The sequence below is a fragment of the Nocardioides sp. WS12 genome (assembly GCF_014108865.1).
Taxonomy (GTDB): domain Bacteria; phylum Actinomycetota; class Actinomycetes; order Propionibacteriales; family Nocardioidaceae; genus Nocardioides.
This window is the reverse complement of record NZ_CP053928.1, coordinates 2,089,642-2,146,294: the sequence shown is the minus strand read 5'-3', so window position 1 is coordinate 2,146,294 and position 56,653 is coordinate 2,089,642. Positions and strand designations below refer to the sequence as shown.

The following is a 56,653-nucleotide window of genomic DNA, read 5'->3' as shown; positions in this document are numbered from 1 at the left end:
AAGTCGAGACCGTGGCGGTACGGCAGCCACCAGGGCGCCACCAGTCGACGGACACGCGCCCGGTCTGCTCCGTCCGCACCGCGGACCCTGGCGACAACGGCCGCACGGGAGCGGCGGGCCTCGATCAACAGGCCCGGGTGGCGCAGCACGGCGACGAGGGCAGCGATCTCGTCGAGGCCCTCCCCCACGGCCCGGACGCAGAACAGTCCGATCATGCGGAGCACCGAACCGAGCGCGAGCCGGAGGACCTGGAACGGCAGGGTCACCCCGCGGGCGTTGGCCAACAGCGTGAACAGCGCGGCGCGGCGTTCCTGGAAATGCGTGTGCCGCCCGGTCAGCGGGGTCCGGCGAACGCCGCGGTGGGCCGCTTCGGCGTGGAAGACGATGGCCTTCGGAACGATCAGGGTGGTGTGACCGACCGCAGCGGCGCGCCAACCGAGGTCGATGTCGTTGCCGAAGATCGGCAACGCGGCGTCGAAGCCGCCGAGTTCCTCCAGGACCGTGCGACGCACCAGCATGCCGGCGGAGTTGACCGCGAAGACCTCACGGACGTCGTCGTGCTGGCCCTGGTCGAACTCGCCGCGCTCGAGGCCGGTCTCGCGACGACCGGTGCCGCTGATGGTGACGCCGAGCTCGAGGAGCCGCCGCAGCGAGGGCCACTCCCGCAACTTCGGGCCGAGGATGTCGGCGTCGGGCCGCTCGGCAGCGGCGGCCAGGAGTGCCGTCAGTGCGTCCGGGGCCGGGGTGGAGTCGTCGTGCAGGATCCAGATCCACTCCGGCGCGCGACCGCTCTCCGCCAGGGCGACGAGGCCGTCGGCGATCGCATCGGGGAATCCGGCGCTGCCCGGCAGGCTGCGCAGGAGCGTCGGGACCCGGCCGTCGAGGCCGTCGCGCACCAGCGAAACGCTGTCGTCCGAGCTTGCGGTGTCGACAGCGACGACCGAGTCGAGGGGGGTCGTCTGGGCGAGCAGGCCGTCAAGGACCGTCGGCAGCCACGAGCCGCCGTCGTGACTCACGAGGAGTACGGCGACCTCGGGACGTTGCGACACGGGACAAGACCCTACGTGCGGCGGTCCGAGGGGGGCGAACCGTCGACGCGTCGGGTCAGACCGCGCGCTTCTTCAGCTTGCGACGCTCACGCTCCGACAGACCACCCCAGATACCGAACCGCTCGTCATTGCCGAGCGCTGCCTCCAGGCAGTCGTCACGCACTTCGCACGTCTGGCAGACCTTCTTCGCCTCGCGCGTCGATCCTCCCTTTTCCGGGAAGAACGCCTCGGGGTCGGTCTGCGCACACAATGCGCGTTCTTGCCACCCCAGCTCTTCGGACTCTGCTTCGACCAGGAACAGTTCTCTCATCGATTTCGCCCCTTACAACTCGACCCGTGCCCGAACGACACTGTTGGAATTACATACGTGTCATACGCAAGTAGTCAAGCCCGAATCTGCTATGGACACCCGCCGGGCGTGTCGCAAGCAGCGCACGGCAGAGTTGACCCTTGTGGAAACGACACATGAATCGGCCCCCACGGCGGCGCCCACCTCGATGCTGCGACGGATCACGGTGCTGTCCGGCGGCATGGGCGGAGCGAAATTCCTCCAGGGCCTGCTCCACGGTATCGCCTCGGGTCAGCTGCCCGGCGTTGCCCCCGACGCCCACGTCACCGTGCTGGCCAACACCGGCGACGACTGGTGGATCCACGGACTGAAGGTCTGCCCCGACCTCGACACCGTGATGTACACCCTCGGCGAGGGCATCGACCTCGAGCGCGGCTGGGGCCGGCGCGAGGAGACCTGGAGCGCCAAGGAGGAGCTGGCGTCGTACGGCGTCGAACCGACCTGGTTCGGTCTCGGCGACCGCGACATCGCGACCCACCTGGTCCGCACCCAGATGCTCGACGCGGGCTATCCGCTGTCCGCGGTGACCGAGGCGCTGTGCCGCCGCTGGCTGACCCCGACGTACGGCGACCGGCTCACCCTGCTGCCGATGTCCGACGACCGGATCGAGACCCACGTCGCGATCGCCGACCCCGAGGCCGCGAGCGGCAAGCGGGTCGTCCACTTCCAGGAGTACTGGGTCCGCCTGCACGCCGAGGTCCCGGCCGAGACGGTCGTGTTCGTCGGACTGGACAAGTCCACCCCCGCGCCCGGCGTCCTGGACGCGATCACCGACGCCGACCTGGTGATCCTGCCGCCGTCCAACCCGGTCGTGTCGGTCGGCACGATCCTCGGCGTGCCCGGCATCCGTGAAGCCGTACGCGCCACGAAGGCCCGCGTCGTCGGCGTCTCCCCCATCGTCGGCGCGTCCCACGTGCGGGGCATGGCCGAGCAGATGCTCAACTCCGTCGGGGTCGAGGTCAGCGCCGCCGGCGTCGGCCTCAACTACGGCGCCCGCGACAACGGAGGCGTCCTCGACGGCTGGCTGATCGACGAGCGGGACGCCGACCAGGTTGCCCGACTGGAAGCCGCTGGACTCCCGACCGCCGCCGTCCCCCTGATGATGACCGACCACGACGCGACGGCCGCGATGGCCGCCGCAGCTATCTCCCTGGTGGCACCGTGGGTCCGCTGACGGTCGTCGCCCCCGACGGGGTGCCCGAGATCTCCGCCGGTGACGACCTCGGAGCAATCGTCCTTGCCGCCTTCGGGCCCGACGGGCTCACCGACGGCGACATCCTGGTCGTCACCAGCAAGGTCGTCAGCAAGGCCGAGGGACGTGTGGTCGACGGCGACCGCGAGCAGTGGATCGACAGCGAGAGCGTGCGTCTGGTTGCCCGCCGTGGCCTCACCCGGATCGTCCGCAACCGCCTCGGCCTGACCATGGCTGCCGCCGGTGTCGACGCGTCCAACGTCACGGCCGGTACGACGGTGCTGCTCCCCGAGGACCCCGACGCGTCCGCCCGTGCCCTGCGCGCAACGGTCGCGGAGCGTGCCGGAGTCAACGTCGGCGTACTCATCACCGACACCGCCGGCCGCGCCTGGCGCGAAGGCCAGACCGACATCGCCATCGGCGCCGCCGGTGTCGTGGTGCTCGAATCGTTCGTCGGTCGGGTCGACGCCCACGGGAACGAGCTGGCCGTCACCGCGCCCGCCGTCGCCGACGAGATCGCCTCCGCGGTCGAGCTCGCCCAGGGCAAGCTCGGCTCCCGTCCGTGCGCCGTCCTGCGCGGCCGTCCCGACCTGGTCCTGCCCGCCGACGACCACGGCACCGGCGCGTCCGCACTGATCCGCGAGGACGGCGCCGACCTGTTCGGGTACGGCGCCCGCGAGGCCGTCGTCCGCGCCGTCGGTGGAGCCGAAGCGGACCGGGCGCCCTTCGGCACTCCCGTCTCCGCCGAGGAGTTCGTCGCGGCCCTGCGCGCCGCCGGCCTGGCGGCCGAGATCGACGGAGTCCAGCAGGTGCGCTGTGCCGAGGATCGCCGGGTGGCACTGGACATTCTCGCCTTCGCACATGGCTGGAGGGTCGACTCCACCACCGCTCCCGGGGGGCCTGCCAAGCCGCATGCGAAGGGCTTCGCGGACACCGACCTGCGCCTGCACCCGGTCACTCCGTAGACTCACCGCGTTCCGCCGTACTCACCAGACGAGGTACCCCACACCGTGGCCAAGTCCAGCAAGTCCGAGAAGTCGGACCGCCGCCAAGTCATTGACGACATCCGGCGCAAGCAGAAGAGCGCCGAAAAGCGTCAGGGCATGGCCATCGTGGGCGTCTGCATCGCAGTCGCGCTCATCATCGTTGGTGTCGCCGCCTACAACCCGGTGAAGACCGCGATCCAGAAGGCGCGCTACTCCGGCACCCCGCTCGACGAGATCGGCGCGAAGGCCGGTGCCTGCCAGAAGGTCGAGACCAAGGTCGCGACCGGCAGCGGCGAGCACGTGCCCACCGGCACGCAGGTGACCTACGACGAAGCGCCCCCGGCTTTCGGATCGCACTGGAACGAGGCCGGCGTCGCGCCGGACCCCGCGGCCAACCGTTTCTACACCGCCGACGGCCGCCCCGAGCTCGAGTCGCTGGTCCACAACCTGGAGCACGGCTACTCCGTCCTCTGGTACGACGAGACCGCTGCCGACGACACGTCGGAGGTCGCCGCCATCAAGGCGATCGCCGCGACGCTCGACGAGAACGACACCAACGGCCGCCTCAAGTTCAAGGCCGTCCCGTGGACGAAGAAGGACGGCAAGGCCTTCCCGAAGGGTCAGCACATCGCGCTGACCCACTGGACGCAGGACGCCACCACGCAGGAGCAGCTCGGCGTGTGGCAGTACTGCTCCGAGGTCAGCGGTGCGGCTGTCGAGAAGTTCATGCTCGACTACCCGTTCACGAACTCCCCGGAACCCTACGTTCCGTAGATCTGCGCGAGACGCGTCTCCGGCGTTGATCCGGGCGAGCAAGCTCGCCGTCGACGCCTCCCGCCGCGCTGCCGCGCCGCAGTTGGCTTGCGTACCGCCACCGTTGGCATGGCGGCAAGCCAGCTGTGTTGGGTCAAGGTCAGGTCAGGTCAGGTCAGGTCTGCTCTGCCTTGGTCCTTCAGGGCCGCGACGATCGCCTTGACGTCCTGAGCACGCTCGCGCGACATCACCAGGAGGGCGTCGGGGGTGTCGACGACGACCACGTCGTCGAGGCCGATCACGGCGACGACCCGCCCTGAGGCGGGGACGACGAGGCCCGTGGCGGCCTTGAGGTGCACGGTGGACTCGTCGCCGAGGACCGAGCAGGTCTCCTGCTCGCCGAGCAGATTGGCGAGCGAGTCGAAGTCGCCGATGTCGTCCCACCCGAAGGTCCCCGGCACGGTCGCGACGCGGCCCAGCGCGGCGGCCGGTTCGGCGATCGCGTGGTCGATGGCGATCCGCGGCAGGTGCTCCCAGAGTTCCGGCAACAGCGCGGGGTCTTCGGCAATCTTGCGCAGGTTCGCGGCAAAGTCGGGGTCGCGGTCAGCCAGCAGGTCCAGCAGCACCGTCGGGCGTACGACGAACATGCCGGCGTTCCAGCGGTAACGGCCCGAGGCGAGGTACTCCTCGGCCACCGGCACCGACGGCTTCTCGACGAACTCCACGACCCGGCGCACGAGCGGGTGTCCCTCCAGCGGCTCGCCCTGGTGGATGTAACCGAAGGCCGAGGACGGGAAGGTCGGCGCGATGCCGATCGTCACCAGCCAGTCGTCGCGGGCCGCGTCCACGGCAGCAGCGACCGCCTCCCGGAAACGGTCGGGCTCGGTGATGACGTGATCGGCAGCGAAGGAACCCATCACCTCGGCGCCACGGCGCTCGAGTACGGCGGCGGCGAGCCCGATGGCCGCCATCGAGTCCCGGGCGGACGGCTCGGCCAGCACGGCGTCAGCAGGTAGCGCAGCCAGTTGGCGCCGTACGGCCTCCTGGTGGGCGACGCCAGTGACGACGAGCATCCGGTCACCGACGATCGGCGCGAGCCGGTCGTGCGTCTCCTCGAGCAGCGAGCGCCCCGACCCGGTGAGGTCGTGCAGGAACTTCGGGGACGCTGCACGGGACAGCGGCCAGAGGCGGGTGCCGGCGCCGCCGGCGGGAACGACCGCCCAGAAACCAGGGATCTCGTCAGCGACCATGCGCGGCACCCTAGTGGTTGCCGCCGAACGATCGACGCGGTGGCCTGCACTAACGTCGTCCGGGTGACCACCTTCGCCACCGTCCTGGCGCAACGCCTCCGCGTCGACCCGGGCCAGCCGCTCGTGACCTTCTACGACCACGGCACGGGCGAGCGGGTGGAACTGTCCGGCACGACCTGGGCGAACTGGGTGGCGAAGGCCGCCTCGTTGCTGGTCGAGGAGTTCGACCTCGAGCGCGGCGACCGGATCTGCATCGACCTCCCGCCGCACTGGCTGGGCACCGTGTTCCTCGGCGCCGCGTGGAGCGCCGGCCTCGTCGTCGTACCACCGCCGGGTGACGCGGACCCCGAGGATCTCGCCGCCGTCGTGTGCGGACCGGACAGCCTCGAACGCTGGGCCGACCACGCCCAGGAGATCGTCGTCCTGGCTTGTGCGCTGCGACCGCTCGGCGTCCGGTTCGCCGATCCCGTCCCGGCGGGCGTCCATGACGTCGGCGTGGAGATCTGGTCCCAGCCCGATGCGTTCACGCCGTGGGACCCGCCGACCGAGGACGACCTCGCCTTCGTTGCCGCGGACCGTGAGGTCACGCAGTCGCAAATGTGGTCGGAGGCAGCCGCCAGCACGCTGGTGGGCGGCGGCCGCCTCCTCTCGGTCGCGAACCCCGTCGTGGAGCCCGTGACCTTCAGTGAACCGCTCACCCAGGGCGGTTCACTCGTCCTGGTCGCTCAGGCCGAGCAGGCACTCCTCGAAGCGACGTACGCCACCGAGCGTGCAACTGCCCGCTTCCCCGCCTGAGCGACCAGGACAAGTCCTCTTCTCTGGTGCCCCCTACGCCGCCAGGTCCCAGCCCACGAACCGTCCGAGCGGAATCTTGCTGGTCCACCCGTTCGGGCTCCCGCCCAGGATGAACAGACCGCCGGTCGCCTTGTCCCGGGCGACGAAGTCCGGCTGCGCGTTCGCTCCGAGTCGCCCGACACCGAGCAGCCAGTCGTAACTGCCGGCCGTCACCTCGAGGGTCCGCACGCTCGTCCAGCCACCCGGGCCGTTGCCCGTGTAGAGGCGCACTTCCGAGCCGACTCGAACGAGGCTGTCGGGAGCTCCGTCGGCGTTCATCATTCCGGCAGGGACGTGGGCGTAGCCGTTGACCGCGCTGTAGGCGACGACGCTGGTCCCGAGGTTGTTGAGACTGGTGCCGAGGCCGGCGGCGCCGCGACCGCGGTAGGTCCGCATCGCCCCAGCGGTCTGGGCCATCAGGTCCGGATACCCGTCGCCGGTGACGTCACCCGGGAGCGCGATCAGCGTCGCACTGTTGATCTGGGCGGACAGGACCTGCGGCGGGTGGAACCGCCCGCTGCCCTTGCCCCGATAGATCTGCAGCAGGCCGTCGGACTTGCGGCGGGTGATCATGTCGGCGTACCCGTCCTGGTCCCAGTCGCCGGCCTTGTAGATGCTCGAGGCAGAGGCGATGTTGACGCCGGTGTCGACCCGGGACCGGACCTGCCAGACCCCTCCGGGGCTGTCCAGGGTCAGCACGTACAGGCGTCCGTCGGATGCTCGGCGCGCGAGCAGGTCGTTGATGTCGGAGCCGGCGAAGTTCCCTTCGGCCTCGCGACTGGCGAAGGGCTTCTGCGCCGCGTCCGCCAGGGACCGGATCGTCGGGATCTTGGCGTAGAGGTAGCGGCCCGGGCAGGCCGTCGATCCGGCATCGCGGTGCCCGCTGATCGCCGGGAAGTACTTCGACCCGATCTTCTGGGACATGTCGGCGGCGTCGACTCCGTGCAGGGCAAGCTTCCACGCGAACAGCGCGCCGTAGGCCGTCAGCATCGCCGACGGCGGACCGGTGACGTCGAAGTTGCCGATGGCCGACATCGCGAAGGAGTAGTTGTTGTAGCCCTGCGTGTGGGCGCCCACGACGGGTCGGTCGACGCCACCGGCGCGGCCTTCCCAGATCCGGCCGAACTTGTCGACGAGGAAGTTGTAGCCGATGTCGCTCCAGCCCCGCGTCTTGACGTGGTAGCTGTAGATGCCGCGGATGATGCCGGGGACCTGATCGGCGGTGTAGTTGTTCGCGTTCACCGTGTGGTGGACGAAGCCGCCGTGGACCTCGTAGTAGCTGAGCGAGGACTTGTCACGCAGGCTCTCGTTGGCGCCCCACTGGGCCCGCGAGTAGATCTTCGGCCGGATGGTGGCGCCGGCCGCCTGGAGGGCGATCTCGTCGCCGGTTGCGGCAGGGTCGTCGCCATCGGCAACCGGCAGCACCGGGTCCGCACCGTCGGTCGAGGCCCGCGCTGTGTCAATGGCGGGCTTCTGTGTGGCGGTCGCCTTCGCGGTGCCCGGGTCGATCACGGCGACCTTCATGTCCTCCGGGGCGGAGGAGTCGGTGGCCACCTTGACCTGGACGGCGTCCACGTCGCCGACGAGCAGGGCATCGGTACCCGGGCGAGTGTGCTTGCCCTCTTCCGAACGCGGGTCCGGCCCGTGGTCGTCGTGGTACTCCGCCTCGGTCCAGCCCGACCAGGTCCCGTCGGTCTGCGTCCGCACCTTGACGCCGATGGCGTCCTCGTCGACGTTGGCCGACGGCGCCCAGGTGACACCGACCGTGCCGTAGCCGTCCACGGGGAGCACGTCACTGACGATCGCGTCGCCCCCGCCGCTGACGTCCTTCTCGGTCGACCGCAGCGTGGCGTGCGGCTTGTCCTCGGGAGCGGTCAACGCGTACTGGTCGACGTCGGTCGACACCTCGCCTGTCGGCACGGTCGACGGGAACTCCGCCGCCCGCAGCGAAACGTCTGACGGGGCGACATCCACCGGCTGCATGGGCCGGACATCCATGGTCACGGTGCGCGCCGCAGGGGTCAGCACAGCCACGACAACGGCCAGGGCCAGCAACTGCTGACACAGGGTCACGAACCGGATCTTGCGGTCACTCCCGGGGGCATCCGATGAGTACGTCGACATGTTTCTGCTCCAACCGTGTGTGCGGGGAAGGTGTCACACGAGTAGCAACTTTCACATGCGTCACACGGGTTGGGAAGAGTTCGTGAGTAACTACAAACGTGTAATTTCCACTCGACACGCCGATCATTGCCAGATTTATCCATCGGCCCAACGGTCGCCAAACTGAGCCAGTCCCCGCGCCTATCCGGTCGGCTGTCGCAGGGACGTCGAGCGACGGAGCGGAGAGAGCGACGAAGGAGCGACCGGAGCGGAGGAATCGACGTTCCTGCGCGCCGACTGTCTTGCCGCCAGGCCAAGGTGAGCCCTGCGGAAGCCAACTGCGGCGCGGCAGCGCGGCGGAGCGAAGCGACGACGTCGCTCGCGCCCTCCTAGATGTCGTTGCCGATCTCGGTGTCGATCTCCTGCTCGTCGTCACCGTCGTAGTGCAGGTACTTGATGCCCGCTTCGACGTCGCCGTCGAAGCCGAGGCGACCGTTCTCCAGGACCAGCACCCGGTCGCACATCGACTGGACCGAGCCCGCGGAGTGGCTGACGTAGAAGAGGGTGCGTCCGCTCGCGCGGATCTCCTTCATCTTCTTCACACACTTCTGCCGGAACGGCTTGTCGCCGACGGCGAGGACCTCGTCGGCGAGGAAGATGTCGGAGTCGACGTGGATGGCGACGGCGAAGCCGAGCCGGGCCTTCTGCCCCGAGGAGTAGAAGCCGACGGGCGCGTCGAGGGTGCGGCCGAGGCCGGCGAACTCGACGATGTCGTCGTACTTGCGGCGCAGTTCGCGCTCCCCCATGCCGAGGATGGCGGCGTTGAGGACCAGGTTGTCGCGGCCGGAGAGCTGCTGGTGGAAGCCGGCCCCGGTGGCGATCAGGCCGGCGATCCGGCCCCGCGTGAGCAGGGTGCCGGAGTCGGGGCGCATGACGCCGTTGATCATCTTCAGCAGCGTCGACTTGCCCGAGCCGTTGAGGCCCATCAGGCCGACGGATTCGCCCTGTTCGACGGTGAAGGACACGTCATCGATGGCGTTGAACTTCTCGCTGGTCTGGTGGCCGCGCGCCTTGGCGACGGTCACCTCGCGGAAGGTGCGGTGGTAGCGGAGGGTGAACGTCTTGGTGACGTTCTCCACGACAATGGAGGACACCATCACAGACGCTCCGGGATCTTGTTCTCGAGACGGCTGAACACGAGCTGCCCGATGACGAGGAACACCAGGCTGGCGCCCAGGACAGCAAAGCCGTACAGCATGAGGTGGTCGGGCATCACGACCGCCTTCGACTCCTCGCCGGAGGCGGTACCGACCCAGAACGCGCGCTGGAAGAGCAGGACCGCGTCGGCGAGCGGGTTGAGCAGGAACAGTCCGGCGTGGTCGCCGAGCCGCTCCTGGACGTAGGACCACGGGAACATCATCGTGACGCCGTAGCGCACGAAGTGGTTGAAGACGTTGACGATGTTGCCGAAGTCCCGGAAGAAGACGTTGGCGGCGCTGAACAGCAGGGCGCACGCGGTCCCGATGCACATGATGATGGCCAGGGCCAGCACCAGCGAGGCCATGCCGACCGCGTCGGGGGTCCACCCGGCCAGCAGGCAGGCCACCAGCAGGATCAGCATCTGCGGCAGGACGTGGTAGAAGGACACCAGCACCGCGGACACGGGGAACATCTCCCGTGGCATCGCCTGCTTCACCACCAGCGCCTTGTTCCGCACGATGGACTGGGTTCCGGACTGGAAGCTCTCCGTGAAGAAGTGGACGATGACCAGTCCGGCGAAGAGGTGGATCGCGTAGTTCGGAACGCTCTTGTGTGCGTTGAAGATGACACCGAATACGAACCAGTAGATGAAGAACTGTGTCATCGGGTTGATGTAGGACCACAGCATGCCCAGGAACGACCCCTGGTAGCGGGCGCCGATCTCCCGCTTCACCAGCAGGCGCAGGAGGTAGCGGCGCTGGAAGACCGCGAGCAGGCCGTTGTCGGCCGACGGTGGCTTGAGGGGCAGGTCTTCGAAGGCCGGCCGTGGTGCTTCGGTCTCAGACATCGGCGTCCCCGTCGACCCACGGGGCAAAGGTCTTGTCCCACGCCTCCGGCGAGGTGATGTCGCCGAGCGCGGCGCGATACTGCGCGGCGAGCTCGGGCCATTCCTTGCGGTAGCGGGCGTGGAGCTCGAGGGTGCGCTTCATCAAGTCCTTGAACTTGGCCTGGTCGCGGACATAGAGCGCAGCCGAGGTGCCGTCGTTCATGGACACGATCGCGGAGTCGAAGGTCGCCATCCGGTACCACTTGGCATCCATCGCGCGGATCTCTGCCTCGGGGAACTCGGCAGCGAGGCCCCGCGGCTTCTTGAGCTGCCGCAGCGGCGCGAGGCCCGCGGTGATCAGCTGGGCGCGACGGCTCGGCACCTCGGTGAGGTCCTTGCCCTTGCGCGGCGGCTTCTCGCGACGCACCGGCGGGAAGTCGTCGTGGTCAGCATGGAGTTGCGCGTCGGTGAACTGCTTGCGGAAGGCGTTGACCTCCGGCAGCTTCGTCGCCAGCATCGCGTGCAGTCCCTCGGGGCCGGCGAGGACGTCCTCCATCGCCTGGATGCGCAACTCGGCCGTCGAGTACTGCATCGACACGAGGTGTGCGACCTGGTGGTTGAGGCTCTCCCGGATCAACCGGCCGCCCTTGGGGTACGTCGAGTGGAGCAGCGCGGCAACCAGCCGGTTGCGCAGGTGGAAGTACGCCTGCCAGTCGAGGGCGTCGTTCTTGTCGGTCCACGGCACGTGCCACACGGCCGCTCCGGGGAAGGTCACCGTCGGGTAGCCGGCGGCCTTGGCGCGCAGGCCGTACTCCGAGTCGTCCCACTTGATGAAGAGCGGCAGGGACAGGCCGATCTCGGCGATCACCTGGCGCGGGATCAGGCACATGAACCAGCCGTTGAAGTCCACGTCGACCCGCTTGTGCAGCCAACGGGCCGAGCGCAGGTTGCGGGCGCCGAAGTCCCAGTCGTTGAACGAGTCGAGCGGCGACATCCACCAGAAGCGCCAGGGGTGGATGATCTCGCCGAAGCTGTGCAGCCGGCTCTTGGCGTAGAGGCTGAACATGTGGCCACCGACGATGGTGGGACGTCGGGCCAGGTCACCGAAGGTGACGGCCCGGATGATGCCCTCGGGCTCGCAGACGACGTCGTCGTCCATCATCATCGCGTACGTCGCCGTACCCTTGCGCAACGATTCGGACTGGCCGCGGGCGTACCCACCGGAGCCGCCGAGGTTGCCCTGCTCGATGACCTTGAGCTTGCCGTCGAGGCCCTTCTCGGCCGCCGGGAAGAACTCGCTGTCGGTGACCTTCTGGGTGCCCTGCTCCATCACGAAGACCGTGTCGAGGTAGGGCATCAACTCGGGCGTGCTCAGCTGACCGAGCAGTTCCGCGCAGAAGTCGGGGCGGTTCATCGTGGTGATCGCGAGGTCGACGGTGCCGTGCGCGGCACGCTCGGCGGGGACCTCGGCGGTCCACTCGGCCGATTCGACCGTGATGTCGCCGTGGCCGGCCACGACGTCGTACCAGTACCAGCCGCCGTCGACGAACGGGCCGAGCGAGAGGTTGAAGGTGAGCGTGTTGGTGCCTTCGGCCTCGGTGAGGACGCTCTCGACCTTCTGCTGGCGACCGTTCGCCATCGACTTGTTGACGATGACGGTGGCGCCGGCGCCCTTCACGTTGATCGTGAGGGTGACGGCCGAAACGATGGTCCACCGGCGCCAGTAGCTGGCCGGGAACGCGTTGAAGTAGGTGCCGAACGACAGCTTCTCGCCCGACGGGATCTGGACGGCTGTGCGCGAGAGCACCTGGTCCGGGCGGATCGTGCCGGTCGCCGTCTTCTGGCGGATCGAGGCGTTGTTCAGTTCCTTGGCCGCGCGCGAGCCACCGACGACGTACTTGTCCTCGTCGAGGTTGGCCTCGTCGGGGTCGAGGTACAGCGCGAGGACGTCGACGTCACCGTCGACCGGGAGCACCTGGCGCTGCAACAACCTGGTCGTCATGCGTCCACCCCGCCACTCTTCAACTCGGCGCCGTCCGCGAAGTGCGGCTTGAGCTTGTTGTCGTACATCGACAGTGCCGAGGCGATGGCCATGTGCATGTCGAGGTACTTGTACGTGCCGAGGCGGCCGCCGAAGAGAACCATCGGCTCCTTCTCGGCGAGGTCGCGGTACTTGAGGAGCTTCTCGCGGTCCTCGGCGGTGTTGATCGGGTAGTACGGCTCGTCGTCGTCCTCGGCGAAGCGGCTGTACTCGTGGACCACGACCGACTTGCCGGGCAGGTAGGTGCGCTCGGGGTGGAGGTGCTTGAACTCCAGCACCCGGGTCCACGGGACGTCCTGGTCGTTCGCGTTCACGACACCCGTGCCCTGGTAGTCGTCGACGTCGACGACCTCGGACTCGAGGTCGACGGTGCGCCAGGACAGGCGTCCCTCGCAGTTGTCGAAGTACTCGTCGACGGGGCCGGTGTAGATGACCGGCACCTTGCCCTTGAACTCCTCCTGGACCCCGTTGGTCTCATCGAACCAGTCGGTGTCGACGCGGACCTCGATGTTCGGGTGGTCCGCCATCCGGGTCAGCCACGCGGTGTAGCCGTCGACGGGAAGGCCCTCGAACTTGTCGTTGAAGTACCGGTTGTCGAAGTTGTAGCGGACCGGGAGGCGCGTGATGATGTCCGCGCTCAGCTCGGTCGGGTCGGTCTGCCACTGCTTGGCGGTGTAGCCCTTGATGAACGCTTCGTAGAGCGGGCGGCCGATCAGGCTGATCGCCTTCTCCTCGAGGTTCTTCGCGTCCGCGGTGGCGATCTCGCTGGACTGCTCGGCGATGAGCGCGCGCGCCTCGTCGGGCGTGTGGCTCTTGCCGAAGAAGCTGTTGATGAGCGCCAGGTTCATCGGCAGGGAGTAGACCTGCCCCTGGTACTTGCCGAACACCTTGTGCTGGTAGTTCGTGAACGCGGTGAACCGGTTGACGTACTCCCAGACCCGCTCGTTGCTCGTGTGGAACAGGTGCGTGCCGTACTTGTGGACCTCGATCCCGGTCTCCGGTTCGAACTCGCTGTAGGCGTTTCCGCCGAGGTGATAGCGGCGTTCGATTACGAGGACCTTGAGGTCGAGCTCAGCGGCACAACGCTCGGCGATCGTCAGGCCGAAGAAGCCGGAGCCGACGACGACAAGGTCAGGGGTCGACGAAGTAGGAGACACGGTCGGTCAGTCTACGGACGTCGAGGGCACCTGCCGCATCCGACGCGCGTCACGAAGGCCACGCGTGACGTTGCGCACCTCCGCCCGGCCCCCTCGAAGCGGGCTGAGCAGGACCACTACCAGCGTGATCAGCCAGGGCTTGAACCGGACCAGCGGGTTCTCGCCGTACCTCATGTGGACGGCGAAGAGGTTGCGGTACATGTAGTACCCCTTCCAGCCCGCGAGGTCGTGCTGCTGGTCGAAGTCGAGCTGCCGGACGAGCACGGCATCGCGCACCGCCCGGATCGGGAAGCCGGCCCGCCGGGCCCGGATGGCGAAGTCCACGTCGTCGTAGAAGATGAAGTACGACGCGTCGGGCAGGCCGATCTTCTCGATCACCTCGCGGCGCACGAGGAAGCCTTCGAAGGCGACGTTCTCGACCTCGACGGTGGCCGGCATGGCCGCCCGGTTCGGGTACGACGAGTCGATGCTGGCCGTCTTCGGGCGGATCGCCAGGGGGTTGCGGAGATCGAAGCGGATCGCCGCCTTCTCCACCAGCGCTCCCGCGCGGTCTTCACGCACCGCGATCAGGCACGAGCCGTCGACCTCGAGGAGGCGGGTGAGGCAGTCGGGCGCCGGGACCACGTCGTCGTCCATCAGCCACATCGCGTCGTGGCCGCGGTCGTAGGCGGTCTTCAGACCCAGCCGGAAGCCGCCCGCGCCACCGAGGTTCTCACTGGTGCGGATCGTGACGAGACCGGGCAGCGTGGACGCGGCCAGCACCTCGGGGGTGTGGTCGGAACTGAAGTTGTCGACGACGTAGACGGCGTCGGGAGCACGGTCGAGGGCCGCCAGGCCCGCGAGCATCTTCTCGAGGAGGTCGGCGCGGTTGTAGGTCACCACGACGACGGCAACCCGCTGATCGAGCTTGTCGGGACCCGTCACTTGAGGTACTTCCGGTGTCCGGAGAAGTCGCCGCGCAGGCCGGACACGGCGGCGCGGGCGCTCAGCGGGATCCGCGCCGGTTGGCGCCGGGTGAACAGGTAGAACCAGACCGTCTTGATCCAGAACAGCAGCACGTGCACCCATCCGCGATAGGCCCGCAGGTTGAGGGTGTTGTTGCGTGCCATGCAGTAGTGCTTGAGGTCGCTCGGCGTGTGGTTGTACGTCGTCTTGCCGAACATCATCGGCGTGCCGAGGTCGTCGGTGGCCGGGTGGTGGAAGTGCGCGTCGACGACCGTCGCGATCCGGGCGCCTGCGCGTTCAGCGCGCCAGAGGTACTCGACGTCGTCGCCCCAGATGAAGAACTCCTCGCGCGGCAGGCCGATCCGCTCCACGAGGTCACGCGTGACCAGGACCCCGTTGAACGGGATCACCACGCCCTCGATCAGGCCGTCGACCGCCGCGGCCTCGACCTCGGCCATCGCGTGGACGACCTTCGTGCCGCCGGGCAACCGGATCGGGAAGCAGAGGCGGGAGGGGTCGTGCTCGGCCAGCACTGCGGGACCGCAGAACTCCAGGCCGTCCCGCTCGACGCGTTCGAGGAGCCGGTCCAGGCAGTCGGGAGCGGGCATCCCGTCGTCGTCCATCAGCCAGACCAGGTCGGCGCCCTCGCGGACCGCCCACTCCAGTCCGTGGTGGAAGCCACCGGCGCCGCCGGTGTTCGTGGCGAGAGTCTCGAACTCGACACCCGACGCACCCAGCCACTCCCCCGTGCCGTCCGTCGACGCGTTGTCGACCACGAGGATCCGCTCGAGTCCCTCGACCGCCTGCAGGCGCGGGATGAGTCGCTGCAGCATCGCCAACCGGTTGAAGGTCACGACGACCGCCTGCACACGCACGCGGGCCACCCTACTGTCCGGTTCGGCTCATCCTGATTCGCCGCCCGGCCAAACTCCGGTGCACGACACCGCGCCTCCCTCTACGCTCTGGCAATGTCTTTCACCGTCACGTCCGAGTCCGACGCACACGGTGCGGACGACCCGCCCCGCCTCGCCGACATCGCACGCTACGGGCGTTACCTGACCCGCAGCCTCGCGGCTCGCGCCCGCGCCGCTGACCAGCCCACGTTCCGTTCGATCCTGACCGAGCACCTGGCCGTGCCGCCATCGGAACTGCCGATCGTGCTCGAGCAGTGGCCGGCGTACGAGCACGTGAACGTCCAGGCAGCGCTCGACGTCCTCCTGACCGAGCACGGACCGGATGCACGGACCGTCGGCATCGCCGGCCACCGTCACCACGGTCCGTTCGGGATCGCCGACCTGGTCGGCGAGGACTCCGTGCACTTTCATCACGGGCCACGGCCCGGCAACGTCACGACCGTCGCTCTCCCGATCGGCCCGCGCGGGGCGACGCGCGACTGCCTGCGCGCAGCGGTCGTCCTGCTGACCGCCGGGTCCGACCGGATCGCCTTGCTGGTCCTCGGACCAGATCCCGAGTCGGGGTCCTCGTCGGTCAACGTCGAGATCATCGCGTCCGAGCCGGCGAGGGCGGAGGAGTTCGGCCGACGCCTGCGTGAACTGTCACTCGAGCTGAACGTCTATCGCGGACAGGTCGTGTCGTTCGGGCACCACATGTTCGGCGAGCGCGGCTCACTGCTGCAGTTCCACGAACGACCGACGATGACGGCCGACGAGCTGATCCTGCCCGAAGCCACCTTCGCGGACCTGCGCCGCCAGGTGGTGGGTGTTGCCCGGAACAGTGCCCGCCTCCGCGCCGCGGGCCAACACCTCAAGCGCGGCCTCCTCCTCTACGGTCCGCCGGGCGTGGGCAAGACCCATTCGGTTCGCTACCTGATCGGAGAACTGACGGGGACGACCGTCGTCGAACTCACCGGGGACACACTGCACGCCATCCGCGAAGCGTGCTCCGTCGCGCGGAGCCTCCAGCCGGCCATGATCGTCGTCGAGGACGTCGACCTGATCGCCGAGGAACGCAGCCGGTACGGCGGCGAGACGCCGTTGCTGTTCACCCTCCTCAACGAGATGGACGGTCTCGACGAGGACGCCGACGTCGTGTTCCTGCTGACCACGAATCGAGCCGACCTCCTTGAACCAGCCCTGGCATCGCGGCCCGGGCGGGTCGACCAGGCCGTGCACATCGACCTGCCGGACAGGGACGCTCGACGTCGTCTCGTCGAGTTGTACCGAGGCTCCCTCGCCATCGACCTGAGCCGACTCGACTCCGTGCTCGACCGCACGGACCGGGTGACCGCGTCGTTCCTCAAGGAGCTGCTCCGGCGGGCCGCCGTCCTGGCCGCCGAACGCGACCCCCGCGCGGACGACGTACCGCTGGCGGTCAGCGCCGACGACCTCGACGCCGCGCTCGAGGACCTCCTCGACACCCGCAACCAGATGACCCGGGCCGTTCTCGGGTACGACGGCGGCCCCCGCACCTTCGCGATCGACGAGCTGGACGAACCCGACGAACCCGACGACTACTGAACGACCCGGACACGAGACCCTCGAACGCTCGCCGGTCACGCCCGACTAACGTTCCCTGCATGGACACCGCCGCCGTGCTGACCCTGCTCCAGGACGTCGCCGCCGAGGTGATCAATCCGCGGTTCCGTGCGCTGGCTGACCACCAGGTCTCGGAGAAGAACCCGGGCGACCTCGTGACGATCGCCGACCACGAGTCGGAGGTGCTGATCACGGCCGCGCTGCTCGCGGCGTATCCCGACGCCGTCGTACTCGGCGAAGAGGCGATGGCGGCGGACCCGTCCCTGCTCGACCGCTTCGCCGGGGCCGAGCACGGCTTCACCGTCGACCCGGTGGACGGCACCAAGAACTTCGTCAACGGCTCCCCCGACCACGCAGTGATGGTGTCCGAGGTGCGGGGCGGCGAGATCACCCGAGGGTGGATCTGGCAGCCCCAGCACGAGCGGTCGTACGTCGCCGAACTCGGCGCCGGCGCCTTCCTGAACGGCGAGCCGTTGCGTGTCACGACCGGTTCCGGGGCGCCGTACCGCACCGCTCGACGGTCCTGGGTGGGCCGGGACCTGATCGGCCTCGGCACGCTCGAACTCACCTGGGCGTGCTGCGGCGTGGACTACCCGCACCTGATGGCGGGCGACGCCGCGGCGCTCGTCTACAACCGCACCATGCCGTGGGACCACCTGCCCGCTGCCCTGATCCTCACCGAGGCCGGCGGCGTGATCGGTCGCCACGACGGTCAGCCGCTCGTCCCGCTGGGACTCGACGGCGGCATCGTTGCGGCACCCGACCGGGCGACGTACGACGCCGTGGTCGCGACGCTGGCTGCCTCGCTGGCCTGATCAGCAGGCGGCAGCGACGTCGTCGGTCTCGTTGGCGGTGTAGCCGTCGTTGCGCGAGCCCTTGGCGCCGCCGGTGACCTTGCCGGACGACTCGTCGGAGTCGGCGGCCTTCTTCTTGGCCGGGGCCTTCTTGGCGCCCTCGGCACGGTCGATGGCGTTCTCCACCATCTGGTGGACCTTGTCGATGTCGGGCTTGGCGGTGTTGACCTGCGGCGGCACCAGCGAAACGGTCGAGACCTTCTCGCTGCGCGCCCGCAGCGCGAGCTGCACGAAGTCGCTCAATCCGCCGCCGGGGATGTCGGTGCTGATCATGGCGCTGGAAGCTTCGGCGATCTCCTGGAAGTTCCTGAGCGCCTGCGTCGGACTGATCTGCGTCAGCAGCGCGGTCATCACGCACTTCTGTCGCGCCATCCGGGAGTAGTCGTCGCTGCCTTCACGCGAGCGTGCGTACCAGAGCGCGTCGTGGCCGTTGAGCTTGCGCTCGCCCGGCTCGATGTAGCCGGTGACGTCACTGCCGAGGCCGCCGACCGGGATCCGCTGGCGCACGTTGAGGGTCACGCCACCGAACGCATTGACGAGGCGCTTGAACCCCTTCATGTTGACCATCACCCAGTAGTTGATGTCCAGGCCGGTGATGCCCTCGATGGCCATCTTGGTCGCGTCGATACCGGGGTGGTCGGAGTCGAAGAGGTCGGTGTGGTCCTCGGCCCAGGTGCTGACGCCGTTGAGGTAGCAGCCGTCGCAGTTGAAGCCTTTGGGGAACTGCTTGTCCATGACGGAGCCTTCCCTGAACGGGAAGTTCTGCATGTTCCGCGGGAGGCCGATCATCACGGTGCGGCCGGTCTTGGCGTCGACCGAAGCGATCGTCATCGAGTCGGGACGCAGACCCCAGCGGTCCGCCCCGGAGTCGCCACCGAGCAGGAGCACGTTGAAGCGGCCGTTGTTGGCCGCACCCAGGTCTCCGTCGACGAACATGGTCAGGAAGTCGCGCTGCGCGGCCGCCAGGTGGGCGCCGAAGAGCAGGGTGCCGGCGACCGAGAAGCACAGGATCCCGTTGACGCCCACGATGGCGCGACGGTGCGGCAGGCGCAGGGTCAGCGGTTGACCGATCCGCCACGCGTCGATGAACAGGCCCGCCCAGGCCACGGCGCCGACCAGCATGTAGAGCCGCGCGGCGAGCATCACGTCGGGGTTCAGCGCGAGGGTGAGCCCGAAGGACGGGTTCAGGGCAACGGCGGCACCGCCGACGACGAGCGTGATGAGGGACAGCAACCAGACGCGGATCGCGACCCGGCCGATGTCGCGGTTGCCCGCGATCAACTGCGCCGATCCCGGAACGAGCAGGGTGAACGCCATCAGCGTCAGGGCCCGGCGGAAACGCACCCGCGCGGCCCGCTCGTCTACGGCGATCTCAGGCACCCGCCCAGTATCACCAGTCACAACCGTCCCACGGGTTGCGACGCGCCGCTGAGTCAGGCTGCGGGCACGGAGACGACGAGAGGTTCGCCGAGCCGCGCGATCTCGTCGGCGGAGGCGTTGGCGCCGGTGCACATCACGGCCACCGGTCCCCCGAACTGCCCGGGCCGGACACTGCTCCGGGGCGACAGGAGGCCGGCGAGCGCGGCCGCGCCAGCACCCTCGGCGAGGGTGTGTGCCCGGGTGGCCAGAAGTCGGGCCGCGTCGTCAATGGCGTCGTCGCTGACCAGGACGAACTCGTCCAGGCGGTCGCGGAGGATCCGCTGCGGCAACGGGTACCCCGTCGTCGTGGCGAGCCCCGAGGCCCGGGTCGTGGCTGGAGCGGTCTGGATCTCGCCCGTGCTCCACGAACGCCAACCGGCCGGCGCAGCCGCCGACTGCACGCCGACGATCCGACAGCCCGGGGCGAGCGCGTCGCGGGCCAGGCAGGCGCCGGCGGCTCCGGTGCCGCTGCCGATGGGCACGAAGACCGCCACGAGATCGGGTTCCTGGCCGAACAGTTCGAGGTACGCCGTCGCGTGGCCCAGCACGATCCGGCGATCGGTCGGACAGATGAACGAGCCACCGGTGGACGCGGCGAGGACGCGGGCCTCTGCGGCGGCCTCTCCCAGCGTGGCGCCGGCGACGACCACCTCGGCCCCCAGGGCCGCGACCGCGTCGCGCTTCACGGCGGGCGCACTGGACGGCATCACGATCGTCGCGCGCACGCCGGCCAACCGGGCGCCGTACGCGACCGACTGGGCGTGGTTGCCCGTCGAACAGGTGATCAGGCCGTGCGCACGCTCGGCGGCAGTCAGGGTCGACGCGAGGTGCACACCGCCGCGCACCTTGAAGGACCCGGTGGGCAACACGTGCTCGTGCTTGACGAGTACGGCGGCGCCGACCGCGAGGTCGAGCAAGGGATGGGACTGCAGCGGAGTCGCGGGCAGCTCGAGGGCGACGACGTCGGCCGCGCGGCGTACGTCGTCGAAGGTCGGGTCCGCGGCAGCCATACCGCCATGGTCCCGCGCGAGGCACTCATCGGTCCAATAGTTCCTTTCGTGGTTTTCAATCGATGCAATCGATCTATCATCGGAAGGTGATCGACCTCCGCCGCCTCGAAGCCCTCGTCGCCGTCCACCGGACCGGCTCCGTCTCGGCTGCCGCCGTCCAGCTCCACTACGGCCAGCCGACGATCTCCCACCACCTGCGCCGCCTGGAGGCCGAGACCGGCAGCGTCCTGCTCCAGCGCGTCGGTCGCGGCGTGCGCCTGACGCCCGAGGGCGAGCGGCTCGCGCTGCGTGGCGAGGAGATCCTCGGCATGCTCGCCCGCGCCGAGGACGAACTCGCGGCCACCACGAGCCTGCAGGCGGGCCGGGTGCGGCTGGCGGCCTTCCCTTCGGGTGCCGCCACCCTCGTGCCCGCGGCGCTGGCCCTGCTCGCGGGGCGCCACCCGGGCATCGACCTCGATCTCGTCGAAGCCGAACCGCCCGAGGCGCACGAACTGCTCCGCGCCGGCACGGTCGACCTCGCCCTGACCTTCACCTATCCCGGACAGCCGGAGCCGGAGCAGATCACCTCCGTCCCCGTCTTCGACGACCGGCTGTTCCTGGTCACCCGCACCGCGGACGCGCCAGCGGCCGACCAGCCCGTCGACCTCGCCACCCTGTCCGACGACGCCTGGATCACCGGCTGCGAGCGCTGCCGCCGGGAGTTGCTGGCGCTCTGCGACGACGCCGGGTTCACACCAGCGATCGCCTTCGCCAGCGACGACTACGTCGCCGTGCAGTCCCTCGTCGCGGCCGGCATGGGCGTCACCGTGCTGCCGGGGCTCGCGTTGCGTGCCCACCAGCACCCTGACGTCGTACGACGTCCGCTGGCGGCGCAGCGACGGATCCAGCTCTCGTCGTACGGCGCCCCACCTCGCCCGGCGGCGGTGGACGCAGTGGCCGCCGCACTGACCGAGGTGGCCGAACCGCTCAGGGGATGAGCCGTGCGGCGTCGATCTCCTGGCGCTTGGCCAGGCGGTGGGCGCGACGGATGCCGGCCTCGCGCATCCGGCGCCGGTCGTCGTCATTCTCCGATTCCAGGGCGGGTACTGGCCGGGCACCTCCGGCACCGTCGATGGCGACGAACACGAAGTAGGCAGAGCCCACGTGGCGCCACTCCGTGGCCGCATCCCACGGCTGCGTCTCGATCCGGACGCCGATCTCCATGGAGGACGAACCCACCCAGTTGATCTGTGCGAAGGTCCGCACGATGTCGCCGACCCGGACCGGTTCCAGGAAAGCCATCTCGTCGAGCGCCGCGGTCACGGCCGGACCGCCGCTGTGCCGCTGGGCCACGACCCCGGCTGCGGAGTCGGCAAGCTTCACCACTTCACCGCCGTGGATGTTGCCCAGGAGGTTGGCCTGGGCCCGCGAGGTGACGGTCGCCAGCTCGATGCGGGAGTACGACGGCGTGCGTGCCGCAACGATTTCGCTCACGGCCTGACGGTAGCGTCCTTGTCATGGCAGGGCGGGGCAACCACAACGGCGACGACGGCAACGGCTCGAACAGCGACGGATTCGACTGGATCTACGGCTCGTCGGACTCGGGCTCCGCGTCGGGGTCGCAGCCGGGGCGCGATGCCGACCCGACGCGGCGGATCCCCGTCCAGCCGCGCCCCGGGGTGTCCCCGCCCCGGCAGACCAACCGGATGCCACCGCTGGAGCACAACGGCGCCCTGCCCGAGCCGTACCGCAACCAGCGACCGAACTGGGCACCGCGCCGCAGCAGGTGGTCACGGCCGCGCACCTACGTCCGCCTGTTCTTCGGGCTGCTGGCGCTGTGGCTGGTCTTCCTCATCGCGGTCCCGCTGGTGGCGTGGAACAAGGTCGACAAGGTCGACTTCGAGCCGTCCGCCGACCGCCCCGCGGACCAGCCCGGGACGACGTACCTCCTGGTCGGCAGCGACTCGCGCGCCGGGCTGACCAAGGAGGAGCGCGAGAAGCTCCACACGGGCAACGAGAAGAGCGAGCTCACCGACACGATCCTGCTGCTGCACACGGGCGACGGGCCGACGACGCTGATCTCGATCCCGCGCGACTCCCCGCTCAAGATCCCCGGCTTCGGGACCAGCAAGGTCAACTCGGCCTATGCCAAGGGCGGCACTCCCCTGCTGGTCCAGACCCTGGAGAACGCCAGCGGCATCCGGATCGACCACTACGTCGAGATCGGCTTCGGCGGCCTCGTCGGCGTCGTCGACGCAGTCGGCGGCATCGAGATCTGCCCCAAGAAGGCGATCCGCGACAAGCCGTCCGGCCTCAACATCAAGAAGGGCTGCCAGACCGTCGACGGAGCGACCGCCCTCGCGTACTCCCGGGCCCGCAAGCACAGCCCGATCTCGGACCTCGCCCGCGTGCAGCAGCAGCGTGAGGTCGTCGCAGCCGTCGGCACGAAGGTGCTGTCGCCGTGGTCGGTCGTGAACCCGCTCCGCTGGTGGAAGCTCAACGCCGCCGTGCCGGACTTCTTCCGCTTCGGCGAGGGGATGGGCCCGGTCGCTGCCGGACAGTGGGCCCTGGCGATGACCGACACGGGCGAGTCGTGCACCGTGCCCCTCGCGAGTGCCGACGCCACGTGGGACAAGAAACGCGCCAACAAACTCTTTGCGACGATCATCGAGGACCGCACCGGGGACATCACCCCCGACCTGTGCACCGCCACCGGCCTGGCCGACTGACTGGCCGACCGACTGGCCGACTGCCGCCTCACCCGAAGGATCACCCGTGTACGAAACCCTCACCTGGGACGTTGACGCCGATGGCATCGCGACCCTCACGCTGCACCGCCCCGACGCGCTCAACGCGTTCAACCTGACGATGGCGCGCGAGCTCGAGCAGGTGTTCCTGACCGACGCCCGCGACGACGCCGTCCGTGCCGTGGTCGTGACCGGTTCGGGTCGGGCCTTCTGCGCGGGGATGGACCTGTCGGCCGACGGCAACGTCTTCGGGCTCGACGAGTCGCTCTCCCCCACGCCCGAGGAGTTTCGGGCGTCGTACGACGAAGCGCCGTACGACGCCGGCATCCGCGACACCGGCGGCAAGGTGACCCTGGCGATCCATGCCCTGCCGAAGCCCGTGATCGCCGCGATCAACGGCCCGGCCGTCGGCATCGGCGCGACGATGACCCTCGGCATGGACATCCGACTCGCATCGGAGAAGGCGCGGATCGGCTTCGTGTTCGGCCGGCTCGGGATCGTGCCCGAGGCCTGTTCGAGCTGGTTCCTGCCCCGGATCGTCGGTGTCCAGCAGGCCCTCGAATGGGTCTACTCCGCCGACATCCTGACCGCCGAGCAGGCGCTGGCCGGTCGCCTGGTCCGCAGCGTGCACGCCCCCGAAGACCTGCTGCCGGCGGCGTACGACCTCGCCCGCAGCTTCGTGGTGGGCCGTTCGCCCGTGGCCCTGGGGTTGGCGAAGCGTCTGATCTACCGCAACGTCGCTGCCGCCGACCCGCTCGAGGCGCACCTCACCGACTCGCTGGCGATGTACTGGGCCTCGATCGGCGACGGCAAGGAAGGCGTGGCCGCGTTCCTCGAGAAGCGCGCACCGAAGTTCACCGGCAAGGCGTCGGAGATCCCCCCGATCGAATAGCCGCGGGCCGGTCCTACATCGCCATCATCAGGATCTCGTCGCGGGAGTACTCCCGCCCGGGGTGCTCGGCCGCGAGGTGCTCCTGCACCTTCTCGACCAGTTCATCGTCGGTGTCTCCCCGCAGGGTGACGGCACAAGGGCAACGCAGTGACGGCATCAGGACCTCCAGGAACGAGAACAGGTTCCGGTCAGCCTAGTGGAGGCGGGGCGATACGACACGAGGGAAAAGCAATCCCGGCCGCCCCCTGGGGGGACGGCCGGGATGGATGCTGCTGTGCGGTCAGGCCGCTGCGGCCTGACGGCGGCGGCCGTAGCCGACGCCACCGGCGCCTGCGACCAGGAGGCCCGTTCCGAGGACCAGCCACATCGCGTTGGGGCCACCGGTGTTCGGCAGGTTGCCCTCTTCTTCGCCACCGGTCTCGCCACCGAGGCCAATACGAAGCCCGTCGGTGTCGTCGGACGGGAGGAACAGGTTGAGGTTGTCGGGCGTGAACTCCACGACGCCGATGTACGAGCCCTTGGGCAGTCCAGGACCAACGATCCGGATGGCCTCGTCCACGAAGTGAACCGTCGTGGTGAAGAGCGGCGCGGCGACGAGCGCACGTGCCCCACGAGCGGCCGAAGATGCAGCCGAGACGGACACCGCGAGGTCGCCCTCAGGCGGCGTGACGGTGTTCGCGCTGGCGCTCACCACGATGTCGATGGGCTCACCGGGGCCGTCCGAAGACAACTCGATGAGAGCCGCCGTCGGAATGCAATCCGGCTCCATGGGCTGACCGCAGACGAACGGGTCATCAAACGGGTCAGCCTGAGCGGGCGCAGCGGTCGCCGAGAAGCCCACCACCGACGCCGCAGCCATCACGAACAGTGCGAGCAATTTCCTGATCAAAACGTCCTCCTTCGACTACCCCATGCAACGACCCGATTCGCCGAAGGTGACGGGGGGCGTGCGTTGGAGATCACACTAGCGGTTCCGATAGGCCTGTGGGAGTGGTCTGTCTCACCACCGACGGTGTGCTCGGTCACTTTGTTGGTGAGGTCTCGATCAGGTGTCCGAACAGAACGGACCGGTTGTCGGTGTGGAAGATCTCCGAACACGTGAGCAGCGTGATCAGGTATTCGCCCACATCGTCCGGCGGCTGGGTGCCGCCCGACTTCGGATTGACCGGCGCCGCGGCCAGGACCCAGCCCGCCGTGAACGGGACGATCAGGTCCTCGCCACCCGTGTCGAGTTCATAGGTGTACGTCGCCACGCGGGTCTCGACGTAGACCTTGTCGCCGGGCTGCAACTCGGGCAGGTCAGCGAACGGCTCACCATGGGTGACCCGGTGCCCGGCCAGCACGTAGTTGCCCTTGCCACCCGCAGCGGCCGTGTCCTCCATGTGCCCGACGCCCGCGGCGAGCACCTCGTCGGTCGAGCCCTCGAGGACCGGGACGGCGTAGTCCTTGCCGAAACGCGGGATGTGCAGGATCGCACTCGCGTTGCCGAACTCCGTGCGCACCACGTCCTGTCCGTCACCCCAGCCGTCCTGGAGCGCCTCACGGACATCGCCCTGGCGCTGCTGGGACTGCCAGTTGGTGCCCCAGAACTGCCAGGCAACCCAGCCCAGCACGGCGAGTCCGGCCACGATCAGGCCGCAGCCGAGCCAGAAGGAGACCTTCTTGCGTCCCGAGGTGGGCGGCGTGCCGTCACCGCCCCGCTGGTCGCTGCTGCGCGAACGCCGGCGTCGTACGCGCTCGCCGGCACCCTCGCCAGCACCTTCGACGGCCTCGGCGGTCACGTCCACGGCGTCGTTGTCGGACTGCGTCATGCGGTCTTCCCTCCTCGGGCGACCGTCCATCGGGTCGTCCACAGGTCCAACGCTACGCGGTGGAAGGCGTCACGCTCGGGACCGGCGGCTCGATCCGACCAACTCGGCGCCCATGGCGACCAGCCCAGCTCCCAGGATGAGCCACAGGACAGCGGGGCCACCCGTATCGGGCAGCGAGGCGCCACCGCCAGCCTCTTCCTCGCCACCGACCTCGCCGCCGACCCGGAACCGGACGGTGTCCTTGCACCCGAGGAACGGTCCGGGGTCGGGCTGGAAGCGAATGCTGGCGACGTGGTCACCCCGCGAGAGTCGCGGTCCGACGATGCGCAGCGGGGAGCCTTCGTAGCGGACGGTCGTGGTCCAGGGCGCCGCAGCCAACGACCGCGCGGTCCGAGCGACGGGCGCCGCCTTGTTCACGGTCACGGTGACCGTTCCGGTCGGGGTGATGTTGCCCGAGGCCGACACGACGACGTTGAGCACGACCCGGGCACCGACCACAGAACTCGGCACGCTGACGTGGCATCCGGTCGGCACGGAGGCCGGCTCGATGGGATCGGCGTTCGCGGGCGTTGCCGACGCGAACAACGCCAGGACTGCCAGGACGGGGAGCAGCAGCAAGCGACACATGTTGCCTCATCACATCGGAGTGTTCAGTGACGTCCGTTCGCCCCCACAGCGCGCGGACGTTGCCTAGACAACCGCTGGACGTGATCTTTGTTACGCAACCTCACGCATTCTTCTTACCTACCCACTCACATGCGAGCGGACGACACCATCCGCTCGGCCAGGCGTGGCGACACGAAGCCCATGGCCTCCAGCAAACTCGCGTACGCCGGCATCACTTCGACCGGACGATGCCGAACCGCAGTGAGCACCCAGCGGGCTGCGTCGGCGGGTTCGAGCGCTGCCCGGGCGTCGTAGTCCGCCGTGGGGGCGATCATCGGCGTCCGCATCAGTGGGAAGTGCAGCGAAGTGACCACGACGCCGTGCTCGCGTTCCTCGGCCTGGAGGCTGCGGGAGAACGCCGAGAGGGCCGCCTTCGAGGCGTGGTACGCCGTGAAGTTCGGCATCAGACCGCCCGGCACACCCCACGTCGAGGAGTTCACAACCTGGCCGCGGCTCTCACGCAGCGCCTCGAGCAGGTTGAGCGTCAACCGCACGGGCGCGTGATAGTTCAGCCGCATCAGCCGGTCGTGGTCTGCGGGACGCTCCGCCGTGTCCGCCGCCGAACGACGGATCGAATGGCCGGCGTTGTTGACCAGTACGTCGACTCCGCCGAAACGGGACAGCACGTCCGCGGTCAGCGCATCGATGGCGTCGTTGTCGGTCAGGTCGCACGGCAGCGCGTACGCCGACCCACCCTCACGGGCGATCTCGTCAGCGAGTTCGTCGAGCTCGTCGGCTCGGCGAGCCACCGCCAGGACGGTCGCGCCCTCGCTGGCCAGCAGCGTCGCCGTACTGCGTCCGACACCGGAGGACGCACCGGTGATCAGGACCCGCTTGCCGGCCACCGGGTGCACCCGGCCGGTCCATCCGGCGAGCAACCGGGCGGGGGCAGGGAACGGGTCGAGTCCAGAGCGGGCGATGTGGCGGCGCAGCAAGTCGAGCACCGCAGCACCCTACGACGAACGCGGGGCCCGACCTTCCGGCCGGACCCCGCGTCCCTGCAGCACTGTTGAGCTCAGATGGTCACTTCTTGAGCATGAACTCGGCGGTCGGGTTGGAGAAGAAGCTCGGGTCGCTGACGCGCACCCGGTACTCCCCCGCACTCAGGGCAGCGCCGCCGTTGGTCTGCGCAGCCTTCGTGGAGAGGTTGTAGATGTACTGCAGGTCGGTGGCCGACCAGCGCATCGCGAGGCCGTTGGTCGCCGGAGCGGAAACCGCCTCCTCGAGCACTCCACCCGCGGTGTCCGTGGAGATCTTCGCGAGCGACACGGTCGGGGTCAGGCCCGACACATGGGCGCCGTCGCAACCCGTGACACGGATCTTGACCGGGATGGTCGACCCGATCTTGAAGGTGCTCTGCGTGCCGTTGGCGTTGATCGGCTGCAGGATCGCGCTGGGCGTGACCTTGGTGGCGAAGTCGAGCGAGTCCGCATCGCTACCACCGTCGTCGTCGGTGACCGTGACCGACGCCGGGAAGGTCCCGTTCGTGGCGTAGGTGTGGGACGACGCTGCGATCGGGTCGGTGACCGAACCGAGATCGGTGCTCGAGCCGTCGCCCCAGTTGATGGCCCCGACGTGCGCGTCCGCGGTGCCCGGGTCGGAGAAGGTCGCACCCAGGGACACGGTGCAGGCCGCGATCGGCTCGGTCGTTGCGGTGACGGTCGGCGCCACGTTCGACGCCGAGTAGGCGAAGCTCTGCTGCGCGGTGTCGTGCTCACCGTCGTAGGCGGTGACCGTCACCGAACCGGCGGTGTCGTCATCGGTGCCGAGCGACCAGTTGAACGACCCGTCACCGTTGTCGGTGAAGTCGCCCGGCGTACCGACGGGGACGGTCAGCGTAAGGCTGGTGCTGCCGTCGGCATCGCTGAACGAGCCGGTGGTGGCAAGCGTGCTGCCTTCGTTCCCGTTGGCCGGGAGGGCCTGGTCCTGTACTGCCGGTGCGTAGGAGTTGTCATCGCACAGGTTGCCCGCGCCGTCGCCGTCGGCGTCAGCCTGATCGGCGTTGGAGACATCCGGGCAGTTGTCGTCGTCATCGGCCACGCCGTCACCGTCGCCGTCGAGGACCTCGTCCTCACCCTCAACGACGACGAGCCGGAAGGTCATGCCGGAGACGTCGTAGTCCTCGAAGGCCGTCGTCTTGTTGCTGACGACGCTGTCGATGTCAAAGCTGAGAGTGACCACGCCAGTGCTGTCCGGAGTGAAGACGAAGGACTGGTCACCGCAACTCGGGAACGCAAACGACGTCGGGAGCGACGCGAAGGTGACCGGGTCGGGGCTCTGTGTGGCGATGACGTCGAGCGTCAGTCGCGACGACGGGCCGGTGACGTTGCAGCCGTTGCCGTTGTCGCCAGCGAAGTCGCCGCCCGTCGGCTGGTAGTCCATGTTCACCGTCGCCTGGGATCCGACGACGACCGTCAGCTCCTTGACCCCGTCGGAACTCGTGATGAAGTCGGTGTTGGACGCGGTGACGTCATCCGCAACCGCCGTACTGGCCAGCCCGGCCGTGGCGAGCAATGCGCCTGCGGCGCCGAGTGCCAGCGTCTTCCTGGTAGATCCCACTGGTGTCCCCCTGTGCATGTGCCGCCCGAGAAACAGCCATTCGATTGTGGTGCTGCGATCGCAGCGTCATCAGTGAAACCGGTTGGCGGAGGCCGCGTCACGGAAACCTCGTAGAACCATCGGAATCGCTGGTCACCGCATGAAAACAGGGGAAACGAAGCGGCCGCCGATCGTCACGAAGGACGATCGGCGGCCGCAGTTCGAGCGTGGTGTGGCTCAGATGTCGCTCTGGATGCCGGCGAGCAACTGGCGCGCCATGACGATCCGCTGCACCTGGTTGGTGCCTTCGTAGATCTGGGTGATCTTGGCGTCGCGCATCATCCGCTCGACCGGGTAGTCGCGGGTGTAGCCGTAGCCACCGAGCACCTGGACGGCGTTGGTGGTGACCTCCATGGCCACGTCGGAGGCGAAGCACTTCGCGGCCGCACCGAAGAACGTGAGGTCCTTGTCGCCGCGCTCGGAGCGACCGGCGGCGGCGTACGTCATCTGGCGGGCCGCTTCGACCTTCATGCCCATGTCGGCGAGCAGGAACTGCAGCCCCTGCTGCTCGGCAATCGGCTTGCCGAACTGGATCCGCGTCTTCGCGTAGTCCAGGGCGTAGTCGAGCGCGCCCTGCGCGACACCGACGGCCTGGGCGGCGATGGTGACGCGGGTGTGGTCGAGGGTGCGCATGGCGATGTCGAAGCCCTCGCCCTCCTCGCCGATGATCCGGTCGGCCGGGATGCGCACGTTGTCGAAGTAGACCTCCCGCGTCGGGGAGCCCTTGATGCCGAGCTTCTTCTCCGGCGCACCGAAGGAGACGCCCTCGTCGGACTTCTCGACGACGAAGGCGGTGATGCCGCGGGTGCGCTTGGAAGCGTCGGTCATCGCGAGGACCGTGTAGTACTCCGAGACGCCGGCGTTGGTGATCCAGCGCTTCACGCCGTTGAGCACCCAGAAGTCACCGTCGCGAACGGCGGTCGTCTTCTGGTTGGCCGCGTCGGAGCCGGCGTCGGGCTCGGACAGGCAGTAGGAGAAACCGCCCTCGCCAGCAGCGAGCTTGGAGAGATACTTCTTCTTGATCTCCTCGCCGCCACCGATCTGGACGGGCAGGGAGCCGAGCTTGTTCACGGCCGGGATCAGTGACGAGGAAACGCAGGCGCGGGCGACTTCCTCGATCACGATGACGGTGGCCAGCGCGTCGGCGCCGGCGCCGCCGTACTCCTCGGGAACGTGCGGGGCGTGGAAGTCCGAGGCCACCAGGGCGTCGTGCGCTTCCTGCGGGTAGCGCGCCTCCTCGTCGACGATCGCCGCAAAGGGAGCCACCTTGGCGTCGCAGATCGCGCGAACGGCCTCGCGGATGGCCTGGTGCTCCTCAGTGAGGGCATACGTCGTGAAGTCAGCGTTGGTCATGGGAATAATAGTAGGACGTCCTAGCATTGTTTCCTCATGGCCGCCGAGGAGCATGTGACCGAGATCGCATCGATCGACCCGATCGCAGTCGACTTCATGCTCGACGTCGGTGAGACCTGGGCCGTCGTCGGACTCTCCGGAAACCCCAGCCGTACGGCGTTCCGGATCGCGCAGCTCCTGCAGGAGCGAGGCAAGCGGATCGTCCCGATCCACCCGTCCGCGCCCGTGGTGCTGGGCGAGCAGGGCTACGCGACGCTTGCCGACGTGCCCTTCCCGATCGACGTGGTCGACGTGTTCCGTCGGTCCGAGGAGGCGGGACGCTTCGCCGACGAAGCGGTGGCGGTCGGCGCGAAGGCCGTGTGGTTCCAGCTCGGCGTCATCGACCAGGCCGCGCTCGAGCGCACCCGTGCCGCCGGCGTCGCGATGGTCATGGACACGTGCCCGGCCATCGAATGGCGCAAGCGCGACTCAGTCTGAGTGCCTGAACCAGCGTCCCGGCCAGCCCACGATCGCCTCCAGCGGACCCCGGCGTCCGGCCAGCGCGAACACGGCGCCGAGTCCGAGGACGATGGCGACGTACCAGCCGAAGTTGTCGGGGCTCTCGGACGGCCACACCTGCTCGGTCTTCGTGATCACGTGCACGGTGTAGGCGGTGAGCGGGATCGCCCCCGCTCCGGCCACGACCGCGAGCGCGACCTTGCCCTGACGCGGGACGACGTCGACGAGGATGAGCGACAGACCCAGGACGACGAGGGCGCTGCCGATCGTCTGGGCCAGGTCGAACGGCGTGGCCGAGTGCGGTGAGACCACCAGCAGCCACTGCCACGCGGCCCCCGTGGGTGGCGAGCCGTGGAGGCTGTCCTGCAGGACCCGCAGGGCCTGCTCGTGGGTGACGGTGCGGAACGGGAAGAGTGCTCCGCGGATCCCGGGATCAGCGGTGCACAGCCGTGAGACGGCGGTCGCCATGACCGCGAGGACGGCACCCCACCCGACGAGCCGCAGCGGTTTCCGCCACCCGCGCAGGTCGGTGCGACCGAGCGCCATGCCGGCCAGGAGGTACGCCAGCCACGGCACCGCCGGATAGGTGCCGGTGAAGAGGAGGTGAGCCAGCAACTGACCGGGTTCGGCGAGCGACGCGAAGTCGGGGCTCCCGCCCAGCCGGTCCGGGAGTTCGGGCCGCACCAGATGGGACACGACCGGTGCGATCAGCACCCACCCAGCGGCCAGCGCTGCGAGCGGCAACGCGCGGAGCCGGAGGAACGGCAGGCCGAGCAGGAACAGCACGCCGTAGTACGTGAGGATGATCGCCAGACCGGTTTCGAGCCCGCCGAGGGCGAGTCCGATCAGCGCGATCAGGATCGCACGGACCGCGATCCCGGCCGCAGACCGACCGAGGTCCCGTCCCGCCTGCGGCGTGGTTCCGCCGGTGATCAGAGCCAGACTGACGCCCGCCAGGACGGCGAAGAGTGCCGAGGCCCGCCCACCCGCCAGCCACTGGACCGTGGTGAGGCCACCGGTCGCCGTATGGCCCTCGAGCACATGGGTCGCCATCATCCCGAGCAGCGCGACCATGCGCGCCAGGTCGACGCCGACCAGGCGCCCGGGTCGGAGGATCACCCCTGGCGCCGTACCACCGCACCCTTGGCCTGGGCAGCGGCCTTGAGTTCGGCCTGGAACTCGGTCATCTTCTGCTGGAGGGCGGCGTCGCTCGCCGCGAGGATGCGTACGGCGAGCAGGCCGGCGTTGCGTGCGCCGCCGACGGCGACGGTCGCGACCGGGACACCGGCGGGCATCTGCACGATGGAGAGCAGCGAGTCCATGCCGTCGAGATACTTCAACGGCACCGGGACACCGATGACCGGGAGCGGCGTGACCGAAGCGAGCATGCCGGGCAGGTGGGCTGCACCGCCGGCGCCGGCGATGATCACCGACAGGCCGCGACCTGCGGCGTCCTTGCCGTACTGCAGCATCTCCTCCGGCATCCGGTGCGCGGAGACGACGTCCGCCTCGAAGGGGATGCCGAACTCGGCCAGCGCCTCGGCCGCAGCCTGCATCACCGGCCAGTCGGAGTCGGAGCCCATCACGATGCCTACACGCGCACTCATGGGCGCGAGCCTAGAGGTTGCCGTCTCCCCCTGAATGTCTGGCCGCTCACTCGCTCTCGTTGCCGAGGTCCCCGCGGAACCAGTCGGCGGCGTGCCGACCGCGCTCGAGGCAGTCGTCGAGGTCGTCGCCATAGACATTGACGTGCCCGACCTTGCGACCCGGCCGCAGGTCCTTGCCATAGAGGTGCACGCGCAGGTGCGGGTCACGGGCGAGAGCGTGGGGGTAGCCGTCGTAGAGGCGTCCGACGTGATCGTTGTCGCCGCCGAGGATGTTGACCATCACGGTCCACCGGGCGCGGGGCTCCGGCGAGCCGAGGGGCAGGTCGAGCGCGGCGCGCAGGTGGTTCTCGAACTGGCTGGTGACCGCGCCGTCCTGGGTCCAGTGGCCGGTGTTGTGCGGGCGCATCGCGAGCTCGTTGACGAGGACGTGCACACGACCCTCCGCATCGACCGCCTCGAACAGTTCGACCGCGAGGATGCCGGTGACGCCGAGTTCGCCGGCGATCCGCAGGGCCAGCTGCTGGGCAGCGGTGGCGAGGGCCGGTTCGAGGTCCGGCGCCGGCGCGATGACTTCGCGGCAGACACCATCGACCTGCAGGGTCGCCACGACCGGGTACGCGGCGGCCTGGCCGCTGGGCGCCCGCGCCACCAGCGCCGACAGCTCACGACGGAAGTCGACGAACTCCTCGGCCAGCACGCGCACACCGGCCTCTGCGGCGACGGCGAGCGCCTCGGTCGCGTCGTCGGGCGTACGGACGACCCAGACTCCCTTGCCGTCGTACCCGCCCCGACTGACCTTGAGGACACACGGAAGGCCGAACGCCTCGACGTCAGCAGCGGAGGCCACCACGGCCCAGCGCGGTTGCGGGGCACCGAGCCGGGCCATCGCTTCGCGCATCACGATCTTGTCCTGCGCGTGCACCAGCGCCTCGGGGCCCGGGTGGGCGATCACACCGTCGGCCGCCAGCGCCCGCAGGTGCTCGGTCGGGACGTGCTCGTGGTCGAACGTGACGACCGAGCAGCCCTCGGTCACCGCCCGCAGGTCGTCGAGGTCGCGGTAGTCCCCCACCCGGTGGTCAGGGATCACCTGTGCGGCGGAGACGCCTTCGGCCTCGGCCAGCAGACGCAGCGGTACGCCGAGCGCGATGGCCGGCTGGGCCATCATCCGGGCGAGCTGTCCGCCACCGATGACAGCAATACGGGGCGCGGCAGATTCGGTCGTGGACACGGCCGAACCCTACGCAATCAGCTCTGGGCCATCAGGACGTGTCAGGCAGAACCGGTGAGATCCGCACTGACGGCGGTCTCGAAGCGCAGGCCCTGGCCGCGGATCGTCGTGATCAGCTGCGGCTGACGGGTGTCGTCACCGAGCTTGCGTCGTACCCAGCCGAGGTGGACGTCGATGGTCTTCGAGGACGTCCAGAAGGTGACTCCCCACACGTCTCGCATGAGTTCCTCGCGGGTGACCACGGAGCCGGCGCGGGCAATCAGGGCGTGCACGAGATCGAATTCCTTGCGCGACAGGAGTACCTCGCGGTCCCCACGCCACGTCCTACGGGTTGACGGATCAACCCGCACATCCTGCACCTCGATCACAGGGTTCAAGGTAAGGATCGCGCCGGGATCTCGCGGCGAAACGGCAAGAATTTTGCCGATCGTGTCCAGAGGGGAGGTGCGGTCAGGCGCGGCGTACGGCGACCGGCTCGACCACGCCGAACCCGCGGACGGGTCGCGCGGGCAGCGGCCGGGCCTCGATCTGGTCGGCCGGAAGGAGGTCGGCCGTCGCCTGGTCAACGATGATCCGGTTGCGCCGAGCGACCTGGGTGAGCCGAGCAGCGAGGTTCACGGGAGGACCGAAGACGTCGCCCAGGCGCAGCACCACGCCGCCCGTGGCGAGGCCGACGCGCACGTCCGGCATCCGGGGATCGCGGCCGATCACGTTGATGATGCCCTCGGCCGTCGCGAAGGCGGCCATCGGATCGTCGTTCACGAAGAGCACGGCGTCGCCCATGCTCTTGATCATCCGGCCCTTCTCACGGTTGATGACGTCGCCGCAGCGGGCCTCGAAGATGTCGACCAGTTCGCCGATCCGCTCGCGGGTCACCTCGTTGGACAGCGCCGTGAAACCGACGATGTCGGCGAAGCCGACGCAGAGGTCGGTGGTGTGCGGATCCGAGTCGATGGCGCGCACCGACTGCATGCGGACCACGGCAGCGGCCAGATGGCGGCGCCAGGCATAGAGGAGCAGGTCCTCGAAGCGGGTGCCGAACCGGTCGATCACCCACTCCGTGGGGTCCTCGCCGGCACCCGTCGCCTGCTCCACGAATGCCTCGTTGACGTTGTGGACCAGCTCGCCGACCTCCCAGTCGGCCAGGCGCGCCATGGTGAGGCCGACTCCCCGGGCCACGTTGAGCGCACCGTCGAAGTCGATGACTCCTTCGCCGAGAAGGTCGACCATCAGCCCCAGGGCATCGACATCGGCAGCCGTGTACGCACGCTCGTCGCGTTGCTCGGCGAAGCCGAGGGTGCGCCACAGCCTCCGGGCCTTCTCGAGCGGCAACCCTGCGAGTTCGGCCGCCTCGACAGCAGTGTGTTTCGGGTCCTCCCCGAGGAGCCTGCGCTCGGGGCCGTTCTCAGACACCTTCGTCCCGGCGGACCTCCGGTCCGCGGTGCAGGCCGTGGAGGAGTTCGTTGAGCTGGCGCTGCGCGGCCTCGACGTGCGGGATGTCGTTGAGCCGGACCAGACCGTTGGTCGAGGCATCCGCAATCAGCAGGCTGCCGCAGCCGAACGGGCGGTCGATCAGGTTGATCTCGATCGAGATGTCGCTGACCCGGGCCAGCGGGATGTCGTGGCCGCGGCGGGTCAGGATGCCGTTGCGCGTGATCAGTCGCCGGTCGGTGAACGCGTGGACGGTGGTCAGCCAGACGAAGAAGGGCCGGACCGTGAACCACAGGATGCCGAGCAGCGCCAGCACCCACACGATGTAGGTGAGCGTCTGCTGGAAGCCGTCGTTCTCGAGTTTCACCTGCGCGACGACGGCGATCGCCAGGAACAGCACCAGCAGCAGGATCGGCACGAACAGCGCCTTGGGGTGCTGACGGGTGCTGATGATGAGTCGCTCGCCGGGGTTCAGCAGCTTCTTCGAGATGGCCACGAGGTGATCATCCCACCCCCGCCCCGATCCGCCAGTCCCGATCGGGCACAGACCACGGTGCGCTCAGGGGGCGGGGTCGGCGTTCCTGACGTGGATGACGTCGCCCGCACCGACCAGTTCCTTGCCACCATCCGCCTTCTCGACGACCAGACGACCGTGCTCGTCGACGTCCACGGCGCGTCCCAGGAGCTCGCCACCGCCGGGCACTTCCACGCGCACGTCGCGACCCAACGTCACGCAGTGGGAGCGGTACGACGTCGCCAGTCGCGCCGTCCCGAGGTCGCCGCCGGCCTGCCAGACGTCGTACCCCTCACGAATGGCGACCACCACCTCGAGCAGCACCTGGGTGCGATCGGGCGCGCCGGGTGCGGCGATGGCAAGACTCGTCGCGGTCGGCACCGGAAGTTCGTCGGCCGTGGTGTCGACGTTGATCCCGACACCGACCACAGCGGCCGGACCCTCGGGCGTGTCGATCCGCTCGACGAGAATCCCGGCGACCTTGCGGTCGCCGTCGAGGAGTACGTCGTTGGGCCACTTCACCCGGGCGTCGTACCCGCGGGAGGTGATCGCCTTGGCGACGTTGTGGCCGACGAGGAGCGGCAGCCACGGCCAGACCGCGGGCGGAACCGTCGGGCGCAGCACGATCGAGAAGGTCACCGCCGTGCCCGGGGGCGTGTCCCAGGTCCGGTCGAGGCGACCACGACCGGCGACCTGGTGGTCCGCGACGACGACGAGCCCCTCCGCGGCGCCCGCCCGGGCGCGCTCGGCAGCCACCTGGTTGGTCGACGGTGCCTCAGCCAGGAGTTCCAGGCTGAGATCGGGGTGGAGCGCGAAGGCACTCGACAACCGTTGGGCGTCGAGTGGTCCACGAGCAGGGCGCTGGGTCGGGCTGGCCGTCACGGGCACTACCCTTGCGCAGCAGACGCCCTGAGGAAACCCCCGGGGTGTTCCGAAGGAGGAGGCCACCGTGACCGCGCAGCCCGAGCCGGCAGAGATCGACATCCACACCACCGCCGGCAAGCTCGCCGATCTGGAGCGTCGTACCCACGAGGCCGTGCACGCGCCGGCCGCCAAGGCGCAGGAGAAGCAGCACGCCAAGGGTCGCAAGACGGCCCGCGAGCGGATCGCGATGCTCTTCGACGAGGGCTCGTTCGTCGAACTCGACGAATACGCCCGGCACCGGTCGACCGCCTTCGGTCTCGAGAAGACCCGCCCGTACGGCGACGGCGTCATCACCGGCTACGGCACCGTCGACGGCCGCCAGGTCTGCGTGTTCTCGCAGGACTTCACCGTCTTCGGTGGCTCGCTCGGCGAGGTCTACGGCGAGAAGATCACCAAGGTCATGGACCTGGCGATGAAGGCCGGTTGCCCGATCGTCGGCATCAACGAAGGCGCCGGCGCCCGTATCCAGGAGGGCGTCGTCTCGCTCGGCCTGTACGGCGAGATCTTCCGCCGCAACGTCCACGCCTCCGGCGTGATCCCCCAGATCTCGATGATCATGGGCAACTGCGCGGGTGGCCACGTCTACTCGCCCGCCGTCACCGACTTCACGATCATGGTCGACCAGACCTCCGCGATGTTCATCACCGGACCTGACGTCATCAAGACCGTCACCGGTGAGGACGTCACGATGGAGGACCTCGGTGGTGCGCGCACGCACAACACCAAGTCCGGCAACGCCCACTACATGGCCGCCGACGAGGAAGACGCCGTCGAGTACGTCAAGGCGCTGCTGTCCTTCCTGCCGCAGAACAACCTCGACGAGGCGCCGTCGTACGACGAGGTCGCCGACCTCGAGCCGTCGGATGCCGACATCGCGCTGGACGTCCTGATCCCGGACAGCCCCAACCAGCCCTACGACATGCACGACGTCATCACCACGATCCTCGATGACGCCGACTTCCTCGAGGTGCAGCCGCTCTTCGCGCCGAACATCATCATTGGCTACGGCCGCGTCGAGGGCCGTCCCGTCGGTGTCGTCGCGAACCAGCCGATGCAGTTCGCCGGTTGCCTCGACATCGACGCGTCCGAGAAGGCTGCCCGCTTCATCCGCACCTGCGACGCGTTCAACATCCCGGTGCTGACGTTCGTCGACGTGCCCGGCTTCCTGCCCGGCACCGACCAGGAGTGGACCGGCATCATCCGCCGTGGCGCGAAGCTGATCTACGCCTACGCCGAAGCGACCGTCCCGCTCGTCACGATCATCACGCGCAAGGCCTACGGCGGCGCGTACGACGTCATGGGCTCCAAGCACCTCGGTGCCGACATCAACCTGTCGTGGCCGACCGGCCAGATCGCCGTCATGGGCGCGCAGGGTGCCGCGAACATCATCCACCGCAAGGAACTGGCTGCTGTCGAGTCCGCGGGCGGTGACGTGGAAGCACGTCGCGCCGAGCTGATCGACGAGTACGAGACCACGCTGGCGAACCCGTTCATCGCTGCCGAGCGCGGCTACATCGACGGCGTGATCATGCCGCGCGAGACGCGCGCCGAGGTCATCAAGGCGCTGCGCCTGCTCCGTACGAAGCGGGAGACGTTGCCGCCCAAGAAGCACGGGAACATCCCGCTGTGAGCGACGAGTCAGTGGTCGAGCCCGGCGAGACCCCGGTGGTCGAGGCAGCCCCGCTGCTCCGGATCATCACGCCGTCCACCACCCCGGAGGAGGTCGCCGCGATCGTCGCGGTGTTCTCCGCCCTGGGCGGCGACGCACCGGCCGAGGAGCCGGTGAAGTCGGAGTGGGCCTCGCCCGCGCGCAAGCTGCGCACCTACCCCGGGCGCGCCCCCGCGCACGGTCGGGGCGCCTGGCGCGCCAGCGCGCTGCCGCGCTGACGACGGGCCAACGCACGACTCCCATGACCTCACAAGTCATGGTTCGCGGGACCGTCGCGAGGCACGATGACGGCATGAACCCCCTCATCGCCCTCGGGGCCGCCGGGTACGCCGGCCTCGGCATCGTGTCCTTCCTCAAGCCGTCCGTGGTGCCGGCCTCCACCGGCCTCACCGCGCCGAACGCCGACTCCCGCACCGAGATCCGTGCGGTGTACGGGGGCCTGCCGCTCGGCCTGGCCGCCGCGCTGATCGCGAACCCGAACTCTGCGACCGCAGTCGGGATCGCCACGGCCGGCATGGCAGCCGGCCGCGCAGCGTCGTCTGCCTTCGAGGGCCGGCCGAGTCCGAACATGGCGGGCTTCATCGCACTCGAGACGGCCGCGGCCGCGGCACTCCTGATCGGCGCACGCCGCAGCGCCCGGACCACCTGAGGCGGACCGGGCGCTGAGCGGGGACGGAACGGCGGGGATCAGGCGAAGAAGACCCGCAGGTCGCTGACCACGTCCTGCGGCACCTCCATCGCGGCGAAGTGGCCGCCCGCAGCGAACTCCGACCAGTGCTGGATGTTCGCGTTGTCGCGCTCGGCGAGCGAGCGGATGGTCTGGAAGTCGTCCTTGAAGACCGCGACCCCGATCCGGCCCTGGCTGACCACCGGCTCGGCACCGGAGCGCGTCTCCTCGTAGTGGTAGCGCGCGGCCGAACCGTAGGTGTTGGTCAGCCAGTAGAGCGTGGCCTGGGCGAGCACCTGCTCCGGCTTGACCAGGCTGGTGCCATTGCCGAAGCTCTCGAACAGCTCGCTGTAGGCGAGCACCGCGACCGGGGAGTCAGCGAGACCGGCGGCCACCGTCTGCGGCCGGCTGCCGTTCATCGCGTTGTAGCCGCCGACCGACTGGAACCACTGCATGTGCTCGAGGGCGGCGTACTCCTTGGGGCCGAAGTTCTCGAACTCCGACGGGTCTCCCGACGGAAACGAGAACAGGTGCAGGACGTGCGCACCGAGGAAACCCTCGGGGTTGATCACGGCGAGTTCGCGGCCGACCATCGCGCCGCCGTCGCTGCCGTGCACGCCGTAGGCGTCGTAGCCCAGGCGGCGCATCAGGACGTCGTACGCCTCCGCGACCCTCTTCATCGTCCAGCCGGTGTCGACCACCGGGGTCGACCAGCCGAACCCGGGCATCGACGGTACGACGACGTGGAAGGCGTCTTCGGCCTTGCCGCCGTGAGCCTCGGGGTCGACCAGCGGACCGATCACGTCGAGGAAGTCGATGATCGAGCCGGGGTAGGTGTGCGCGAGCAGGAGCGGCGTCGCGCCCTCGACCTCGGAGCGGACGTGCAGGAAGTGGATCCGCTGGCCGTCGATCTCGGTGACGTAACCGGCGCGCTCGTTGATCCGCGCCTCGGTGGCACGCCAGTCGTAGGACTTCCACTGCTCGACCATGTCGCGCAGGTAGGACTCCGGGGTGCCGTACTCCCACGAGTCGCCGGGGACGGCCGGGGCGAACCGGGTGCGCTCGAGCCGGGCCTGCAGGTCGTCGAGGTCGGCCTGGGGAACGTCGATCTTGAAGGGGGTGATCTGCTCGGTCATCGTCTTGCCTCTCGGTTGTGGTGGGCCTTGGTGGGGGTGGCCCTTCCTCTTGAAACAGACGTTATGAGGCAATCCGGAACCCTTCGTTCCTGTTAAATCACCGACGTGAAGAAAACTTCAGGACGGGTCCTGGAACTCCTCGGACTGCTCCAGACGCGCGCCGAATGGACTGCACCCGAGCTCGCCGAGAGGCTCGGGGTGACCGACCGGACCGTGCGCAACGACATGGGTCGGCTACGCGAGCTCGGCTATCCGATCGAGGCCGAGCGCGGTCGCGCGGGCCATTACCGGCTGGGCGTCGGTGCGAAGTTGCCGCCGCTGCTGCTCGACGACGAGGAGGCCGTGGCAGTGGCCGTGGGGCTGCGCACGGTCACCGGCGTCGCGGGCTTCGAGGACAGCGGTGCTCGGGCGCTGACCAAGCTGGAGCACGTGTTGCCCGACCGGTTACGGCGCCAGATCGGCAGTCTGCGCGACGCCACCGAGGCCGGCCCGGTCAACACCGACTCGAACGTCGAGGACCCCGAGGTCGACCCCGGCGTCCTCACCGAGATCGCGGCGGCGATCCGCGACCATCGCGGCCTGCGGGTCTTCTACCGCCGCGACGACACGGACGAACGGATCGAGTTCGAGCCCTACAAGATGGTGGCCTGGCAGCGGCGCTGGTTCGTCGTGGGCCGCGATCCGTCCACGGGTGACTGGTCGCCGTACCGGGTGGACTGGCTGACGCTCCGTCTGCCCGGCGGGCGCAACTTCACGCCCGCTCCCCTGCCGGGCGACCTGACCGAACTCGTCGTACGCGAGGTCGCCCGCACCGGCTGGGCCGTGCACGCCCGTCTGGTGATCGACGCACCCGCCGACGACGTCCTCGCCCGGATCAATCCGGCGGTCGGCGTGGTCGAGGCGCGCGACGACGGGCGCAGCGTCCTGGTCACGGGCGGCGACAGCCTGGAGATCGTCGCCGTGTGGATCGGCATGCTCGGCCTGGACTTCACCGTCGAGTCGCCTCCGGCCCTCGTGGACCACCTCCGCGTGTTGGCCGACCGATATGCGCGTGCCCTTGTCGGCAGCGCACCCTAGGGTTCCCGTCATGACGCGACTCGTGGACGCCCGTACTGACCAATTCGTCGAGGACGTGGCCGCACTCGATCCCCTGACCGCGACCTACGCCGGCATCCCCGGCCACGAGCACGAACTGCCGGACTTCTCGCCTGACGGCTTCGCGGCGAGCGAGGAGTTGCACCGCAGGGCCCTGGCCGACGTCGCGGCGATCGAAGCGAGCGACGCCCGCGAGCAGGTCGCCAAGGACGCCTTCCTCGAACGCGTCGGACTCACCGTCGAGCGCGCGGACGCCCGCATCGACCGCAGCGAGTTCTCGGTCATCAGCAGTGCCATCCACGCGGTCCGCGAGATCTTCGACCTGATGCCGACCGGGAGCACCGAGGAGTGGGAGGCGATCGGGCAGCGACTCAGCGCCGTTCCCGCTGCCCTCGCCGGCTACCGCGCCACTCTGCTGGAGGAGGCCGACGCCGGCCGCGTCTCCGCCCGTCGGCAGTACGTCGAAGTGGCCAGCCAGGTGCGCGGCTGGACCGGTCAGGAAGGCACGGCCGGTGACTACTTCCAGCAGGCCGTCAGCGCCGCACCCGACGCGCTCAAGCCGGCCTTGACCCGCGCGGCCGAAGCCGCCTCGTCGTCGTACGCCGAGTTCGGCCGGTTCATCGAGACCGACCTCCAGCCCCGCGGGCGCGAGACCGACGGAGTGGGCCGCGAGGCCTACTCCCTCGCGTCGCGATACTTCCTGGGCGCCACCGTCGACCTCGAGGAGACCTACGCGTGGGGCTGGGAGGAACTCAAGCGCATCGAGGACGACATGGCCTCGACCGCCCAGCGCATCGTCACCGGCGGCTCGGTGGCCGATGCGGTGGCCGCGCTCGACGCCGATCCCGCCCGCGACTGCGGAAGCCGTGAGGCCTTCCAGGCGTGGATGCAGGCGAAGTCCGACGCGATCCTCGCCGACTTCGACGGCGTGCACTTCGACATCGCCGACCCGATCCGCACCCTGAACTGCAAGGTGGCTCCCACCAACGACGGCGGCGCCTGGTACTCCCCGCCCACCGAGGACTTCTCCCGCCCCGGCACGATGTGGTTCTCGTTCACCGACGACCACAAGCAGTACTCCACGTGGCGCGAGACGACCACCGTCTTCCACGAAGGCGTGCCCGGCCACCACCTGCAGTGCGCCCAGGTCGTCCACCAGGCCGAGTTGCTGAACCGCTGGCAACGATTGCTGTGCTGGGTCAGCGGCCACGGCGAGGGGTGGGCGCTGTACGCCGAACGGCTGATGGACGAGCTCGGCTACTTCGCCGATCCGGGCGACCGGCTCGGCTTCCTCGACATGCAGGGCTTCCGGGCAGCACGGGTGATCGTCGACATCGGCGTGCACCTCGGGCTGACCATCCCGAAGGACAACCCGTTCGGCTGGCGGGGTGGCGAGGTCTGGGACGCCGACCGGGTCTTCGAGTTCATGCGCGCCCACTCCCGGATGGACGACGGATCGCTGAAGTTCGAGGTCAACCGGTACCTCGGCTGGCCGGGCCAGGCGCCGTCGTACAAGGTCGGAGAACGGATCTGGCTCGACGCCCGGGCCGATGCGCAGGCCCGCCACGGCTCGGCGTTCGACCTCAAGGCCTTCCACACTGCGGCGCTCGACCTCGGTTCGCTCGGGCTGGACCCGCTGAAGGCCGCGCTCGCCAGGCTCTGAGCCAGGCCGACCCGATGATCCGGCTCGATCGACAGCAGGCCCGGCGGATTGCCGTCCGGGCACAACTGCTGGACGCATGGCGCCCGGAGTCCCTGGTGGCCACCGTCGATCACCTGACGTTGCTGCAGATCGACCCGACCGCCGCGATCGCACCGAACGTCGACCTGGTCGCGTGGTCGCGGCTCGGCGCCGGCTACTCCCCCTCGGACCTGCGCTTCGCCCTCGAGGAGGAGCGCTCGCTCATCGAGCACGGTTCCTACGTCCGGGTCATGGACGACGTCGTCCTCGCCCTGGCAACGGTCCGTCGCTGGGGCCGCCACGACCGTGCCCTGCAGTGGATGGAGGCCAACGCCGCCTTCCGGGCGGACGTCCTGGCGCGGGTGCGCGACACCGGCCCCGTGATCGCCAGCGAGGTGCCCGACACCGCGGTCGAGCCGTGGCAGTCGACGGGCTGGACCAACGACAAGAACGTCGTGCTCATGCTGGAGTTCCTGATGATGTTCGGCGAACTGGCCATCAGCGGTCGGCGGGGCCGGCTCCGCTGCTTCGACCTGGCCGAGCGTGTCCACCCGACCGACCTGACCCTTCCGTCCTACGAGGACGCGTGTGCCGAGCTCGCCGGCCGGCGGCTTGCCTCTCTCGGCATCGCCCGCGCCCGGCCCGCCGCCCAGTTCTCCGAGTTCGTGGAGGTGGGCGAGACCGGCGAGGAGGCCGAGGTGGAGGGTGTCGCGGGGACGTGGCGGGTCGACACCGACGCCCTCGCAGCCTCCGAGGAACCGTTCGAGGGCCGGTGTGCGCTGCTGTCGCCGTTCGACCGCCTCCTCCACGACCGCGACCGGGCGCAGGAGCTGTTCGAGTTCGAGTACGTCCTGGAGATGTACAAGCCGGCCGCGAAGCGCCGCTGGGGCTACTTCGCCCTCCCGATCCTGTACGACGACCGGCTGGTCGGGAAGCTCGACGCGAAGGCCGATCGCAAGACCCGGACGCTGCGGGTGCACGCCGTCCACGAGGACTTCATGTGGGATCCGGCCATCGGAGATGCCGTCGACGCCGAGGTGCAAGCGCTCGCCGACTGGCTGGGTATGGAGGTCACCCGAGGCTGACAGCCTGGCCCGGTCAGAACGGCTCGATGTCGTCGACCAGCCAGGTGCCGTCGACCTGGCGCAGCGTCACGGTCACCCGGTTCTGGCTGACCTTCACCGGCTCCGAGCCCTTGTCGATGCCGTCGCTGCGCACGAGCACCTGGTCGAGGAAGGCCAGGCACGTGGCAGCGTCGCCGTCGCTCGTGGCCAGTCCCGCGCCGCGCACGACGGCCCGGGTCACGACCTTCTTCGCGGTCGCGTCCTTCGTGGTGGTCTTCTCGAACGTGTCGCGGAACCGCTTGCCGAACTCGTCGGTCATCAGCGCGGTGGCCCGGTCGAGGCCTTCGGCCAACGAGCGGTGGTCGTAGCTGAGCGCGGTGGCCAGGCCCTGCGCGCACGCACCGACCGGCTTCTCACCGTCTTCGGGCAGCGAACCGATGACGTAGCTGCCGTCCTTCTCGGCCGCAGGCTCCTTGTGGGTCGGCTCGTCGCGGGTGGCGAACCAGCCGACCGCAGCGGCGACCACGAGCACGACAGCGAGGAGGACCTGGTCGAGCCGCTTCATCGGACTTCCTCGATCGCCGAGACGAGCCAGGCGCCGTCGACGCGGTCGACGGTGACACGCAGTCGGACCCGCTTGTCCTGGGTCTTGACGCCCTTGGCCGACGAGGTCACGTCCAGGGCGACGAGCACCTTCGCCGTGTCCGTGCCTGCGTACTCCACGGCGGCGCCGCCCCTGGGCGCGCTGGCCGAGGAGACAACTTCCTGCTCGACGGCGCTGGCCACGACCGTGTCGCGCTCGCCGGCGTAGTCCTTCTTGAGCTTGCCCGTGGCGAGTGCGAGGACCCGGTCGACGTCCGCGTCGGCGGTGCTGTGGTCGAGGGTGAAGAAGTTCGTGGCCTCTTCCTTCGCGACCGCGACGGCGCCGTCATCCCACGTGTCGCGGTCCTGGTTCCAGAGCACCGCCGCGATCACCAGCAGGGCGACCAAGGCGACGGCGAGCAGCCCCGTCGGTACCGATTTCCGCATGCTCAGCTCCTTCATTGCGCGCCACCCTGTTGCAGCAGCCACGCCAGTCCCGCGTCGCCCTTCGGCGGCGGGGTGCCGGTCGTCCCGGTGAGGCGGAACGTGCTGCCGTCCGGGGCGACCATCAGTTCGGTCTGTTCGTCGTACACAGCCAGGCCCCAACCGGGCGCTCCGCGGTACAGGCCCTCGCGGCTCGTCGCGTTCTGCGAACCCCGCACGTTCGGGCCAAGGGGGTCGTACGGCGACGCGGTGCAGCCGGCCTTCATGTTCGGCTCCTCGTCGGCGGCCTCACGACGTCCGCCCTTCATCGGCGCTCCGTCGGGGCGGTAGCGGTTGGTGTCCTCGTACCCCTTCGTGCAGGGGTGGTACGGCGCCATTCCGGGCGCCTCGGGCAGTTGCAGGGCGATGTGTCCACTGACCCGGGGGTTTCCTTCTGCGTCGTAGTCGCAGGTCGCCTCCACCCCGGTCCCGTCCGCGTTGAGGTGGGTGCAGTAGCGGGCGGCGGTCGCGCCGATCTCGACGGCCCACGGGAAGACCACCATCGTCTTGCGGACCGACGGCAGGCGCTCGGCGAAGACGGCGTTGAGGCCGGTGAGGTTGTCGAGCAGGACCGGCAGGGACTTCTCGGTGTCGACCAGCAGCCCGGTCACCTGGGCGCTGGCACTGGCGCCGTCGGTGAAGAGGCCGGCCAGTTCGGGGTTGAGCTTCCGGAACGCCTCCAGCAACGGCGCGAGCTCGCTGAGGTACGCGGTGGTCTGCGGTCCGAGCTCGGCCTGGGTGTCGAGCACGATCCGGGCGTCGTCGATCAGGCCGGTGAGCGAGTCGATGTTCTCGAGCGAGGTGCGGGTGAGTTCGTTCGTCCCGTCGATGAGACGACCGAGATCAGGTCCCATCCCGGACACGGCCGTCGACAACTCCTCGAGCACGGTCGCCAGGTCGTCGGTCGGAATCGAGCCAGCCAGGGCATCGAGGTGGCCGATGAGCTGCTCGACGCGCAGGGGCGCCAGCGTCCGGGACACCGGGATCGTGTCGCCATCGGCGAGGACGGGTCCGCCTGCGGTCCGCGGGATCAGCTCGACGTACTGCTCGCCGATCGCGGACTTGTTGCCGATGCGTGCGGTGACGTCCGTGGGGATCTCGACGCCTTCGTCGATCGCCAGCACCACCCTGGACGTGGAGTCCGGCCCCGGCAGGACCTCGCGGACCGTGCCGACCCGAGTGCCGAGCAGGTCGACGTCGGCGCGGGGGTAGATGCCGCCGGCGTAGGAGAACTCCGCGTTCACCTCGTACGGCGGGTTGAACACCTCGTCGACGTCGAAGAACCGGACGGCGCCGTACACGAGCGCAGCGAGGGTCACGACCAGGAAGATCGCGAGCTGGATCCTTGTGAGTCGAGTCGTCACTGGGCGTTCCTCTGCAGCAGACCGACCAGCAACGGGTCGAGCACGTCGAGGCCCAGCCCGGGCAGGTCGAGTCCGGGGATCTCGATCGGCAGTCCGGGAGTTGCTCCCGGGGTGACACCGGGGTTCGGCGTACCGGCGGGCAGTGCCGCCGTGCGCAGCAGGGCGTCGAGGCTGTCGACGTCGAGCTCGAAGTCGATGTAGATGCCGCCGTAGTCGCCCTTGAACGCCTGCAACTGGTTGCTCGGAATCGGGAAGGTCGCGATCCGTTCCAGGGTGCGTGACAGTTCGTCACCCGCCGAGACCAGCTGGGCGAGGACGGGGTCGAGGTGCTTGAGGCCTGCGACCGTGTTGGCCTTGGCGTTCGCGATCAACGGCAGCGCCGTCGCGGACAGGTCCTGCAACTGACGCAGGAGCTTGACCAGTCGAGGCCGCTGGCGGTCAAGGACCGCGAGCCCCTCGGGGATCGCGTCGAGGGCGTCGCCGATGGTCGCGCGCTGACTGGCCAGCTTGCGGCTGAGCCGGTCTACGGACTCGAGCGTTGCGGTGATCGCGCTGCGGTTGCGGTTGAGCGGACCGACGACGGAGTTGAGGCCGTCGACGGTGGCACCCAGGTCGGACCCCTTGAGGGCAGCGGTCAGCTCCCGGGTGATGGTGGCGACGTTGGACAGCCCGCCCCCGTTGATGACCTGCGAGAAGGCACCCAGCACCATTTCGGCGTTCGGGTCGACCCGGGTGGTCGCGGCCGGAAGGATCGCACCCTCCTTCAGGACGCCGGCCGGGGCCTGACCCTCGGGTACGTCGAGCGACACGAACCGCTCACCCAGGAGGCTGGTCTCGCGGATCGTGGCAGTGACGTTGGCCGGGAGTTCGACGTCGTGGCGGATCCGGCACACGACCTCGGCGGCGAGGTCCTCGTCGAGCTCCACCGACTCGACGCTCCCGATGACGGTGTCGTTGGCCCGGCAGGTCTCCTTCGCCACCAGGTTGGTGGCATCAGCGAACACGACGGTGACCGGGTAGGTGTCCCCCGTCGTGCCACCGGGGAGCGGCAGGCTGTCGGCACCGCTGTAGTCACAGCCTGCCAGCAGCAGGCTGGAGGCCACGGCGACCAGCGCGACGCAGCGCATCACCGGGCACCCCCGATGAGCTGCTCGAGCGTTTCGGCCGACGGCGAGAGTTCGCCGCGGCCGATCTGGGTGATGAGTGACCCCAGGCTTCCGACCGAACGGAGGGCGTTGCAGAAGGCTGCCAACTCGCTTGCCTGCTGGGCAGGCAGGGCCGTGCACAAGGCGGTCAACGCCGAGGTCATCTGCATGTCCAGCCCCTCGAGCGAGGCGGTCCGCATGGCGATCGAGCCGGCCCGGGCGCCGATCGGGGTGAGTTCCGGGTGGGCCGGGTCCCAGTTCTGCGGGACGTAGATGTTGCCCAGGCTGGTGATGCCGACCGGCGCGAGGTCGAGCAGCTTGGCGAGCGTCGTGCTGTGCTTGTCGAGGATCGACGTGACGTCAGCGAGGTCGTCGACCGTCCTGCCCAACTCGTCGCGGTTCGCGCGGATGAACGTGTTCACGTCAGCCAGGGCCGTCCGCAGCGACGTCACGGCACCATCGATGCCCTTGGTCTGGCCGTTGAGCACGGTCGCCACCTTGACGAGGTTGGCCACCAGGCGGCGCATCTGGCGGTCCTTGCCGGCGAGCGTGTGGGTGATCGTGTTGAGGTTCTCGACCGTGCCCGTCATGTCCCCGGAACTGGTGGCCAGCGTGGTCACGGCGTCCGCCATCTCGCGGATCGTCTGGTTGTAGAGGGCACCGCGGCCGTTGAGGTTCTCAGCCGTTGCCGTGATGAGGTCCGACAGCGCACCGTCCTTGTTGGCGCCGGTGGGGCCGAGGGCCGTGGTGAGGTCGTCGAGGCTCGAGTAGACCTCGTCGAGCTCCATGGGGACGCCGGTGTTCGCCTGCTCGAGGCCCGCGCCGTCGGCGAGGACGGGCCCGGATTCGTAGACCGGTGCCAGCTGGACGAACCGGTCGCCGACGATCGACGGCGGCACGATCAGCGCGTGGACGTCGGCGGGCAGTTCGAGGTCCTTGTCGTACGACATGGTCACCTCGACCTCGGTGCCCTTGACCTCGATCGACTCGACCTTGCCGACCGCGACGCCGAGCACCTTGACCTTCGCCCCCTCGTAGAGGCTGGTGGTGCTCGCGAACCTGGCGGTCAGGGTCTTGTCGCTGCCGTCATCGATGGCGGCGCCGCTGGAAGCCAGCACCACGCCGACCACGCCGACCAGTGCGAGTCGCTTCACTGTCGTCTTCCCGATCACTGCGTTCCTCCGGGGACCTCGAGGGGCAGGCACGGTGTCGACTTCCCGGTAGCGGCCTCGTTGAGCGGGGTCAGCACGGTGTCCAGCAGCGCCGACAGGTCGTTGTCGGAGTCCTTGGCGCAGAGCGTCGCCAGGGTGGGGAACTTCACCCACGAGTCGAACCAGCGGCCACTACCACCGACCGATACGAACTCGCGCGCATAGGACAGGCCGTACTTCATCGTGTCGTCGATCTGCTGACGGTTCTTCTTGAGGACTTCGAGCACCGCATCGAGCTGCGTGAGGGCCTTCTCGAGGCCCTCTTCGTTGTCCGTGACCAGGCCGCTGATCTGCTGGGCGAGGCCCCGGGTGTCGCGAATGATCGCGGTGATCACCGCACGCCGATCGGCAAGCACCTGGAGGACGTCGTCGGTGCCGGTGAGCAGTTCAGCCAACTCCTTGTCGCGGTCGGCCACGACTCCGGACACCTGGTGGGTGCGGGAGAAGAGCTCGGTGATCTCTTCGTCGCGCGAGGAGATCGCGAGCGAGAGCCGGCTCAGGCCGTTCAGCGTCTGGGTCGTCTCGGGTGTGGTCGCCCCGAGCGTCTCGGTGAGTGCATCGAAGGCCTCGGCGACCTGGCCGGTGTCGATCTCCTGGATCTGGCCGCTCAGCTGCTCGAACGCCGGAACGATGTTGAGTGGGGTCGAGGTCCGCGCAAGGGGAATCGTCGATCCCTCCGCCAGTTCGCCGTGTCCGTTGGGGCTCAGCCGCAGGAAGTGCTGGCCGAGCAAGGTCTTCACCTCGATGCCCGCCGTCGTGTCGTCGCCCATGTCGACGCCCTTGACGGTGAACGTGACGAGCACCAAGGTGTCGGCCAGTTCGATCGAGTCGACCTGGCCGACCTTGATCCCCGCCACGCGGACCTCTTCGCCGGCGACCAGACCGGCCGCGTCGGTGAACTCGGCCTGATAGGTCTCGCCGCCACCCACGAGGGGCAACCGCTGGAAGTTCACGGCTGCGGCAAGGAGAACCGCGATGCCGGCGAGGCCGACGAGTGCGGCCCGCACCTTGGCCCAGTCACTCGGACTCTGCTTGGTCATTGCTCGATCCCCCCGGCGCAGACCGTGTTCTTGTCGGTCACCGCGACGGAGGGAGTTCCCAACGTCACCGCTCCGTTGAGCAGCTGCACCTCGGCGGACAGGCCGCACAGGTAGTAGTTGAACCACGACCCGTATGAACCGGCGCGGGTGAGCACCTTGAGGCGCTCCGGCGTGATGTTCAAGGAGTCCTCGAGGTCACCCCGCGTGTCGTGGAGCTGGCCCGAGAGGACCTTGAGCGAGTCGACGTCCTTCTTGAGCGGGCCCCGGACGTCGGCGATGGCGTCCGTCGTACCCGCGAGCAACCTGGCCAGGTCGGGCAGGGCGGCCTCGATGGTGTCGCTGTTCTTCGACAGGCCGGTCATCAGGTCGCGGAACTCCACGATCAGTGCGGTGAGCTTGCCGTCACGGGTGCCGACGGTCTCCAGCACCGTGTTGAGGTTGGTGACCACGTCGCCGATGACCGCGTCGCGGTCGGCGATCGTGTTGGTCAGCTGCCCGGTGTCGCGCATGAAGGCCGCCAGGTCGGTGGATTCGCCCTGGAGTGCGCGGACCAACTGGAAGCTGAAGTCATTGAGCTGCTTCGGCTCGAGCGCCCGGAAGAGCGGCTGGAAACCGTTGAAGAGCTCGGTGAGGTTGAGGGCCGGCGTCGTCTGCGAAGCCGGGAAGGTGCCGCCGTCGGCCATCTTCTCCTGGCCCTCGGGCGATTCGGAGATCGAGAGGTAGCGCTGGCCGACGATGTTCTCGTAGCGCAACTGCAGCTGGGCGTCGGCGTAGATCGGCACGGTGTCCTCGACCGTGAACTCGACCCGGGCCAGGTGCGTCCCGTTCGGTCCGTCGACGATCTCAAGGCCGCGGACCGAGCCGACCTCCACCCCGGACAGCCGGACCCGGTCGCCCTTGAACACGCTCGTTGCGTCGGAGAACAGCGCGTAGTAGGTACGGCTGTCGACGAAGGAGATGTTGCCGATCAGGGTCGCCAGCACGCCGATGAGAACCGTGGTGATCGTGCCGAAGGCCACCAGCTTGTACGCCGAAGAGGGGATCCTGGAGCGATGGGTGGATGTCATGGTGCCCGGACCTCTCCGTCGGCGATGAGGGGCAGGACGAGGAGCTCGGCGTAGGTCGGGACGTCCTCGTTGTGCACGCCCAGCGCCCGTGCAGCCTTCGCCCGAGCCATGCCTTCACGGGCCTCCTGGATGGCCGCGGCCAGGTCAGGCACGGCGGGCCGGGCCGCCGGCTTCGCGGACTCCACGGACTCCACGGACTCCTGCAGGTCGTACACCCAAGGCGCGTACTCGGGGCAGTGCGGCTTCCAGTTCGGAACCCAGCTCGGGAGCGTGCTGGCGTGGGCGTCGCTGAGGGGGTTCGAGGGCAGGTCGTTGGGCGCGGTGTACGGCTTGTTGGCCGTGACCATGTCGATGGTGAGGTCGATGAACGAACCGCGGGACCCGACGGACTCGTTGGCGAGGATGTCCCCGGTGTGCAACGCCTCGAGGAAGCAACCGAGGCCCGGCGAGTACTCATCCAGCAGTGCGAGGACGGCGCGCGAGTCCCCCGCCAACCGGACGATGCGGTCGTCGTTCTCCTCGAGCACCTGATCGGTCTTCTTCACCGACAACAGCGCCTGGTCGAGGAACTCGCCCATCGACCGCTCGTCGGGCACGAGGAGGTCCGTCGAGATGCCGGTCGAGGCGTCGAGGACGCGCATCAGGTTGTCCGCCGCCCCGGCGTACACGTCCGACACCTCGGCGAACTGACGCAGGTCGTAAACCAGCGTCTCCATGTGCGGATCGAGCTCGCCGGTGAGCTGTTCGAGCTGGGTCAGGGTGACGGCGAGCTTCTCGCCGCGGCCGTCGAGCGCGTCGGCCAGCGCGGCCAGGGTGACCGAGAGCCGCTCGGGCTTGAGCGCCTGCAGCACCGGCACCAGCTTGCTGAACATCGCGCCGATCTCGACCGACGTCTTCGACTGTTCGATCACGCCCCCATCAGCGATCGGCGTGGTCGAGGCCTGCGGCGGCACCCGGAGGTCGACGTACTTCTCACCGAAGAGGGTCTTGGGCACGATCGCCGCATCGATGTTCGCGGGGATCAGGGAGACCTTGTCGGGGTCGATCTCGAGGATCACCCTGGCGGCCTCGCCGGTGGAGACGACCTCGCGGACCACGCCGACCCGCAGGCCCTGGAGCTTCACGTCGGAGTTCGGGTTCAGTTCGAGGCCCGGCGTGGTCGTGGTGAGCGAGACCTCGACCGCGTCCTGCCAGGGCATCGACTTGTTGTAGACACCGATGCTCGTCGCGATGAGCGCGGTCAGGACCGCGATGTAGACGAGCCCGAGTAGAGGGCGCGCGTGAGGACTCGGCGGCCTGCTCATCCTGCTATCCGCACCGTCGTACTCGACCCCCACAGGGCGAGGCTGAGGAAGAAGTCGGCGATCACGATCATCACCAGCGAGAGGCGGACCGCGCGTCCGACGGCGACGCCCACCCCGGCCGGGCCGCCGCTGGCCGTGAAGCCGTAGTAGCAGCAGATGAGCGTGAGGATCACCGCGAACACCAGCACCTTGCCGAACGAATAGAGCACATCGATCGGTGGCAGGAAGAGCGTGAAGTAGTGGTCATAGGTGCCGGGCGTGAGGCCGTAGTAGTAGACCGACACCGCCTGGGTCGCCGCGTACGTCCCGATCAGGCCGACCAGGTAGAGCGGGATCACCGCGACGAAGCTGGCGATGACGCGCGTGGTGACGAGGTAGGGAATCGACGGGATCGCCATCACCTCGACGGCATCGATCTCCTCGCTGATCCGCATCGCACCCAACTGGGCCGTGAAGCCGGCACCGACCGTGGCCACGAGTGCGTTCGAGGCGATCAGGGGCGCCACCTCACGTGTGTTGAAGTACGCCGACAGGAAGCCGACGTACGGCTGGATACCGACCTGCTTCAGGCCCTGGTAGCCCACCAGGCCGACGACCGAGCCGACGGCCAGCACCTCGAAGACAATGATCCCGAGCGTGCCGCCGACCATCACGAGCGCGCCGCGACCGAGGCTGACCTCGGCGAGCAACCGGTAGACCTCGCCGCGGTAGCGCGTCAACGCCTTCGGGATGCCGCCGAGGGCCTTGCCGTAGAAGGCGACCTGGTCGCCGAGTTCGCCGAGCGCCTGGTGCGTCGCTCGGACAGCGGTGGTGATCGGGTTGCTGGTCGACATCACAGCCCCTTCGGCGGGACGAGCTGGAAGTAGACCAGCGTCAGGACCGCGTTGGCGACGAACAGGAGCACGAACGAGATGACGACGGACTGGTTGACGCCGGCACCGACACCCGCAGGCCCGCCCTTGGCGTTGACGCCCTGGTGGCAGGCGACGATGCCGGCGATGGCTCCGAAGATGAACGCCTTGATCTCACCGACCCAGAGGTCCGGCAGCTGGGCAAGGGCCGTGAAGGCGTGGACGTACGCGCCGGGCGACCCGCCCTGGACGAGCACGTTGAAGCCGTAGCCACCGGCGACACCGACGGTGGTGGCCACGCCGTTGAGCAGCACGGCGATGACCGCCATCGCGAGGACGCGGGGCACCACCAACCGCTGGATCACCGAGATGCCGAGCACCTCCATCGCGTCCAGCTCCTCGCGCACCTTGCGGGAGCCGAGGTCGGCCGCCACGGCCGTGCCCGCTGCGCCGGCGACGATGACCACCGTGGCCACCGGGCCCGCCTGCTGCACGATGCCGACGACCGACACCGCCCCGGTGAACGAGCGCGCGCCGAGCTGGTTGAACAGGGAGCCGATCTGCAGGCTCAGCACTGCCCCGAACGGGATGGTGATGGCCATCGTGGGGAGCAGCGAGACGCGGGTGACGAACCATGCCTGGTCGGAGAACTCACGCCACTGGAAGGGGCGCTGGAAGAGCGCTCGCACGACCTGGGCAGTGAACTGGAAGAGGTCACCGATGGGCAGTAGCGGTCTGGCCGCAGACGGTACCTCCCGCCCAGCGTTGGCAATTGCCACGACTGACCCCCCGGTTCGATCCTTGTTGACATACCGCCAACGAGGACTTGTGACCAACGTTACGGGTTAAGTTGGCAGTTGACAACAAACTCCAAAATGGGCGGTACGGCCCACGACCCGCCCACTACGGTGACGGCATGCGCCCGCGTCTGATCGATGACGATCACCTGCTCGACCAGCTCCTCGCGGCGTTTGCTGACCTCGGCTTCGACGGTGCGTCGATCCGCGCCATCTGCCGGCACCTGGGCGTCAGCCACAACATGGTCTACCAGCGCTACCCGTCCAAGGACGCCGCCTGGACGGCCGCCGTCGACCACGCCTTCGCCCGGCTGACCGCGGCCCTGTTCGCCCCACTCGACGAGGACCTCGAGCCCGAGGAGGCGCTGCGGACCCTGATGCGCCGCTGGGTCGACGTCACCCTCGAGCAACCCACCCTGGCCCGGATCATCCACCAGGAGTCGGCCCGCCCCGGCCCGCGCTTCGACTACATGTACGACCGGTACATCGGCCCGGTCCAGGAGACCGCACGCGCAGCCATCCTCGAGCAGCAACAGCTCGGAAACGCCCGCCCCGGCCCGCTCTCCGCGGCCTACTTCTTCCTCACCACCTGGGGCCTCGGCGGCATCGCCAGCTCCCAGGCCCTGGCCGTGCGCGCCGGCGCCGACGGCGATGACCCGCGCGAGGCCGCCTACCTCGCGATCGACATCGTGATCCGCGGCACGCTGCTCTGACAACCGATCCCCGCACCCACCCCGTCCTGAGGGGTGGAGGTGGTGAAATGCGCGAGGCTGTCCCCGTGCTCGTCAACGAGAAACCCGGCGCTGCGCCGACATTCGAGGAGTACGTCGCCGCACGCAGTCGGGCGCTGTGGCGCAGCGCATGGCTGCTGACCGGCGACCGCCACAAGGCCGAGGACCTCGTCCAGACCGCCCTGATGAAGTGTTGGGGTCGCTGGGACCGGATCGACGGCGGTGCCGTCGATGCCTATGTACGACGAACGATGCTCACCACCTACACCGACTGGTGGCGGCGACGCTGGAACGGCGAGGTGCCCACGGGCACGCTGCCCGACCGGCCGTCCTCTGGTGACGCCGATGCCGGGGTGCGCCAGGACGTGCTCGTCGCGCTGGCCAGCCTTCCGCGCGGACAGCGAGCGGTCGTCGTACTCCGGTTCTTCGACGACCTCTCCGAGGCCCAGACCGCCGAGGCGCTGGGGATCAGCGCCGGCACGGTCAAGAGCCAGACCTCACGCGCCCTGCGCGCCCTCCGCACATCCGGACTCCTGGAGGACTCCCATGAATGAAGAGACCCAGCTCCGCGGCCTGCTGCAGGCCGCAGTCCCCGACGACGCCTCGAGCCTCGACCCGCAGACAGTCAGCACGGCCGCCCGTCGTGCGCGCCACCGCAACCGCCTGGTCGGCCTCGGCGCCGCGGCCGCGACGGTCGCCGTGATCGGCGCTGCCGCCGTCGTCTCCACCCAGGGCCCGGACGCCGATCGTGCCGCCGACGACACCGAGACCACCGCGCCGTACGACGCCCCGGCCTGCCCGGCGACCCTGCCCGAGCTCGCCGACGCGAGCCAGACGACCGGCACCCTCGACGGCCTCACGAGCGTCCGCTTCTGCCCCGACCTCGACGGCGGCATGGCACAGCCCCTGTCAACAACTGACCAGAGCAGGGTGCTCGGCGGCATGGACGCTCTTGTCGAGGACCTCGACGGATTCCTTGCCGACCTGGCCGACCTGCCTGCACCCGATCCGGCCCGCTGCGCCGCGATCTCGGTCCTCAACACCCGCCAGTCCCTGATGTTCACGATGGGCAACCGGACCACACTCGTCCCCACGACGTTCTGCGGCACCATTGCGGTCGAGGGTCACGAAGTCGACGGTGGCGACCTCCTCAACGCCTTCCTTGGAGCTCTCGACAAGCAACGCGACGACCTCGCATACCACCGCGACTACACCGGCCCTCTGGGCTGCGAGCAGGCTCCCGCCGCGAGCCCCGTCAAGCCGGGACGCGAAGGCCTCGTCGCCGCGGTTCGGTGCTCACCGACCGGCGAGGCCACGCCGCTGACGGCTGCCCAGCTGGCCGCGCTCGACACCGCCTGGCAGGACCCGAGCGAAGTGGAGGGCGAGAGCTGCCTGGCGTCGGAGCCGTCGTCGTTCCTCGTGGTGGCCACCGACCACGGAGACGTCATCCGGCTGGTCGACAGTGTCTGCGGCGTCCTCACGTGGGACGGCTGGGCACCCGGAATGAACGCCACCCTTCCGACCACCCTGGGCGCTCTCGGACTGGGCTGACCGGGCGTCAGACCCCGATCTTGCCGACGTCCTCCGGCTTGCCCTCGAAGTAGCTGTCCAGCACCCACTGCACTCGCCGGTCACCCCACCGCAGCAGCCGGTCCTGCCCGCCGGGGAGCCGGCCGAACACGCGATACCTCATTGTGTTGAGCGCGACGAGGTAGGTGTGGGCCCACGGCGGCCGCATCGGGAGGCCGAGTTCGCGCATGCTCTCCGGACCGAGGAACACGGTCAGCATCGAGAGCAGCCGCTCCCGCTCGTAGCGACCGCGCATCCCCTGCAACAACCCCGGGACGCCGGGGTAGGTGCGTTCGGTCTGCGTCGCGACGACGGCCTGGGCGAGCTTCGGCCCGGCCTCGGAGATGGGGCCCTGGGCGAGGAGCACGTGGTAGTCGATCCGGTGACGTTCCCACTCGTCATCGACGAGGAACTCGTCGGCGACGCCGATCAACCAGCCGACGTACTTCCACAGGTGCATGAGGGCCCGGGAATCGCGCTTCCCGA

The 56,653-nt window shown here is 69.1% G+C and carries 58 protein-coding genes (2 of these 58 running past the window's edge); 19 read left to right on the top strand and 39 right to left on the bottom strand.

All coding sequences use genetic code 11. The annotated features are described in order from the left end of the window. A protein-coding gene (locus HRC28_RS10415) for a glycosyltransferase family 2 protein (RefSeq protein WP_182380014.1) crosses the window boundary here: on the bottom strand, positions 1-1,049 show its 5' end (the start). Its footprint begins 1,837 nt before the window's first position; only the first 1,049 of its 2,886 coding nucleotides appear in the window; the start codon lies at positions 1,047-1,049; its stop codon lies off the left edge, out of view. 55 nt (positions 1,050-1,104) lie between these two features. Next, entirely contained in the window at positions 1,105-1,359 is a 255-nt protein-coding gene (locus HRC28_RS10410) for a WhiB family transcriptional regulator (RefSeq protein WP_182380013.1), read from the bottom strand. Between the two features lie 142 nt (positions 1,360-1,501). On the opposite strand from HRC28_RS10410, the gene cofD reads away from it, so the two are divergent. Genes cofD through HRC28_RS10395 form a run of 3 tightly spaced genes read left to right on the top strand, consistent with a single transcriptional unit; the run spans position 1,502 to position 4,350 of the window. Further along, positions 1,502-2,572, top strand: a complete 1,071-nt coding sequence (cofD, locus tag HRC28_RS10405) for a 2-phospho-L-lactate transferase (RefSeq protein ID WP_237111784.1) — start codon at positions 1,502-1,504, stop codon at positions 2,570-2,572. Continuing rightward, positions 2,560-3,555, top strand: coding sequence for a coenzyme F420-0:L-glutamate ligase (gene cofE, locus HRC28_RS10400; RefSeq protein WP_182380012.1), 996 nt, complete (start codon positions 2,560-2,562; stop codon positions 3,553-3,555). The genes cofD and cofE overlap by 13 nt, the downstream gene beginning before the upstream one ends. Before the next feature lie 45 nt (positions 3,556-3,600). After that, entirely contained in the window at positions 3,601-4,350 is a 750-nt protein-coding gene (locus HRC28_RS10395) for a DUF3105 domain-containing protein (protein WP_237111783.1), read from the top strand. Positions 4,351-4,499: 149 nt separating this feature from the next. On the opposite strand, the gene HRC28_RS10390 is transcribed toward HRC28_RS10395, so the two are convergent. Continuing rightward, a complete protein-coding gene (locus HRC28_RS10390) occupies positions 4,500-5,579 on the bottom strand; it encodes a mannose-1-phosphate guanylyltransferase (RefSeq protein ID WP_182380011.1) in 1,080 nt (359 codons plus the stop codon). A 63-nt stretch (positions 5,580-5,642) separates the two neighbouring features. Here HRC28_RS10390 and HRC28_RS10385 point away from each other — a divergent pair, with 63 nt between their 5' ends. Further along, positions 5,643-6,374, top strand: a complete 732-nt coding sequence (locus tag HRC28_RS10385; protein WP_182380010.1) for a TIGR03089 family protein — start codon at positions 5,643-5,645, stop codon at positions 6,372-6,374. Between the two features lie 33 nt (positions 6,375-6,407). Here HRC28_RS10385 and HRC28_RS10380 read toward each other — a convergent pair whose 3' ends face one another. The 7 genes from HRC28_RS10380 to HRC28_RS10350 all read right to left on the bottom strand — a co-directional run bounded on the left by HRC28_RS10380 (position 6,408) and on the right by HRC28_RS10350 (position 15,560). Further along, entirely contained in the window at positions 6,408-8,537 is a 2,130-nt protein-coding gene (locus tag HRC28_RS10380) for an N-acetylmuramoyl-L-alanine amidase (protein ID WP_182380009.1), read from the bottom strand. A gap of 368 nt (positions 8,538-8,905) precedes the next feature. After that, a complete protein-coding gene (locus HRC28_RS10375; RefSeq protein WP_182380008.1) occupies positions 8,906-9,673 on the bottom strand; it encodes an ABC transporter ATP-binding protein in 768 nt (255 codons plus the stop codon). Next, positions 9,673-10,563 (bottom strand): ABC transporter permease, encoded by an 891-nt coding sequence (locus tag HRC28_RS10370; RefSeq protein WP_182380007.1) that lies wholly within the window; start codon positions 10,561-10,563, stop codon positions 9,673-9,675. The genes HRC28_RS10375 and HRC28_RS10370 overlap by 1 nt, the downstream gene beginning before the upstream one ends. Further along, positions 10,556-12,544, bottom strand: a complete 1,989-nt coding sequence (locus tag HRC28_RS10365) for a glycosyltransferase (protein WP_182380006.1) — start codon at positions 12,542-12,544, stop codon at positions 10,556-10,558. Before HRC28_RS10365 ends, HRC28_RS10370 begins: the two co-directional genes overlap by 8 nt. Continuing rightward, a complete protein-coding gene (gene glf, locus HRC28_RS10360) occupies positions 12,541-13,740 on the bottom strand; it encodes a UDP-galactopyranose mutase (RefSeq protein WP_182380005.1) in 1,200 nt (399 codons plus the stop codon). Before glf ends, HRC28_RS10365 begins: the two co-directional genes overlap by 4 nt. A 6-nt stretch (positions 13,741-13,746) precedes the next feature. Beyond that, a complete protein-coding gene (locus HRC28_RS10355; RefSeq protein WP_182380004.1) occupies positions 13,747-14,664 on the bottom strand; it encodes a glycosyltransferase family 2 protein in 918 nt (305 codons plus the stop codon). Next, a complete protein-coding gene (locus HRC28_RS10350) occupies positions 14,661-15,560 on the bottom strand; it encodes a glycosyltransferase family 2 protein (RefSeq protein ID WP_237111782.1) in 900 nt (299 codons plus the stop codon). Before HRC28_RS10350 ends, HRC28_RS10355 begins: the two co-directional genes overlap by 4 nt. Before the next feature lie 93 nt (positions 15,561-15,653). On the opposite strand from HRC28_RS10350, the gene HRC28_RS10345 reads away from it, so the two are divergent. Together HRC28_RS10345 and HRC28_RS10340 are read left to right on the top strand one after the other, a co-directional pair. Then, the gene (locus HRC28_RS10345) at positions 15,654-17,162 is read left to right on the top strand and encodes an ATP-binding protein (RefSeq protein WP_182380003.1); all 1,509 of its coding nucleotides are present in this window, start codon (positions 15,654-15,656) and stop codon (positions 17,160-17,162) included. A gap of 59 nt (positions 17,163-17,221) precedes the next feature. Further along, entirely contained in the window at positions 17,222-17,995 is a 774-nt protein-coding gene (locus HRC28_RS10340) for an inositol monophosphatase (RefSeq protein ID WP_182380002.1), read from the top strand. Here the strand turns inward: HRC28_RS10340 and HRC28_RS10335 are convergent, their stop codons facing one another. Both HRC28_RS10335 and HRC28_RS10330 read right to left on the bottom strand, forming a co-directional pair. Beyond that, complete coding sequence (locus HRC28_RS10335) at positions 17,996-19,414, bottom strand: LCP family protein (protein ID WP_237111781.1); 1,419 nt, start codon at positions 19,412-19,414, stop codon at positions 17,996-17,998. Between the two features lie 53 nt (positions 19,415-19,467). Next, positions 19,468-20,463: a pyridoxal-phosphate dependent enzyme gene (locus tag HRC28_RS10330; protein ID WP_182380001.1), complete on the bottom strand. Its 996-nt coding sequence runs from the start codon at positions 20,461-20,463 to the stop codon at positions 19,468-19,470. 86 nt (positions 20,464-20,549) lie between these two features. On the opposite strand from HRC28_RS10330, the gene HRC28_RS10325 reads away from it, so the two are divergent. After that, complete coding sequence (locus tag HRC28_RS10325) at positions 20,550-21,440, top strand: LysR family transcriptional regulator (RefSeq protein ID WP_182380000.1); 891 nt, start codon at positions 20,550-20,552, stop codon at positions 21,438-21,440. On the opposite strand, the gene HRC28_RS10320 is transcribed toward HRC28_RS10325, so the two are convergent. Continuing rightward, entirely contained in the window at positions 21,430-21,936 is a 507-nt protein-coding gene (locus HRC28_RS10320) for an acyl-CoA thioesterase (protein ID WP_182379999.1), read from the bottom strand. The genes HRC28_RS10325 and HRC28_RS10320 overlap by 11 nt on opposite strands. Positions 21,937-21,959: 23 nt before the next feature. Between HRC28_RS10320 and HRC28_RS10315 the strand changes: the two genes are divergently transcribed. Continuing rightward, a complete protein-coding gene (locus HRC28_RS10315; RefSeq protein WP_182379998.1) occupies positions 21,960-23,171 on the top strand; it encodes an LCP family protein in 1,212 nt (403 codons plus the stop codon). A 46-nt stretch (positions 23,172-23,217) separates the two neighbouring features. After that, entirely contained in the window at positions 23,218-24,081 is an 864-nt protein-coding gene (locus HRC28_RS10310; protein ID WP_182379997.1) for a crotonase/enoyl-CoA hydratase family protein, read from the top strand. A 13-nt stretch (positions 24,082-24,094) separates the two neighbouring features. Here the strand turns inward: HRC28_RS10310 and HRC28_RS10305 are convergent, their stop codons facing one another. The 7 genes from HRC28_RS10305 to HRC28_RS10275 all read right to left on the bottom strand — a co-directional run bounded on the left by HRC28_RS10305 (position 24,095) and on the right by HRC28_RS10275 (position 30,509). After that, on the bottom strand, positions 24,095-24,238 hold the full coding sequence (locus tag HRC28_RS10305; protein ID WP_082573830.1) for a DUF1059 domain-containing protein: 144 nt from the start codon (positions 24,236-24,238) through the stop codon (positions 24,095-24,097). A 123-nt stretch (positions 24,239-24,361) separates the two neighbouring features. Continuing rightward, the gene (locus HRC28_RS10300; protein WP_182379996.1) at positions 24,362-24,970 is read right to left on the bottom strand and encodes an LPXTG cell wall anchor domain-containing protein; all 609 of its coding nucleotides are present in this window, start codon (positions 24,968-24,970) and stop codon (positions 24,362-24,364) included. Positions 24,971-25,103: 133 nt separating this feature from the next. Further along, complete coding sequence (locus HRC28_RS10295) at positions 25,104-25,892, bottom strand: class E sortase (protein WP_182379995.1); 789 nt, start codon at positions 25,890-25,892, stop codon at positions 25,104-25,106. Positions 25,893-25,961: 69 nt separating this feature from the next. Continuing rightward, on the bottom strand, positions 25,962-26,519 hold the full coding sequence (locus HRC28_RS10290; protein WP_182379994.1) for a hypothetical protein: 558 nt from the start codon (positions 26,517-26,519) through the stop codon (positions 25,962-25,964). A gap of 125 nt (positions 26,520-26,644) precedes the next feature. Further along, positions 26,645-27,502, bottom strand: a complete 858-nt coding sequence (locus tag HRC28_RS10285) for an SDR family NAD(P)-dependent oxidoreductase (RefSeq protein ID WP_202033291.1) — start codon at positions 27,500-27,502, stop codon at positions 26,645-26,647. Positions 27,503-27,581: 79 nt separating this feature from the next. After that, complete coding sequence (locus HRC28_RS10280) at positions 27,582-29,117, bottom strand: PxKF domain-containing protein (protein WP_182379993.1); 1,536 nt, start codon at positions 29,115-29,117, stop codon at positions 27,582-27,584. Positions 29,118-29,333: 216 nt separating this feature from the next. Further along, positions 29,334-30,509: an acyl-CoA dehydrogenase family protein gene (locus HRC28_RS10275; protein ID WP_182379992.1), complete on the bottom strand. Its 1,176-nt coding sequence runs from the start codon at positions 30,507-30,509 to the stop codon at positions 29,334-29,336. Positions 30,510-30,545: 36 nt separating this feature from the next. Here HRC28_RS10275 and HRC28_RS10270 point away from each other — a divergent pair, with 36 nt between their 5' ends. After that, a complete protein-coding gene (locus HRC28_RS10270) occupies positions 30,546-30,986 on the top strand; it encodes a CoA-binding protein (protein ID WP_202033290.1) in 441 nt (146 codons plus the stop codon). On the opposite strand, the gene HRC28_RS10265 is transcribed toward HRC28_RS10270, so the two are convergent. From HRC28_RS10265 to HRC28_RS10235, 7 genes are all read right to left on the bottom strand, one after another. Then, a complete protein-coding gene (locus tag HRC28_RS10265) occupies positions 30,978-32,126 on the bottom strand; it encodes a heparan-alpha-glucosaminide N-acetyltransferase domain-containing protein (protein WP_182379991.1) in 1,149 nt (382 codons plus the stop codon). The two genes, HRC28_RS10270 and HRC28_RS10265, sit on opposite strands and share 9 nt — an antisense overlap. Further along, entirely contained in the window at positions 32,123-32,614 is a 492-nt protein-coding gene (gene purE / locus HRC28_RS10260) for a 5-(carboxyamino)imidazole ribonucleotide mutase (RefSeq protein ID WP_182379990.1), read from the bottom strand. Before purE ends, HRC28_RS10265 begins: the two co-directional genes overlap by 4 nt. A 46-nt stretch (positions 32,615-32,660) precedes the next feature. Then, positions 32,661-33,842, bottom strand: coding sequence for a 5-(carboxyamino)imidazole ribonucleotide synthase (locus tag HRC28_RS10255; RefSeq protein ID WP_182379989.1), 1,182 nt, complete (start codon positions 33,840-33,842; stop codon positions 32,661-32,663). Between the two features lie 41 nt (positions 33,843-33,883). After that, complete coding sequence (locus tag HRC28_RS10250) at positions 33,884-34,192, bottom strand: winged helix-turn-helix domain-containing protein (RefSeq protein WP_272902682.1); 309 nt, start codon at positions 34,190-34,192, stop codon at positions 33,884-33,886. 100 nt (positions 34,193-34,292) lie between these two features. Beyond that, entirely contained in the window at positions 34,293-35,255 is a 963-nt protein-coding gene (locus tag HRC28_RS10245) for an adenylate/guanylate cyclase domain-containing protein (RefSeq protein WP_182381005.1), read from the bottom strand. Then, positions 35,248-35,769 carry a PH domain-containing protein gene (locus HRC28_RS10240; protein WP_182379987.1) on the bottom strand — a complete coding sequence of 174 codons (522 nt, stop codon included), beginning with the start codon at positions 35,767-35,769 and terminating at the stop codon, positions 35,248-35,250. Before HRC28_RS10240 ends, HRC28_RS10245 begins: the two co-directional genes overlap by 8 nt. Positions 35,770-35,832: 63 nt before the next feature. Then, positions 35,833-36,669: a biotin--[acetyl-CoA-carboxylase] ligase gene (locus HRC28_RS10235; protein WP_237111779.1), complete on the bottom strand. Its 837-nt coding sequence runs from the start codon at positions 36,667-36,669 to the stop codon at positions 35,833-35,835. A 67-nt stretch (positions 36,670-36,736) separates the two neighbouring features. Here HRC28_RS10235 and HRC28_RS10230 point away from each other — a divergent pair, with 67 nt between their 5' ends. From HRC28_RS10230 to HRC28_RS10220, 3 genes are all read left to right on the top strand, one after another. Beyond that, complete coding sequence (locus HRC28_RS10230) at positions 36,737-38,341, top strand: acyl-CoA carboxylase subunit beta (RefSeq protein WP_182379985.1); 1,605 nt, start codon at positions 36,737-36,739, stop codon at positions 38,339-38,341. Then, positions 38,338-38,598, top strand: coding sequence for an acyl-CoA carboxylase subunit epsilon (locus HRC28_RS10225; RefSeq protein WP_202033289.1), 261 nt, complete (start codon positions 38,338-38,340; stop codon positions 38,596-38,598). The genes HRC28_RS10230 and HRC28_RS10225 overlap by 4 nt, the downstream gene beginning before the upstream one ends. A gap of 74 nt (positions 38,599-38,672) precedes the next feature. After that, entirely contained in the window at positions 38,673-39,029 is a 357-nt protein-coding gene (locus HRC28_RS10220; RefSeq protein WP_182379984.1) for a DUF4345 family protein, read from the top strand. Positions 39,030-39,067: 38 nt separating this feature from the next. Here the strand turns inward: HRC28_RS10220 and HRC28_RS10215 are convergent, their stop codons facing one another. Beyond that, positions 39,068-40,183, bottom strand: a complete 1,116-nt coding sequence (locus tag HRC28_RS10215) for an epoxide hydrolase family protein (RefSeq protein ID WP_182379983.1) — start codon at positions 40,181-40,183, stop codon at positions 39,068-39,070. Positions 40,184-40,288: 105 nt separating this feature from the next. Here HRC28_RS10215 and HRC28_RS10210 point away from each other — a divergent pair, with 105 nt between their 5' ends. From HRC28_RS10210 to HRC28_RS10200, 3 genes are read left to right on the top strand one after another with little or no spacing between them, the layout of a single operon-like run. Further along, positions 40,289-41,260: a WYL domain-containing protein gene (locus tag HRC28_RS10210; RefSeq protein WP_182379982.1), complete on the top strand. Its 972-nt coding sequence runs from the start codon at positions 40,289-40,291 to the stop codon at positions 41,258-41,260. A 10-nt stretch (positions 41,261-41,270) separates the two neighbouring features. Then, the gene (locus HRC28_RS10205) at positions 41,271-42,941 is read left to right on the top strand and encodes a DUF885 domain-containing protein (RefSeq protein WP_182379981.1); all 1,671 of its coding nucleotides are present in this window, start codon (positions 41,271-41,273) and stop codon (positions 42,939-42,941) included. 14 nt (positions 42,942-42,955) lie between these two features. Next, the gene (locus tag HRC28_RS10200) at positions 42,956-44,044 is read left to right on the top strand and encodes a crosslink repair DNA glycosylase YcaQ family protein (RefSeq protein WP_182379980.1); all 1,089 of its coding nucleotides are present in this window, start codon (positions 42,956-42,958) and stop codon (positions 44,042-44,044) included. A 13-nt stretch (positions 44,045-44,057) separates the two neighbouring features. Here HRC28_RS10200 and HRC28_RS10195 read toward each other — a convergent pair whose 3' ends face one another. Genes HRC28_RS10195 through HRC28_RS10150 form a run of 10 tightly spaced genes read right to left on the bottom strand, consistent with a single transcriptional unit; the run spans position 44,058 to position 53,798 of the window. After that, on the bottom strand, positions 44,058-44,588 hold the full coding sequence (locus HRC28_RS10195) for a hypothetical protein (RefSeq protein ID WP_182379979.1): 531 nt from the start codon (positions 44,586-44,588) through the stop codon (positions 44,058-44,060). Further along, positions 44,585-45,052 carry a hypothetical protein gene (locus HRC28_RS10190; protein WP_182379978.1) on the bottom strand — a complete coding sequence of 156 codons (468 nt, stop codon included), beginning with the start codon at positions 45,050-45,052 and terminating at the stop codon, positions 44,585-44,587. The genes HRC28_RS10195 and HRC28_RS10190 overlap by 4 nt, the downstream gene beginning before the upstream one ends. Before the next feature lie 11 nt (positions 45,053-45,063). Next, complete coding sequence (locus tag HRC28_RS10185; protein WP_182379977.1) at positions 45,064-46,452, bottom strand: MlaD family protein; 1,389 nt, start codon at positions 46,450-46,452, stop codon at positions 45,064-45,066. Then, positions 46,449-47,579, bottom strand: a complete 1,131-nt coding sequence (locus HRC28_RS10180) for an MCE family protein (protein WP_237111848.1) — start codon at positions 47,577-47,579, stop codon at positions 46,449-46,451. The genes HRC28_RS10185 and HRC28_RS10180 overlap by 4 nt, the downstream gene beginning before the upstream one ends. Continuing rightward, a complete protein-coding gene (locus HRC28_RS10175; RefSeq protein WP_182379975.1) occupies positions 47,579-48,751 on the bottom strand; it encodes an MCE family protein in 1,173 nt (390 codons plus the stop codon). Before HRC28_RS10175 ends, HRC28_RS10180 begins: the two co-directional genes overlap by 1 nt. A gap of 14 nt (positions 48,752-48,765) precedes the next feature. Beyond that, entirely contained in the window at positions 48,766-49,848 is a 1,083-nt protein-coding gene (locus HRC28_RS10170) for an MCE family protein (RefSeq protein WP_182379974.1), read from the bottom strand. After that, on the bottom strand, positions 49,845-50,915 hold the full coding sequence (locus HRC28_RS10165; RefSeq protein WP_182379973.1) for an MCE family protein: 1,071 nt from the start codon (positions 50,913-50,915) through the stop codon (positions 49,845-49,847). Before HRC28_RS10165 ends, HRC28_RS10170 begins: the two co-directional genes overlap by 4 nt. Continuing rightward, entirely contained in the window at positions 50,912-52,219 is a 1,308-nt protein-coding gene (locus HRC28_RS10160; protein WP_182379972.1) for an MCE family protein, read from the bottom strand. The genes HRC28_RS10165 and HRC28_RS10160 overlap by 4 nt, the downstream gene beginning before the upstream one ends. Beyond that, entirely contained in the window at positions 52,216-53,052 is an 837-nt protein-coding gene (locus tag HRC28_RS10155) for an ABC transporter permease (RefSeq protein ID WP_182379971.1), read from the bottom strand. Before HRC28_RS10155 ends, HRC28_RS10160 begins: the two co-directional genes overlap by 4 nt. Beyond that, positions 53,052-53,798 carry an ABC transporter permease gene (locus HRC28_RS10150; protein ID WP_202033405.1) on the bottom strand — a complete coding sequence of 249 codons (747 nt, stop codon included), beginning with the start codon at positions 53,796-53,798 and terminating at the stop codon, positions 53,052-53,054. Before HRC28_RS10150 ends, HRC28_RS10155 begins: the two co-directional genes overlap by 1 nt. Before the next feature lie 188 nt (positions 53,799-53,986). Between HRC28_RS10150 and HRC28_RS10145 the strand changes: the two genes are divergently transcribed. The 3 genes from HRC28_RS10145 to HRC28_RS10135 are packed head-to-tail and all read left to right on the top strand — an operon-like array spanning position 53,987 to position 56,149. After that, a complete protein-coding gene (locus tag HRC28_RS10145; protein ID WP_182379969.1) occupies positions 53,987-54,580 on the top strand; it encodes a TetR/AcrR family transcriptional regulator in 594 nt (197 codons plus the stop codon). Positions 54,581-54,627: 47 nt separating this feature from the next. Continuing rightward, the gene (locus tag HRC28_RS10140) at positions 54,628-55,152 is read left to right on the top strand and encodes a SigE family RNA polymerase sigma factor (protein WP_182379968.1); all 525 of its coding nucleotides are present in this window, start codon (positions 54,628-54,630) and stop codon (positions 55,150-55,152) included. Then, positions 55,145-56,149 (top strand): hypothetical protein, encoded by a 1,005-nt coding sequence (locus HRC28_RS10135; RefSeq protein ID WP_182379967.1) that lies wholly within the window; start codon positions 55,145-55,147, stop codon positions 56,147-56,149. The genes HRC28_RS10140 and HRC28_RS10135 overlap by 8 nt, the downstream gene beginning before the upstream one ends. A gap of 7 nt (positions 56,150-56,156) precedes the next feature. On the opposite strand, the gene HRC28_RS10130 is transcribed toward HRC28_RS10135, so the two are convergent. Then, on the bottom strand, positions 56,157-56,653 hold the end of the coding sequence (locus HRC28_RS10130; protein WP_182379966.1) for an oxygenase MpaB family protein. The gene runs 775 nt beyond the window's last position; only the last 497 of its 1,272 coding nucleotides appear in the window; its start codon lies off the right edge, out of view; its stop codon occupies positions 56,157-56,159.

Bases quoted from the DNA above. Each gene is read 5' to 3' on its own strand.
- purE (WP_182379990.1), bottom strand. From the start codon at position 32,614: ATGAGTGCGCGTGTAGGCATCGTGATGGGCTCCGACTCCGACTGGCCG.
- HRC28_RS10155 (WP_182379971.1), bottom strand. From the start codon at position 53,052: ATGTCGACCAGCAACCCGATCACCACCGCTGTCCGAGCGACGCACCAG.
- HRC28_RS10170 (WP_182379974.1), bottom strand. From the start codon at position 49,848: ATGACCAAGCAGAGTCCGAGTGACTGGGCCAAGGTGCGGGCCGCACTC.
- HRC28_RS10375 (WP_182380008.1), bottom strand. From the start codon at position 9,673: ATGGTGTCCTCCATTGTCGTGGAGAACGTCACCAAGACGTTCACCCTC.
- HRC28_RS10295 (WP_182379995.1), bottom strand. From the start codon at position 25,892: ATGACGCAGTCCGACAACGACGCCGTGGACGTGACCGCCGAGGCCGTC.
- HRC28_RS10160 (WP_182379972.1), bottom strand. From the start codon at position 52,219: ATGAGCAGGCCGCCGAGTCCTCACGCGCGCCCTCTACTCGGGCTCGTC.
- HRC28_RS10345 (WP_182380003.1), top strand. From the start codon at position 15,654: ATGTCTTTCACCGTCACGTCCGAGTCCGACGCACACGGTGCGGACGAC.
- HRC28_RS10380 (WP_182380009.1), bottom strand. From the start codon at position 8,537: ATGTCGACGTACTCATCGGATGCCCCCGGGAGTGACCGCAAGATCCGG.
- HRC28_RS10215 (WP_182379983.1), bottom strand. From the start codon at position 40,183: ATGACCGAGCAGATCACCCCCTTCAAGATCGACGTTCCCCAGGCCGAC.
- HRC28_RS10220 (WP_182379984.1), top strand. From the start codon at position 38,673: ATGAACCCCCTCATCGCCCTCGGGGCCGCCGGGTACGCCGGCCTCGGC.
- HRC28_RS10365 (WP_182380006.1), bottom strand. From the start codon at position 12,544: ATGACGACCAGGTTGTTGCAGCGCCAGGTGCTCCCGGTCGACGGTGAC.
- HRC28_RS10200 (WP_182379980.1), top strand. From the start codon at position 42,956: ATGATCCGGCTCGATCGACAGCAGGCCCGGCGGATTGCCGTCCGGGCA.
- HRC28_RS10315 (WP_182379998.1), top strand. From the start codon at position 21,960: ATGGCAGGGCGGGGCAACCACAACGGCGACGACGGCAACGGCTCGAAC.
- HRC28_RS10165 (WP_182379973.1), bottom strand. From the start codon at position 50,915: ATGACATCCACCCATCGCTCCAGGATCCCCTCTTCGGCGTACAAGCTG.
- HRC28_RS10180 (WP_237111848.1), bottom strand. From the start codon at position 47,579: ATGCGCTGCGTCGCGCTGGTCGCCGTGGCCTCCAGCCTGCTGCTGGCA.
- HRC28_RS10340 (WP_182380002.1), top strand. From the start codon at position 17,222: ATGGACACCGCCGCCGTGCTGACCCTGCTCCAGGACGTCGCCGCCGAG.
- HRC28_RS10135 (WP_182379967.1), top strand. From the start codon at position 55,145: ATGAATGAAGAGACCCAGCTCCGCGGCCTGCTGCAGGCCGCAGTCCCC.
- HRC28_RS10205 (WP_182379981.1), top strand. From the start codon at position 41,271: ATGACGCGACTCGTGGACGCCCGTACTGACCAATTCGTCGAGGACGTG.
- HRC28_RS10145 (WP_182379969.1), top strand. From the start codon at position 53,987: ATGCGCCCGCGTCTGATCGATGACGATCACCTGCTCGACCAGCTCCTC.
- HRC28_RS10370 (WP_182380007.1), bottom strand. From the start codon at position 10,563: ATGTCTGAGACCGAAGCACCACGGCCGGCCTTCGAAGACCTGCCCCTC.
- HRC28_RS10140 (WP_182379968.1), top strand. From the start codon at position 54,628: ATGCGCGAGGCTGTCCCCGTGCTCGTCAACGAGAAACCCGGCGCTGCG.
- HRC28_RS10275 (WP_182379992.1), bottom strand. From the start codon at position 30,509: ATGACCAACGCTGACTTCACGACGTATGCCCTCACTGAGGAGCACCAG.
- HRC28_RS10410 (WP_182380013.1), bottom strand. From the start codon at position 1,359: ATGAGAGAACTGTTCCTGGTCGAAGCAGAGTCCGAAGAGCTGGGGTGG.
- HRC28_RS10305 (WP_082573830.1), bottom strand. From the start codon at position 24,238: ATGCCGTCACTGCGTTGCCCTTGTGCCGTCACCCTGCGGGGAGACACC.
- HRC28_RS10290 (WP_182379994.1), bottom strand. From the start codon at position 26,519: ATGTGTCGCTTGCTGCTGCTCCCCGTCCTGGCAGTCCTGGCGTTGTTC.
- HRC28_RS10270 (WP_202033290.1), top strand. From the start codon at position 30,546: ATGGCCGCCGAGGAGCATGTGACCGAGATCGCATCGATCGACCCGATC.
- HRC28_RS10195 (WP_182379979.1), bottom strand. From the start codon at position 44,588: ATGAAGCGGCTCGACCAGGTCCTCCTCGCTGTCGTGCTCGTGGTCGCC.
- HRC28_RS10190 (WP_182379978.1), bottom strand. From the start codon at position 45,052: ATGCGGAAATCGGTACCGACGGGGCTGCTCGCCGTCGCCTTGGTCGCC.
- HRC28_RS10390 (WP_182380011.1), bottom strand. From the start codon at position 5,579: ATGGTCGCTGACGAGATCCCTGGTTTCTGGGCGGTCGTTCCCGCCGGC.
- HRC28_RS10330 (WP_182380001.1), bottom strand. From the start codon at position 20,463: ATGGCTGCCGCGGACCCGACCTTCGACGACGTACGCCGCGCGGCCGAC.